Source organism: Brevundimonas sp. (genome assembly GCF_030682035.1).
Classification (GTDB): Bacteria; Pseudomonadota; Alphaproteobacteria; order Caulobacterales; family Caulobacteraceae; genus Brevundimonas.
This window is the reverse complement of record NZ_JAUXQZ010000014.1, coordinates 1-55629: the sequence shown is the minus strand read 5'-3', so window position 1 is coordinate 55629 and position 55629 is coordinate 1. Positions and strand designations below refer to the sequence as shown.

The following is a 55629-nucleotide window of genomic DNA, read 5'->3' as shown; positions in this document are numbered from 1 at the left end:
ACACCGCTCTTATCGGATGTCAGGCTCACAGCAGACGTAGGCAGCGCCATCAATGACACCGGTGATGAAAAAGCGGTGCAGGAGCGGTTCCCGTGGTTTTACGCCGCAAAAATCGACGCGCCCGACTATTATTCAGAGGAAGGTCGCGAAACCGATGTGGCCGCGTCTCTCATTGAACTCCTTCGACCCATTCTGGAGCCCCGTGATCCTGACGACGCTTCTGACAGGACAAGGGATCCTACGCGTCGCCTCCGGCTGATCATCATTGACGGGATCCATCAGCTCTTCAGAGGAACTTCTGGTGGCCAGGAAATGGTCGATCATGCCTTGTCAAAAATCGTCGAGTTCTGCCGGGCACATCAGGCGATTTTCATCTTCACCGTTGGACAAGGGGAAAGGGAAGACCGGCGGCTGGAGTATGTTTGTGACTTAGTAATCAGCTTGGATCGCGTAGGATTTGAGTCATCGGAGCAGCAGCCTACTCGGATCATGAAGCTGCTGAAAGCCAGACGCCAGGCAGTCCGACCTGGTGCTCATCTCTTCCATCTAACTGCGCCGCGAGGGCTGAGGGTGAAGCCTAGCTTGTCGGCGATCTCGGACGAAGCCAAAGCACGCTCCTGGATCAATCCTGACAGCGATCAAATACTCTACCTTTCCACTCCAATGATTGGCAGTCGAAGTAGCATCATCGCGCAGGCGAGACGACGGAGCCTAGACCGCAGATTAGTTCTTGGCTTCAGGCGCTATTCACAGATCCTCGTAAAGGGGCGAGGCAGCAGCGGAAAGTCGGCGCTGGGATTGTCGCTCCTTCATCGCCGCCCGCTTCCGCCATTGGAGGCTCGTCGGCTAGCCCGTGCTCACTTTTTGGCACAGTTGGGGTTTGAGCGACGAGTAGCATGGACCGAAAGTCGGGTTCTGATAGTGTCGTTCCTATATCCTGAGCAGCACTACGCGTCTGACCTCCAACGGCTGCACATTGCTGGTCGAGCGGATGATGCTTCTGGGAGTGATACTGAAGGATTGGAGGGCGGGTTCGAACTTACCCCGGAGCCCAACCTAGTTCTAGCTAATCGCAGTGCTCACGGCCCATACTCTCCTCGGGCACTGTTGCCAGACTCCTTTAAGCAGGACGTCCTGTCGCTATACCCCGGTCACTTAATGCCGGAGGACCTGCTCGGCAAAATAGCCCGCCGTCTGCAAACTGCCGCGCTCCGAGGGTTACCCTACACGGGGGTCCTCATCGACGGCATCCACAACGTGTTCCTTCAGTTCCCGGAGATAGAACGGGCACCGGGCCTATGGCCGCAGTTATATAATCTCCTTCGCAGGAAGGGCGTGTCGGTTGTGATCACTCACACCGATTTCGAGGTCCATGGTGGAGAGGACAAATACAGCCAACGAGGTGAATACGGGGGCGTGGACAATGGATCGTTGGACCGTAAATCAGCGCCGATACTGTCATCTCTCGTCTCAGCCGGCGACTACGTGTTCGATATTGCGCCGATCCCGTCTACGACCGGGGTTGATGAACAACAACGAACCTTTTCGGTCCGATACCGTGCGCTCCTCAAAGAGGCCCTCGAAGAGGAGGTGCGAGGGACTGTTCTGTTGTGGGATCGCGCCCGTTGTCGCTGGTTCCGGGGGTCTGAGCCGTTGGACGAGCTAATCCAACTTGGTTCGTCCTGATCACCACCGCGCGAATACAGGATCTTGGTGATCGGGTGCCTCGTTGAACTATGGCTGACCGAGACGTCTCATCAGGGGCCTGTGACATTGGGTAGGATGCCACTGCATCGGCTCCACCCACTCGCCTGGGCCAAGATCTAGAACCTGCCGAGACTTTGAGCGGCTCTGCCAAAACGCCTGCAAATTAACCTATTCTATCCTAGGTCGATCGGTCGCGCGGGTGTAACATATGGTTCAACCACCGATGAGACAGGGGCCACACCATCAGCAAGCGATATGTCGCATATTACCGATGTTCCACGAAGCGCCAGGGACAGTCCGGCCTCGGTCTTGAAGCCCAGCGAGCGGCGGTGGCTGCCTATGTCGGCGACGGCACCCTGCTCATGGAGTTTCAGGAGATCGAGAGCGGCACGCGGGCAGACCGTCCTGCGCTCGATGAGGCCCTCCGGGAGTGTCGGATGCGGGGTGCGGTCCTGGTGATCGCAAAGCTGGACCGACTGTCGCGTAATGTCGCCTTCATCTCGAAGCTGATGGACAATGGTGTCGACTTCATTGCCGTCGACATGCCCGCTGCGACCCGCTTCACCCTCCACATTATGGCGGCTATGGCCGAGCAGGAGCGGGACATGATCTCCCAGCGGACGAAGGCAGCGCTGGTGGCCGCTCGTGCCAGAGGTGTGGTCCTCGGCGGTCGAAGAGGAGATCACCGGATCGAGGATCACGCCGCAGCAGGTCGTCAACGTTCTGCCGAAGTCCGGACGTCAGCTGCTCAACACCTGAGGGAGGATCACCTAGCCGTCATCCACCGGATCCAATCCGAAGGCGCGACGGGCTTGAGGGCTATAGCCCGCGAGATGAATGCTCGGAGTGTCATGGCACCGAGGGGCGGGACGTGGTCCGCTGGCCAAGTTCGACGGATCACCTCCCAAGCCGGTTCGGTGAGCTGATGGCTCGGATACGCGGGCGCGAGCTGTCCCTCGATAAGATCGTTGCCAATGAGAAGGAGTTCGGGCTGCAGGTCGCGGCGAACGCCGCCCGGGTGAACGCGAAGCTCCAGGCGCGATCGTCAGGAAAGATGTTTCAACCGCCGCGTCGGGACCCCTTGGCCGATCGCAATATTGTCGAGCATATCCAGCGATCTATCAAGGCAGGGGCCAGGGTGCGCTTTGGCAGTCGAGAGGGACCTCTAGTTAGGCGTCTTCCTACACCCATGCACGAGGCCAACTGGAAGGTTCTCAGTGCAGAAGACAGGAAGACGAGGAAGAAGCTCAAGCCTACAGACTCCTGGATCAAGACAATGTGGCTACCCCACCCTGATCACACCGGGAACATGTTGAAGGCTCTGTCATGGGGGTGTTCGATGTCAGGCGTTGGTGCACGGTCTCTGACGCTTCATCTGGGAGATGAGGTTATCGACGCTGCCAAGGCTGATCCCCTCGGGTTCGTCCGGCATATGCAGATGCGTATGGCGAGGGAGCTGAAAAGGGCATTTCGTTCAGTGAAGGGAGCTGTGTTCCCGGAATACTTCTTCACAGTTGAGGACACGGATCTGGGACGACCTCATGTGCATGGCGGTATCCAGCTTCCGAACGAGGACCCTGCCTACCTGGGCATCGTTCGAGAGGCGTTGAAGAAGGCCGGCGGGAACAGTCATCACCGTGAGGCGGGTCGTCAACTTCATATGCCTGAACTGGAAACCCCAGCTCGATGGGTCAACTACCTCTCGAAATGGGTCTTGGGTTCAGCTGTTCGCCATGACGGTGGTCACTTCGCAGCGACGAATGGCATCCGGCGTCAGGGCCGCGCATGGTATGTGAAGGCAAGGTCCGGCGAGGTTGTCCTCGATCCGAAGAGTTCGTGGTCTGACTTCGGTTTCGTTGATCTCCTGGAGGGCCTCAGCAGCGGCTCGAAGCGGAGTTAGTGGGGGCTGATTGCCCGCGCTCACTCAGGGCGCTCCAGCACCCCTTCAAGAGGCTTTGGCGGGCATTGAAATGTGATGCGGTCGATGATGATGGGCATGCAGAAAGTTCATTCCGATGAAGCTGCAACTTCGAAACGATACTCAAGCGAAACGACTCGGAATGTGCTACAATATGCGTTGACGTGAGGCTTCCCGGGCGAGTTCATCTCTCCGGCCTCAACCTGGTTTTTCCAGGCCCCTCGCGTCCGACTGAAGCCCCAAGAAAATCCAATGACCCTGAGCACTGCCGGCACCCCGATGCCTGCGTCTGTGTCCCCCCAGATGGCGTGGGAGGCGTTCGGCACGGTGTTTTCCAAGACCAACTTCCGGCTCCAGATCGCCACGCGGGACCCCATCGGCCTCACCGTCGAACACGACGCCGCCTTCGGCTCGTGCCTCTCCGGTTCCGACGCATGGGAACCGGGCGAAAAGGCAAAAAACTGGGTCGCAAACCGTGTCCTGGAACTCGCCGCCCAAGTCGACAAGACGTCGGTCCGACGCCTCTGCCTCCAGATCCCGCGTCCGGGGGATGAGCCGGCGATCGATGCCTTCCTGATCGGGCTCCAGCGACGCCTGAAGGATGATCTCCGGATCGAGATTTCCCGCCATTTCGACACCTCGCTGTCTCAGTGGGAGGAGGACGCCATGACCTTCGTCTACGGTGACGAAAAGCCCCATGATCGCCTGAGGCTCTTCAACTACTCCGGCCTCGACCAGCTGGTCAGTGTCGACGCCGGCCGGAAGGCCCTGAAATGGATCTTCGGCAGGACCCATTTTCACCTGACGGGCACCGGAGCGGGTCTGGTCCTCCACGCTGACTACAAGTTCGACGTCGTGCGATCCCAGAGGGGCAGCATTTCCGAGTCGACCAGGGCGAGGAGCCTCGTCGCCCGCGCGGTCCAGGTCGTCGTCGACGAAGGTGTTCGGCGAGCAAAGGCAGACAAGGTGTTCGCCCCGGTGACCAGAGCCTCTATCAAGGCAGACTTGGAGCGGGTGTTCGAGAAGGACGGACCTTGGGGCATGATCCACCTGACCCTGGAGACAGATCGAAGGAGCTACCACATCGCCCCGCCGCCATGGACGAATGCTAGAGCGACGGCCCTCCTGGAGCGGCAAGCCCCATACTTGTTCGAGCCCGCTGTCGGATAATGGAAGTCGTAGACCTCGCGTCGGGTGCGTGACCCTGGTCGGCAATCTTTGGCACCATATCTGGCGCTTGCCTTATACCTAGCCGGATGGCGGTCAGACGGCATTACGGCCTATCGCAGGGCGTTTCTGTGCAACCTACAGGGCTTAAAAAAGCTGTCGCGGGCCTCTGGTGCCTGACTGACCGGTATCAGCGTGCCGCAAACTCCGGCGTGGTCGGCCATCGGGTGGGGTATAAGAACTGGTATGAAGACCCCGGTTTCGCGGAATAGACCGGTTCGCGCTGAGTGTGTTTCCGGTCCCTAGGTTCTTGCACTTACCCCGGCCCCGCCTCCTTGGTGCGACTTCACGCGCATTGCTCCGAGACGGAACCGTGGTAGAGGGCGGCATGGTTCGGTCGGCGAACAGACATGGCATCGTGGCGGCGCTCTTTGCGCTGTTCGTCGCTTTGTTCGTCTTGATCCCGACGATCGACGCTTCAGCCTGTGCCGTCGAGTTGGAACCCGCTCATGCGGCAACGTCCATCAAGGACACCAGCGACGGCGACCCTGTTGACCCGGGCGAGCATGCAATCTGCTCCCACGGGCACTGCCACCATGGCGGCGCCACGGCGCCGTCTTCGCCCGTGCCGACAGCGATGACTGTGGCGATCTCGCTGAGCCCGCTACACCCCTATTCGGAACCCTTGGCGTCCCGCGCGCCAAGCGGTCTGGAACGTCCGCCCAGAGCCTGACGAGTCTCGCGCCTTCGTACGCGTCACCCTCGTCTGGAACCTCTGGAACATGACTCATGCCCTCCACAATCTATCGCCTGCCGCGTCTCGCGGTCGGCTGCGCTGCGGTCGCCCTGACCGCCGCGCTCGGTTTGCTGGCGCCTTCGGTCGCCTTTGCTGAACCCGTGACCTTGGCCGAGGCCCTGACGCGGGCCTCGGCTACCTCTCCTCTGCTGACAGCGGCTGAAGCCAACATCGCGGCGGCTCGGGGCCGCGCTCAGCAGGCGGGATTTCGGCCTAACCCCGAACTCGATCTGGAGGTGGAGAACTTCGCCGGCACGGGTGGCTTCAGCGGCCTGAATGACTCCGAGACGACCTTGGCGATCGGCCAGCGGTTTGAGATGGGCGGCAAGCGGACCGCACGCCGCCGGGCGGCCGAGGCCGAGGTGGAGACCGCGCGACTGGAACTCGAAGTGGCCCGCGCCGATCTGGAGCGGGATGTCCGGGACGCCTACGCCGAGGCTTTCGCCGCTGGTCGCCGGGTCGAACTGGCCCGTGATCAGTTTGGACGAGCCGAGAACCTTTCAACCATCGCCACGGAACTGGTCGATGCCGGTCGCGAACCTCCGTTGCGGGCGATCCGGGCTCGAACAGCGGCGTTTGAGGCTGTCGGGCGGGTGCGGGCTGCCGAGGCGGAATATGCCCAGGCGCAGCGCGCCCTGTCCGCTCTTTGGGGTGGGTCGGACGACTTGCCCGAGCCTGTGCCCGGTGATCAGCCCGTTCCGTCGCTGACGGTCGATCCGACGGATACGCTTGATGTCCGACTGGCCGAGGCGGCGGTTGAAACCTCCGTCGCGGTCGTCGATCGCGAACGCACTACGTCCCGGCCGGATGTGACAGTCAGCGTCGGCGCCCGGCAGTTTGCGGGGTCAGACGACACGGCCTTGGTGTTCGGAGCCTCCATGCCGATCGGCCTGTTCGACCGCAACCAAGGCAACATCGCCGCCGCGAATGCGGAACGGACGGGCGCCGAGGCCCGACGCAATGCAGCGCTGGCGGCTTCGGTTCGCCGGGCCCGCGACGCGCGTGCGGCGCTCCAGACGGCGGAAGCCCGACGGACCTTCCTCGAAACCCGCGCCGAACCCGAAGCCATCGAAGCGGTGCGGATCGCCCGCGAAGGCTTCTCGGCCGGACGGTTCACCCTGTTGGACGTGCTCGATGCCGAGGAAGCGCTGAACGCCGTCCAGTCCGAAATGATCACAGCCCAGCTCGACCAGTCGCGCGCCATCGCCGCGCTGACGCGAGCCAACGAAACCGAAGGACAAGTCCAATGAGAAAACTGACCAACCAGAAAAGGCTCATGATCGGCGCGGCGGCCACCATCGTCGTCGTCGGAGGCAGCGTGGCCGTATGGAGCATGACCCGTCCCGATGCGGCTCCCGTGGCCGCCGAGGCGGAGGAGCACCGTGAGGGCGAAGGTCTGGAGATGGACGCCGCTCGCATTCAGGCGGCCAGCATCGTCCTGGCGCAGGTCACCAGCGGATCACTGAGTTCCGAGATCGTGGCGCAGGGCACGGTGGTTGGAACGCCTCAAGGCGAAGCGGTCCTGGCTGCCCGCGCCGACGGCGTGATCAGCCGCGTTTCCCTGCGGCTGGGCGACAGCGTCCGCGCCGGCCAGACCGTCGCCCAGATCGAGAGCCGCGAAGCCTCGACCATCGCGGCCGATCGATCGACGGCCCAGGCCCGCCTGACCGCCGCGCGGCAGGCATTGGCGCGCGAGCAACGCCTGTTCGACTCCCAGATCACCGCCCGTCAGGATCTCGAAGCCGCACAAACGGTGCTGGCCGAGGCCCAGGCCGAGTCGCGACGAACGGCGTCCGCCGCTTCCGCCGCGCGCGTGTCGGGCGATGGCCGAAGCACCGGTGTAGTCAGTCCGATCACCGGTCGGGTGACGGCGGCGAATGCGACACTCGGGTCCTACGTCACGGCGGGGACCGAGCTGTTCCGCGTCGCCAACGCTAGCCAGATCGAAATCGAAGCGTCCGTGTCGGCACAGGACGCCGCGCGCATCGTGCCCGGCGATCGAGCCACTATCACGCTGCCCGAGGGCGAGGTGCAGGCGACGGTTCGGTCGATCACGCCGGGCGTGGACGTGGAGAGCCGCGCGGCCACAGTGCTGCTGAGCATTTCAGGTGTCGGTGGTCTGCGCCCCGGTCAGGCCATTTCGGTTCGCATCTTCACCCGGGACGCGCAAACGGCCGGAGGCGTCTCCGTCCCGGAAGAGGCCATCCAGACCGTCGAGGGTCGCGAGGTTGTGTTTGTCAGGACCGCGATGGGCTTCGAGGCTGTTCCCGTCCTTGTCGGACAACGCAGCGGGGGTCGCGCGGAGATCACCTCCGGCCTTCGCGCCGGCCAGACGATCGCCACCCGCAACGCCTTCCTCCTGAAGGCCGAGCTGGGCAAGGGCGAGGCGGAGCACTGACATGATCGCCAACCTCATGGCCCTGTCGGTGCGGGCGCGATGGATAATCATCGCGCTCGTGCTGCTCGTCTCCACCTACGGCGCGTGGCAGTTGACCCGACTGCCCATCGACGCCGTGCCGGACATCACCAACAACCAGGTGCAGATCAACACTTCAGACGCCTCACTTTCGCCCGTTGAGATCGAGAAGCGGGTCACCTTCCCGGTGGAAACGGCGATGGCGGGCATCCCCGGCCTGCAATCGACCCGCTCGCTCTCTCGAAACGGCTTTTCCCAGGTCACCGTGATCTTCGAGGAAAACGTCGATCTCTACTTCGCGCGCCAGCAGGTCAGCGAGCGGCTGGTTCAAGCCCAGGACAGCCTTCCGGACGGCGTCCAGCCCCAGATCGGGCCCGTCACCACCGGGCTCGGTGAAGTCTTCATGTATGCCATCGACTTCGCCAATCCGGGCGGACGGGGCGCGACCGTGCGCAACGGTCAGCCGGGCTGGCAGAGCGACGGATCCTTCCTGACCCCCGAGGGCGATCGTCTTGCCGACGAGGTCTCACGGGCCGCCTATCTGCGGACGGTGCAGGACTGGATCATCAGCCCTCAACTTCGTTCGGTGAACGGCGTAGCGGGGGTGGACACCATCGGCGGCTATGAGAAGCAGTATGTGGTTGAGCCGGACGCCACGCGACTGGCTCAGTATGGCGTCTCGTATTCTGAACTGGCCGAAGGACTGGAGGCCGCCAACCTGTCGGTCGGCGCCAACTTCGTCGAACGCGGCGGGGAAGCCTATCTGGTCCGCGCCGACGCCCGCATCCGCAGTCTGTCGCAGATAGAAGAAGCCATCGTCGCCACACGGGGCGGGGTGCCCGTAGCGGTGCGCGATCTGGCGACCGTGCGATTGGGGGGTGAACTCCGCACGGGCGGCGCCACGATGAACGGCCGCGAGGTCGTCGTCGGCACGACCTTGATGCTGATCGGCGAGAACAGCCGAACCGTCGCCCGCGCGGTGGGCGAGCAGTTGACCATCACCGAGCGATCCCTGCCCCCGGGGATCAAGGTCACCCCCGTTCTTGACCGCTCCAAGCTGGTGAATGCGACGATCTCGACAGTTCAGCGCAACCTGATCGAGGGCGCGATCCTCGTCGCCATCGCCCTGTTCCTGCTGCTCGGCAACGTCCGGGCCGCGCTGATCGCGGTCCTGATCATCCCGATCTCCTTCTTCATGACCGCCATCGGCATGAACTTCATGGGGGTGTCGGGCAATCTCATGAGCCTCGGGGCGCTGGACTTCGGCCTGATTGTGGACGGCGCCGTCATCATCATCGAGAACTGCTTGAGACGGCTGGCCGAGCGTCAACACCATGAAGGCCGACTTCTGACGCTGCGCGAGCGTCTGGAGGAGACCACCGTCGCGACCCAGGAGATGATCAAGCCGACCGTCTATGGTCAGGCCATCATCCTGCTGGTCTTCGTGCCGCTGCTGACCTTCCAGGGGGTCGAAGGCAAGACCTTTTCGCCGATGGCCATCACCCTGATGCTGGCCCTGATCGCGGCCTTTATCCTGTCGATCACCTTCGTTCCGGCGATGGTGGCGGTCCTGATGCGCAACAAGGTCTCAGAAAAGGAAGTCTTCGCGATCCGCTGGATCAAGGCGCGCTATGAGCCGGTCCTTCACAAGGCCGTAGCCCGTCCCTGGCCCTTCATCGGAGTCGGGGTTGGCATCTTCGCGGGCGCCGGCGTCATCTTCACCATGCTGGGGCAGGAGTTCATTCCTACGCTCGACGAACGCAACCTCGCCATGGCGTCCCAGCGTATCCCCTCAACCGCCCTTGAGCAGTCGGTGCGGATGCAGCGCGGTGTCGAGACGGCGGTTTCAGCGTTGCCCGAGGTGGAGCTGATGTTCTCCAAGACAGGCACGGCCGAGGTCGCCACCGACCCCATGCCGCCCAACATCTCGGACGGCTTCATCATCCTCAGGCCGCAGGACGAATGGCCCGAAGGCGTCGATACGAAGGAAGACGTCATCGAACGGGTCGAGGCGGCGTCCAATGCCCTCGTCGGCCAAGGCTATGAACTCAGCCAGCCCATCGAACTTCGCTTCAACGAGCTGATCGCCGGGGTTCGCGGCGACGTCGCCATCAAGCTGTATGGCGACGATCTCGACAAGCTGACCGCGACCGCCAACCAGATCGCGGCGGCGCTGACAGCGACCCCAGGTTCCGCCGACGTCAAGGTCGAACAGACCAGCGGGGCGCCATCGTTGGACGTGACTTTCGATCGAGCGGCAATCGCTCGCTACGGACTGACCGTCGAGGATGTCGCTGACACGGTCGCCGCCGCCATGGGAGGCCGTGAAGCCGGCCAACTGTTCGAGGGGGATCGCCGCTTCGACGTGGTGGTGCGGGTCCCCGGAGCCAGTCGCAATGATCTCGATGCGCTGGGGGCCTTGCCGGTTATGCTGCCCGAGCATGACGGAGAGGCGCGCGGTTCGGTGCCCTTGCGGCAGGTCGCCCAGTTCCGCTTCGCCGAGGGTCTGAACCAGATCAGCCGCGAGAACGGCAAGCGCCGCGTCGTGGTGCAGGCCAATGTGCGCGGCCGTGACGTGGGCTCGTTCGTTCGCGAGGCCACGCCAAAGGTCGAGGCTATCGCCCTGCCAGCCGGGTCATGGATTGAATGGGGCGGGCAGTTCCAGAACCTGAAAGCGGCCTCCGACCGCCTGGCTCTGGTGGTGCCCATCTGTTTCGCGGCGATCTTCGCCATCCTGTTCCTGGCAGTCGGAACGTTCGGCCGGGCCATCGCGGTCTTCACCGCCGTGCCTTTGGGACTGGCAGGCGGGGTGTTCGCCCTGGCGCTCACCGGCATCGCCTTCTCGGTGTCTGCGGCGGTCGGCTTCATCTGCCTGTCCGGCGTGGCGGTGCTGAACGGGTTGGTGGTCATGTCCAGCATCCGGCAGCGACTGGAGGCGGGGATGGAGCTGACCAAGGCCATCATCGAAGGCACGATGGAACGGGTTCGACCGGTCATAATGACCGGCCTGGTGCCCGCCATCGGCTTCGTGCCCATGGCTTTGGCCCACGGCACGGGCGCGGAGGTGCAGAAGCCCCTCGCCATGGTCGTGATCGGCGGCCTGATCACTGCGACTGCGCTCACGCTCCTGGTGCTGCCCGCGATCAGCAGGCTGATCTTGGAAAGAACCGAGAAGCGTCGGCCCGAAACCAGCGATGACCTGATGCCTGCGCCGATCCCGGCGGAATAGCCTGAGCCCCGCGTCGCTGACAAAGGCGGCGCGGGTCTTCATTTATGGAGACCGTTCATGACCGACACGATCAAACGTCTGCGGATTTACACGGACGAGGCGGCCTATTTCGGCGACCAGAAGGTCTTCGAGGTCGTCACCACCCGTGCCCGCGCCGCCAAGGTCGCCGGCGGGACCGTGTTTCAGGCCATCATTGGCTTTGGACACACCCCCCAGCTCCACCGCCGGCACCTGCTGGACGACGTCCAGTCCATCGTCATCGAAATCCTCGACGAGGAGATCAAGCTGCGCGACTTCGTCGGATCGTTGTCTGATTTGGAACACCTCGGTCCAATCACGCTTGAGACAGTCGAGGTGCTGCGATGGCCATCCTCGTCGTCCCCAGCAAACGGAGACACATAGTGGGCCAAGGGCACGACCATGGCGCGGAAGACATGCCCGACGGCAGGTTGGTCGCCGCCGTCGCCGTCAATGTGCTCCTCACCGTCGCCCAGATCATCGGCGGCGTGGTTTCAGGCTCGTTGTCGCTCATCGCAGACGCCCTGCACAATCTGAATGACGCGGCCTCTTTGGCCTTGGCCCTCTTCGCTCGGAAAATCGGGCGCCGCCCAGCCGACAAGCTGATGACCTTCGGATACGGCCGCGCCGAGGTCGTCGCCGCGCTGATCAATCTGACGACGCTGATCATCGTCGGCCTCTATCTGATCTACGAGGCTGTCTCCCGCTTCATAAATCCCCAACCGATCGACGGCTGGATTGTGATCGGCGTGGCCGGCATCGCCCTTGTGATCGACGTGGCGACTGCGGTCATGGTCCATGCGGGTTCCAAGAACAGCCTGAACATCAGGGCCGCCTTCCTGCACAACGTCTCGGATGCGCTGGCGTCGGTGGGTGTGATAATCGCCGGCGTGCTGATCCTGCTCTATGACCTCTATGTCGCCGACCTGATCATCACCCTGGTGATCTCCGCCTATGTGCTGTGGCAGGGCTTTTCGCTTCTACCGAAAACCATCCGTATCCTGATGGGGGCCACGCCCGACGACCTGGAGTTCGATCGGATTGTAGCCGCCATCGCCACGGTGCCCGGTGTTAGTGGTCTTCATCACGTTCACGTCTGGAGCGTGGACGAACATACGCGGTCTCTGGAGGCGCACATCGTCCTCGCGACGGGTTCGATGAAAGCGTTCGAACTGACCAAGAACCGCATACGGGCCGTGCTCAAGAGCGACTTTTCGATCGCCCACGCCACGCTCGAGCCCTGCACCGCTGACCTCAGCAGTGACCCGGCATCGGTCAAGGCCCACTCCAAACAGGACCGCCATCACGGTCACACCCATGGAGACCACGGATGAGCAAGGGTCACGACCACGGCCCGGGGGCCAGTAGCCGCCGCTTGATCTGGGCGTTGGCGCTGACGACGACCTTTCTGGTCGCCGAGGTCATCGGCGCGGTGGTGTTCAAGAGCCTAGCCCTGCTGTCGGACGCGGCACACATGTTCACGGACGTCGCTGCCCTGGCCATCGCGCTCGCGGCCATCAGGATCGGCGAGCGACCGGCGGACGACCTCCGAACATTCGGCTACCGCCGCTTCGAAATCCTCGCCGCCGCCTTCAACGCGGTTCTGCTGTTCCTGGTCGCCGGCTACGTCCTCTACGAAGGTGCCTTGCGGTTGTTTGACCCGGAGCCGGTCGGGTCCACCGGGATGTTGATCGTGGCCTCATTCGGCCTGATCGTGAACCTGATCTCTATGCGCCTCCTCGCTTCGGGAGCCGACAGCAGTTTGAACATCAAGGGCGCCTACCTTGAGGTCTGGGCGGATATGCTCGGCTCCATCGGTGTGATCGGCGGCGCCGTGGTGATCATGCTGACCGGTTGGACCTGGGTCGATCCGGTGGTGGCGATCGGGATTGGGCTGTGGGTGCTGCCCAGAACCTGGACGTTGCTCAGGAACACGACCCACATCCTGTTGGAGGGAGTGCCGAAGGGTCTGTCCCTTCCGGCAGTCCGAGCGACCATCGCGGCCGTTCCGGGCGTCGCCGAGGTCCACGACTTGCATCTTTGGGGGATCAGCAGCGGCGACGTGAACGGGTCAGTCCATGTTGCGCTAAACGAAGGCGCGGCCGCCGAACCTGTTCGATTGAGTGTTCTGCAACAGATGAAAACGGTTCACGGCATCGAACACGCGACCGTGCAAACCGAAGCTGGGCCGGGTGGGGATCCGGAAGGTGCAGGCCATTCCACCGATAGGCATCGATAAGCCGTGCCATGCCTTCATAGCGAAATCGGCCGCCCGCCGACCTCTGAAACGGTGTCTTTCGGGTGTCAGGCCGCCGCAGCGATGGTCAGCGCCGCCGGGCAGCGAATGACCGAACCCCGTCGCCGGGTGCTCGAACTGCTTTTGACGTCGGGCAGACCGGAGAAGGCGTATGATCTCATTGCCGCTTTCCACACTGACCAACGCATAGCAAAGCCCGCCACCGTCTATCGGGCGCTGGATTTCTTGGACAGGATGGGGCTCGTCCACCGGCTTTCATCATCCAAATGCTATGTGGCCTGCACCCTCGGCATGGCTGCCCACTCGGCTGCTTTCATGATCTGCGATTGTTGCGGATCCTGCCGCGAAATCTCCGCGCCTACAGTCGCTTCGCTGGTAGGGGCCGCAGCTGCGCTCGGTTACTCGGTTGATCGCGCCACAATCGAAGCTGAGGGCAGATGCCCGGCATGCCGCGTGACGACAGGCGAATAGAGAGCCGGATCGGGGGTTTTGTGGTCCGTCGCCTTGGTTGGCGGAGAGGTCGAGATCCACCCGCCGCTAGACTCTGTTGAGGCCGCTCAGGTCAGTGACCGACGCGAGTTGACCGCCGACGAGAGTTCGATTGTTGCGAACTTCGTCAGGACTGACCTCATCGATCCCACCAGCGTCCTGTTCAAGTGGCGACCTTCAACGCCACCGGGGTCGCGTCCGAGAAGCGCTATTGCCGTCTCTACAACGGCAGGATCCGAATGGGCGGCTACGTCGGCTTCAAGCCGTTCCACGCCAAGGTGACGTTCGACGGAACCCGGATCATTGCCGTGACGGACGCCTTCATGCCCTCGGCTGACATGCCTTCGCTGGCAGAGATTATCCCGAGCATGTGTGAAACCTTTGGCTACGACCTCGACGAGGTCGGGCGACAACAAGCCGTGCTTGGCTGACCCTTCACCGCGCTTCGGTGAGAGACGACGAAACCCGGTACTTGCCGTTACGAATGACTGCAGTCTCTGCGTGTGGTGCGGAGATTGGAGCCTCTAATCTCCGCAACGCCGGCCGCCCATAGGGTGCGATATGGGCAAGGCGGCCTGCCGCAAGCGAACGCGGTCCGAGCGGTCGGTCAGAGCCCGCAGCTAGGCCGTCTCCGGCCACCGCTCCTTCAAACGCTCGACGGTGGTCCGCCATTTTGGCGTCGTCGGCTTGCAGACGGTGTTCTGGTTCCCGAACAGACCGATCTCGTTGACGGCCTGTTCGAGCGGGACCGTATGGATCCACCGAACCGGCACGAAATACTCGCTGCGTTCAGGGTCGTCGGCGACCGCCCGGTGGTAGTTACCCTCGGTCAGAACATCGAGCGCGGGGCGTTGGCCTTCCGGCGTCGTGACTTGGAACTCGACGGACGGCTGCGGACGTCCCGTCACCTCCCCCATGCCGACAAAGCCGTGGCCCGGGGACTTCACCCAGATGCGGTCTCCGACGTTCAGAAGGTTGAGCGTGTTGCTATACCAACTCCCGCCGCCGGCGCTGATGAAGCCATAGCGCCGGGCCTCCTCCCACGATCGCCGATCGTTCCCCAGACCGAAGGAGGCGTAGAACTCGCCGTTCCAGGGCTCACTCTCGCGCAGGCCACGCGCCTTGGGGGCGGCTGCGGCGCTGACCTGGGTGTGGACCGGATCCAGCAGCCAGGCACGGCTGAGGAGCTGCTGGTCGCCATGGTCGAACACCTGGAAGCACAGCACATTGATGGCGATGTCGCGCTTGTTCAGATAGGCGACAATCCGCTCGCTGCTGTCGTCCAGAGAGGCTGCGACGATGACGATTTGGTGGCTCTCGTTCAGCGTCTCCTCGTCCAGCGGCTGGCCGAACCGCGCCTGGAAGTCCGCCGCGAGGTCCCGACCGGACGAGAAGCGGCGATAGATGGCGTCGATGTCCTGCGCCTCAAGCTCCTCGACCCAGACAGCATAGTCGATGGCCTGGGCGACGACCTCGCGCGGTGTGCGGTCGCGCTTCAGCTCGATCAACACCAAGGCCCCGTCGGGCGCTACGGCAAGAAGGTCGATGAAGCCCCCGGAGGCGGTCCGCTCCTGACGCCCGATCAGCATCCATTCGTCGGATAGGATCCGGGGAGAGGCGACGATCATATCCTCGAGGGCCCGCTCGCTAGGCAAGCGTCCCTCGATCAGTTGCCGTGGGGTGCTGCCGACCGTCCAGATGGCATTACGGATGGGCATCAGGCGGCCTCCTCGAGCGGCCGGGTATTAAGAGCGTCCTGAAGGAGGGCGTCGAGGAGTCGGGCGCGGCTCGTGTCGGTAGCAGTGAGGGCGGCCTCCAGCCGGTCGCAAAGGGCCATGAGGGCATCGACCTTGGCTACGATGCGCCGCTGCTCGGCGACAGGTGGGAGGGGGATCAGCGCTTCAGCGAGCTTTCCAGCCGATAGCTGTGGTGTGGCGGCACCACTTGAGAGTTGAGCGATCTGTCGATCAAAAACTTCCGACTGCATGCAAGTCACGAGGTAGGGGACGATCTCTGGGTCAAGGCAGCGAATGATAAGCAGCTGGGCATTTATGAAGCCCGTAGTGATATTTTCGGACGCCTTGAACAAACCAAATTTACCGACCGACCCGCGAAGAGTGATGAGAATATCCAGATCTTTAAGCTTCCCGCTACGTAGAGAACTGAACTTCGCAGGACTTATGAATTCCAAATTGGCGAAGCCAAGTCGGTGATCCGAGAGGTTCTTCGTGCTGAAAAAGGGAATGCCGTCGGATTTGAGGTCAGGCCCACTCGGGTAATTTGAACTTCGGTCACCATTTTCGAAAGTGGAAATGGCGTCCAATCGGACTGACTCCCAGCGGTGCGGAATAGCTACGCTCGAAGGCACAATTGAAATTACTTGATCCTTGTTCCGATGACCCTTGTTCCCCTTCATGGCGGCTCTTGCTGATGTAATCCGCTCCAACAACTCCGAGGCTGGTTCGTCGGTCGGGTCCTGGCCCACCAGCTTGCCGCCAGCGGCGAGGTTGAGGATGGTCTGGCGGAGGGGTTTGATCTGGTCGGGACGCGTGGTGAGTGCTGGAAGAGTGGCAACGACAGAGCGGGCTTGGGTGAGGAAGTCCTTTGGCTCCATGTCGGACGCGCTCAGGCGGGCTAGGCTGGCTGCGGTCAGCCGGTCGCGAGTGGCTTCGCGCGCAGTGCGGGCCGCCTCCAGCCGGTCACACAGACCCATGATTTGATCGACCCGAGCCTGAACAGCGGCTGCAATCGACGGGATCGGAACGTCAGAGAGCTTGGCGATCGTCAGCGTGACATTCGCGGTTCCGAGCATCCTTGATACCAAGAGGTCGTCTTTGAACGCAGAGAGGTATTCGAACAGAAACCTTGCTGAGAAACGCTGAGGATCCTTTGGAAAGATCGCCGCCAAGATAGTGCCCAGCGCGAACCGACCTTCTTGGTAATGGAGCCGTTGGAGGCTCGCTTTCCCGTGGCCGGCAGAGGAAACTAGGGGAACGATCGCCGCCGCGCCGTCAAAGTCAAAGTGATCGCATGACTGCCGATGCTCCGCGGTAACGACCAACGGGTAGGGTCCGGGAGCGGCGGCCTGAATGCCGGTGCGGCCTTTTTCAATCCGCGCGACGGTGCCGAGGCGCACGAAGTGTTCCGGTCTTCCGAGCGAGGCAGGCAGATCATCAGTGGCCACCGACCATTGGTCAAACTTGCCCTCCGGCGACCGGTGCAGCGCCTCCGTAACGGCCTGAAAATCGGCGTCATGATCTCCGCCGCCCAACTTTCCACCAACCGCCAGACCGACTGCCAGTCTCCGAAGGCCACGGATCGACCCCGGTCCGTCGCCGATCAACGCTACAACTCGATCAACGTGGTCCGCATTCATCGGGTGAGCGCTCCGAGCAAAATGCTTTTCAACTCCTCCCGCAAATGGTCGGTCTCAGCCTCGGCGGCGACCAGGTCCGCCAAAAGCGTTTCCGGGTCGCCATGTTCGTCAGCAACGCTGTGAGGGTTCTTGACGTCGAGATTGTAGCCACGCGCCTTCACCTCTCCGGCGCTCACCTTCCAAGCCTGCGGCGTCTCCTCGCGGCCCTGGCGGTCGCCGCCGCCCCACCAATCAATACAGCCCTGAAGATGCTCCAGCCGAATAGGCTTGGTCATCGAATAGGCTTTCTGACCCGCAGGCACCTGATGTTCGTAGAACCAGATGTCCCTCGTCGGCTCGCCCTTCTCGAAGAACAGCAGGTTGGTGCCGATCGAGGCGTAGGGGCGGAAGACGCTGTTGGGCAGGCGGACGATGGTGTGCAGGTTGCACTCCTCCATCAGCGCCTCCTTGAGCCGGGTCTTGACCCCCTCGCCGAACAGGGAGCCGTCGGGCAGCACGACCGCCGCCCGACCGCCTGGCTTCAGTAGACGGATGATCAGCGCCAGGAACAGATCGGCGGTTTCGCGGGTCTGAAAATGCTTCGGAAAGTTGCTCTCGATCCCGTCTTCTTCCTTGCCGCCGAAGGGCGGATTGGTCAGGACGATGTCGACCCGATCAGCTTGGCCGTAGCTGATGTAGGGCCGCGCCAAGGTGTTGTCGTGGCGGACGAAGCTGGGATCTTCGACACTGTGCAGGAGCATGTTGGTGGTCGCCAGCATGTGCGGGAGGGGCTTCTTCTCGACCGCTCGCAGTGCCCCTTGCATCTCTTGCTCGTCCTCGGGCCGCTTCACATAACGCTCGCGCATGTGTCGGATTGAGCAGGTCAGGAAGCCGCCGGTTCCGCACGCGGGGTCGAGCAGGACCTCGCCGGGCTTGGGGTCGATGCGGTCGACCATGAAGGCGGTCACGGCGCGAGGCGTGTAATATTCCCCGGAGTTCCCGGCGTTCTGGAGGTCGTTCAGCAGCTGCTCGTAGACGTCGCCGAAATGCTGACGTTCGGCCAGATCGTTGAAATCAACCTCGTTGATCTTGTTGACCACCTGCCGAAGCAGCTGACCGGACTTCATGTAGTTGTAGGCATCCTCGAACACGCCCCGGACCACACGGGCGCGATCCCCGGGCAGGCCGCTGAGCGGCAGGGACTTCAGGCTCGGGAAGAGGCTCTCGTTGACGAAGTCGATCAGCGCCTCGCCCGTCAGACCTTCCGGGTCGGCGGCCCAGGCGGACCAGCGCAGGTGATCGGGTATGGGCGAACGGTAGTCGTCGCGGAGCAGTTCCAGCTCCTGGTCCTGGTCGTCGATGATTTTGAGGAAGAACATCCAGCACAGCTGGCCCACGCGCTGGGCGTCGCCATCGACGCCGACATCCTTGCGCATGATGTCCTGGATGGATTTGACGAGGGTGCGAACTGACATGAACTAGGCGGACTTCCCGTAAAGTTCGGACTGAAGGTCGTGGACGGCGCGTTCATAGCCCGGGCGCCCGCCGAACGCCTTCACCAACTGCAAGGCCGTTCCCATGCGGTCGAAGGGAGCGATTTTCAGCACCTGGACATCGTCCAGGTTCAGAAGTCCCTCGTCCTCGTATTTGGTCAGGAGGGCTTCCAGCACCGCGCGCGCCTCCGGTCCGTAGCGGGTGAACACATCGCGCTTGCGGACGCTGTCAGCACGCTCCTGACGGGTCAGTGGCGGCTGGTCGAAGGCGACGTGGCAGATCAGGTCAAAGGGGTCGAGGTCCTTGCCGGCGAGGTCGCTCAGCACTTCCAAGGGTAGTCCTTCGTCGGCCAGTTCGTCGATGATCGCCTGCTTGCGGTCGACCTCGTTCCAGCGCCGCAGGAAGGCGTCGAGCGACACGTATCGTTTGCGGAGCGTGTTGCGGGTGAAGTCGCGCAGGCTCTCGGTGACCAGCTTGCCGTTGGCGTCGAGATACTCGATCCGTTCCGAAACCACCGAGACGGCGACCCCGTCCACGTAGACCTTCTTCTGCTTCTCACCGAAACCATCGGTCAGGGTGATGTCGGGCGTATCGACGACGGTCTCATCCGGTCCCGGAACCGGGGGGACGGCGTCCTCTCCGTCTTCGCTGATGACCACATCCTCGGGTGGCGTGATCGGATCAAACTCCCCTGGCTCATAAATCTGGACCGGCTCGCCATCGAAATCCGGGTCGGCGAAGTGGTTGGTCGCGCCCCGGAAATCCATCAGGGTGAAATAGTATTTCCGAGTGTCCTCGTGGACCCGAGTGCCCCGGCCGACGATCTGCTTGAACTCGGTCATGGAACCTACCGCACGGTCCAGCACGATCAGCCGGCAGGTCTGGGCATCCACCCCCGTCGAGAGCAGGCGCGAGGTCGTGACGAGGACCGGGTAGCGCGACTCCGGATCGATGAAGTTTCCGAGCTGGGCCTGGCCCTCAGCGTCGCTGCCGGTGATGCGCATGACGTATTTGGCGTTCTGATCGACGAGGTCTGTGTTCTCGTTGATCAGGGCCCGGCGCATGCGATCAGCGTGCTCTTCGTCGACACAGAAGAGCATCGTCTTCTGGAACCGGTCACCGCTTTCCTTGAGGAACTCGGTCACCCGGCGCGCGACCAGTTTGGTGCGCTCATCCAGCACCAGGGTGCGGTCGAAGTCCTTGGTGTTGTAGATGCGGTCGTCGATCTCCTCGCCGTCCCGGTCGGTCGCACCCTGCTCGGGGCGGTAGCCTTCGACGTCCCGGTCGATGTGGACCTTGATGACCTTGTAGGGAGCGAGGAAGCCGTCGCTGATCCCCTGCTTCAGGGAGTAGGTGTAGACCGGCTCGCCGAAATAGGCGCTGTTCGAGGCGTATTCGGTTTCCTTCGGCGTCGCGGTCAGGCCGATCTGGGTCGCCGAGGCGAAGTGGTCGAGGATTTCCCGCCACGCCGAGTCAGCGGCCGCGCTGCCGCGATGGCACTCGTCCACCACGATGAGATCGAAGAAGTCGGGCGAGAACTCCCGGTAGAGCTTTTTCGCATCCTCGGGACCGGTGATCGCCTGATAGAGGCCAAGGTAGATCTCGAAGGCCGTGTCGATACGGCGCTTGCGGTCCATCGCCAGGGGAAGATCGACCTCGGTGCCGTCCGCCCGCTCAATGGTCTTCGACTTGGTCGACAGCTTCGCCATCGCGGGACCGAATGGCCTGAAGTCGTTGACCATCGTCTGATCGACCAGGATGTTGCGGTCGGCGAGAAACAGGATGCGCTTCTTCCGCTTCGCCTTCCACAGCCGCCAGATGATCTGGAACGCCGTGTAGGTCTTGCCGGTGCCGGTCGCCATCACGAGCAGGACGCGGTCCTTGCCCTTGGCGATGGCCTCGATCGCCGCGTTGACGGCATTGACCTGATAATAGCGTGGGGCCTTCCCGCTGCCGTCGTCGAAGTAGTCCTGAAGCACCATCTGCTCGGCTTCGGGCGTCAGGTTCTTCCAGGCCGTGTAGCGTGCCCAGAGGTCCGCCGGCGAGGGGAAGTCGGCGAGCGAAAGGGTCGTTTCCCGTTCGGCACTGACGCCGGTCCGGTCATGGAAGACGAAGCCGTCGCCGTTCGACGAGAAGACGTAGGGGATGTCCAGCGTTTCGGCATAGGCCAGAGCCTGCTGGATGCCATCGCCGACGCTGTGCTTGTTGTCCTTCGCCTCGATCAACGCGATCGGCAGGTTCGGCTTGTAGTAGAGAACGTAGTCCGCGCGCTTGGCCTTGCCCCGGGTGACCAGCTTGCCCCGCACGATGATGCGGCCCTTGGTGAAACCGACCTCCTCCCGGATTTGAGTCAGCAGGTCCCAGCCCGCACCGGTGAGGGCAGGGGTGATAAACTTCGAGCAGATGTCGCGCTCGCTCAGGGACGATCTGGTCATGCCCGCAGCATGTCCCGCTTGCCGCGAGCGCCGGACTTGCCCATTCGAATGATCATCAGCGCGCCCTCCAGTCGGTTCTACCAGAGCAAGAACGTCCGGCTACGGCAAGTCGCCGCCAATGTTCGGGATACGGCTAGGTCCCAATCCGCTCCATGGCATCTGACCGCTGCGGGACGAGGTGCTCATGATGATCGGGACGAACGAAGAAGCGGTATCGCCCAGAGAGTCCGCTGGAGCGGTCTTGCGCTGTTCGCTCGCTATGTGACCGAACCTCCAGACTTGCGCGTGCAGCACCGGTCCAGAGCGATTTTAGACGACATACGGAGCGCGTGGTTGCTCGACGGTGGTCATAGGATGGTCTGGCAAGTGAATATGTGATCAACATCGCCGACAGCGGGAAGAAATAGATAGTTTATAAAAGCTGCTTGAACGATTGGTTCATCAGAAAGAAAAACAATGTCTAAGGCCGGCCGTCCTCGCGTAATCTCAAAATCTGCGAAAACTTCTCCCCTATCTGAGTTCCTCGATGCGAGATGGGGATCCACTGGCCTCACGAATGACGTGGCTGCAAGCAAGTTCGGCTTCATGGCCGCGAACAATATATCGATGTGGCGCACAGGACGGACAGCTGTTCCCCTGTCACACCTGCCCAAGATCGCCGAACTGCTCCGGGTCGATGTGGTGTCCATTTTTTTGCTTTGGCTCAAGCAATACAAGGTGAGAAACGACAGCGCGCCGTCCATCCTCATCGAGGTCCTGGAGAGGAGACTCATGAGCGCCAACGAGGCGGAGGTGATCAAGACCCTCCGCCATGCGACACGCAACGCTGATCCGGCGTTCTCAGCGGCCGTTCACAGCGCAATCGCCCTCGCGGTCACAAATTAATCGCGACACAGGCGCGCGACACAAAGTGCGACACAAGACGCTCGGGCGGGGATCTAGTAAGTTGATTTGTAACAGAAAAATACCGAATGGCGGAGAGGGTGGGACTCAATGCGTCCCCGCTTTAACTTGATCCCGTTCTCTCTCGACCCGGGCTAGGAGTGGGGAGGATCGCTCGAAGCTTGGATTGAAGTTGATCCGGCGGATCGACCTGACACGGCCAAACGAGTTCTACTCGCCAGCCTCTTCCAGTCAGAGTGCTTTGAAACTTCTCTAGCTCCCTGTTTCGTGCCCGAGCCTGGCCAGGCCACAGCGCCATACCCTCGCTACCGCGAATGCATGTGTGACCGAACTGATCGCAGGGACAGACAAAGATTGCGACACGATGGGCCGGAAACACAAGGTGCGGCTCTCCCGGGAGGCCCCGCCCCCCGAGGACAAAGCGGTGGCCCAGAATATGAGCGGCCGATCGAACGGCTTTCCACGCCTCCTGATGAATAGGTAAACACACCCATCTAGGCACGATGTGAACTTTGCCATTGATAACTCGTGTATTTTGACGATCCACTTGCCGGACTATCGAAGGAAAAAGCCGTATAAATATCTGGCCGCGTCATGTTGACCGGCGGGAACCTCCCCAAGGCGAATGACGTCATTACGGAGACTTCCTATGACAAAATCCGCCACTCAAAGGGACCTGGTCGCTTGGCAGGCTACGACCAATCCCGCAACTTTGAAGGACCTGATCGCTTGGCAGGCGCTCAATCTAAAGACCGACGACGAAAGTGTTGGGCAGTTCTTGAAACGCCGCCTCACTTCGCGGGGCACATCGCTCACTGACGGGTCTTCTAACGATCCCATTGCGACTGCCGCTGCCTCCGACCCGCCGGGCGGTGATCCCCATGCGTTGATTTTCGATGAGATGGGCAGCGCGCTGGTATTCGACGAACGGTTTCGGGCCCTCTTCTTTGAAGGCGTTAGGAGGGGGATTGTCGCAACCGACGTCGCCGATGCTCTGGCTGAGGCAAATCGACAACGGGACTCAGCGGGTGCCGGGAAGGCCCTCGTCCAAGCGGCGCTCGACGGGCGTTTGACACTTTTCGATGAGAACCGTTTCGCATTGATCCGAGCTGCCGTCCGCAAAGATGCTGAGAGCCTTTCCTCATGATCGGCGTAGACCCTCAAGACCGGCAACTAGTGATGACGACCAAGGAGGCTGGCCGTTTCCTCAGGCTTTCTCACCGAACATTGGAAGATTGGCGTCTCACCGGACAAGGGCCGCCGTTCAGAAAGTGGGGTCGACTGGTTCGCTATCACGTCGGGGATCTCAAAGCGTTCGCCGGCGGCCCATCCTTCACCAACACGGGAGAGGCTCTAGCTGCATGATCTGTGGATAAAGTGGGGTGGAAGCCGTGCTTCCATCCTGCTTCCAAAAAGGTTGTATCCCTTCGAGCGAAGCTTTGAAGGAGCGCCAATCCCCTGATTACGTTGGAAAAAATGGTGCCGCTTAGGTGACTCGAACACCTGACCCCCGCATTACGAATGCGATGCTCTACCAGCTGAGCTAAAGCGGCCTTGGCGCAGCGGGCGGCGTGGCCCGCGCGAGAGGCGCTCTTTATACGCGGCGCGGGGGATTGCCAAGCGCCGCGAGCAGGGCGGTTTCATCGGGCGTCCGGGCGAAGCGGATTTCGAGGCCGGAGCGGTCGCCGAGGGGCTGCGCCGCCGGGGCCGAAAGGGCGATCGCCGCCTGGCCGGCGAAGGGGCCCAGCGCCCCCAAAGCGCGGCCCGCGCGTGCGGAATGGACCAGAACGGCGTCAAAGGCGTCGGGGGCCGCGGCCCCGGTCTCGACGGCTTCATAAAGGGGCAGACCGCGGGCCTCGACGCGGCCCCGCAGCAGGGCGGGAAGGTCGCCGGCCGGCTCCAGGGCGCCGGGAACCAGCAGCCGGCCGACCTCAGGTCCCCGCGCGGTCAGGAGAGCGGCCAGGCTGTCGAGGTCGCCGCTCGCCGATTGAACCCGTGCGAAGCCCGCCGTCCGCGCCGCCTGCGCCGTGGCGTCGCCGACCGTGAAGACGGGCAAGGTCCGGTCGAGAGTCAGGGCCGCGAAGGCGGCGACGCCATTGGCGCTGGTGAAGGCCAGGGCGGCGACGCCGGTCAAGTCAGGCGCGGCTTGCGGGATCGGTCGAATGGCCAGCAGGGGCGCGATGACGGGCTCGAAACCGAGGGCGATCAGGCGGTCGGCGGTGCGCGCGGCGCCCGGCTCGGCGCGTGTCACCCAGACGCGGCGGATCGTCGTCAGGGCTCGACCCGCTGGTCGCCGGCCATGGCGTGGACCTCGGCGCCGAGCCGAAGGCCGAGGGCGCGGGCCTGGTCCATGGCGTCGGCGGCCGTGACGTCGCCGATCTCGCCCGAGCGACGCCAGCGAGCAGAGCCGTCCGGCGCAAGCATTTCCGTGGTCAGCCGCAGGTGGCCGTCCGCGATCTCCGCATGGGCGCCCATAGCGGTGCGGCACGAGCCCTCCAGCGCCGTCATCGCGCCTCGCTCCGCCGCCACGGCCACGGCCGTCATCGGATCGTTCAGCGCCGCGACCCAAGCCGCGTCTGTGTCTTCCATCCGGGTCTGCAGCGCCAGCGCGCCCTGTCCCGGCGCGGGCACGAAGGCGTCGAGCGACAGGCGTTCGCGGATCACGTCCTCGAAGCCGAGCCGGTTCAGGCCCGATACCGCCAGCAGGATCGCGTCGAACTCGCCTTCGGCCAGTTTGCGCAGCCGGGTATCGACATTGCCGCGCAGCATTTCGATGGTCAGGTCAGGCCGCAGCGCCAGGGCCTGCGCCTGCCGCCGCAGCGAAGCGGTGCCCAGCCGGGCGCCGACAGGCAGGTCGGCGAACGAAGCGAAGGTCTCGCTGACGAAGGCGTCGCGGGGATCCTCGCGCGGCGGGACGGCGGCGATGCACAGGCCGTCGGGCTGGTCGGCCGGGACGTCCTTCATCGAATGCACGGCGACATCGACGCGGCCTTCCGCCAACGCCTCCTCGATCTCCTTGGTGAACAGCGCCTTGCCGCCGATCTCCATCAGGCGGCGATCCTGCACCCGGTCGCCGGTAGTGACGATCTCGACCAGGGGGACGGCCTCGGGAAGGTCCGCGTCCGCGACGCCAAGCGCCCGGCCGATGGCGCGCTGCATCATGCCCGACTGGGTCAGGGCCAGTTTCGAGCGGCGCGTGCCGATGCGGACGAGAGGAGCCATGAGTCGTTGCGCCATGAATCGTTGCGCCCGGAATCGTTGCGTCCGGGGGACGGGGTCGCTACCTCGACCCGATGGAGAGGTCCGCCGACTATAGCAGCGATGTGAGCCGGGCAACCGGCCCCCTCACCGTGCTCGGCCTCGAAACCAGCTGCGACGAGACCGCCGCCTCGGTGGTGCGCCTGTCGCCTGACGGCGAGGCGACGGTGTTGTCCTCGGTGATTCACAGCCAGATCGACGACCACGCGGCCTATGGCGGCGTCGTCCCCGAGATCGCGGCCCGCAGTCATGTCGAGATGATCGACGGCGTCGTGCGCCGCGCGATGGACGAGGCGGGGCTGACCTATGAAGCGCTGGACGGTGTCGCCGCCACGGCCGGGCCGGGACTGGTCGGCGGCGTCATGGTGGGCCTGAGTTTCGGCAAGGCGGTGGCGTTGGCGCGGGGCCTGCCGCTGATCGCTGTCAACCATCTGGAGGGCCATGCGGTCTCGGCCCGGCTCGGCGGCCGGGCGGACTATCCCTTCCTGTTGCTGCTGGTTTCGGGCGGACATTGTCAGCTGCTGGAGGTCCGGGGCGTCGGCGACATGACGCGGCTTGGCACGACCATCGACGACGCCGCGGGCGAGGCCTTCGACAAGATCGCCAAGGCGCTGGGGCTCGGCTATCCCGGCGGTCCGGCGCTGGAGAGGCTGGCCGAGGGCGGCGACGGATCGCGCTTCGACCTGCCGCGCGCCTTGCTGGGCCGCAAGGACTGCGACTTTTCCTTCTCCGGGTTGAAAACCGCCGCCGCTCGCCTCGCCCAGGCCTGCGAGACGGATCAGCAGCGGGCCGATCTGGCGGATGCGGTGCAGACCGCCATCGCGCGCCAGCTCAGCGAACGCTCGGATCGCGCGCTCAAGGCTTGGGCGGAATCTCACGCCCTCAAGCAGCCTCGTCCCGCGGACGAGGCGATAGGGCAAACCAAAGGTCTGTTCGTGGTGGCGGGCGGCGTGGCGGCGAACCGGACGGTCCGGGCGACGCTGCAGGCGACGGCGGAAAAGAACGGATTCGCCTTTCTGGCTCCGCCCATGGCCTATTGTACCGACAATGCGGCGATGATCGCGCTGGCGGGGGCGGAACGGTTGCGGAAGGGGCTGGTTTCCGACATCGACACCGCCGCCCGGCCGCGCTGGCCGCTAGACGAATACAGCGCGCTCAACGACCCGACGCATGCGCCGGGCCGCAAGGGCGCCAAGGCTTAGGACGACGCATGCAGTTCAAGACCGCGGGAGTGATCGGCGCCGGCGCCTGGGGCACGGCCCTGGCCCAGGTCGCCGGCTGGGCCGGCCTCGACGTCCTGTTGCAGGCGCGCGAGCCAGAGGTGGTCGAGAGCATCCGCGCCCGCCGCGTCAATGAGGCCTTCCTGCCGGGGATCACGCTGGATGATCATGTAGAGGTCACTGCCGATCTGGCCGATCTCGGGGCCTGCGACGTCATTCTCGCCGTCCCGCCCGCCCAGCATATGCGCTCGACGCTGGCGGCGTTTGCGGCTCACCATCGGCCCGGCGTACCGGTCATCCTCTGCTCGAAGGGGATCGAGCGCGGCTCGCTGAAGCTGATGACCGATGTGCTGGCGGAAACCCTGCCGGCCGCCCCGGCGGCGGTTCTGTCCGGACCCAGTTTCGCCGCCGAGGTGGCGCGCGGTCTGCCCTCCGCCGTCACCCTGGCCTGCGCTGACGAGGCGCTGGGCGAGGAGCTGATGTGGACCCTGTCGGCGCCGGGATTTCGGCCCTATCTGGCCACCGACCTGATCGGGGCCGAGGTCGGCGGGGCGATCAAGAATGTGCTGGCGATCGCTTGCGGCATGAGCGAGGGCCGCGGCCTGGGACGCAGCGCCCACGCCGCCCTGATCACCCGCGGCTTCGCCGAAATGACCCGGATGGGCGTCGCTCTGGGCGGCAGGGCCGGGACTGTGGCCGGCCTGTGCGGCCTCGGCGATCTGGTGTTGACCTGCTCCAGCCCCCAGTCACGCAATATGAGCCTGGGTCTGGCGCTCGGCCAGGGCCAGACGGTGGAGCAGGCCCTGGCCGGAAAACGGTCGGTGGCCGAGGGCTACGAGAGCGCGCCGGCGGTGCGCGAACTGGCCGCGAAGATGGACGTCGACATGCCGATCTCGCTCGCCGTCGCGGCCCTGCTGAGCGGCGAGACCACGGTCGAGGCGGTGATCGACAATCTGCTGTCGCGCCCACTGAAGGCTGAACGGCACTAGCGCGCGGGATGGACGAGACCCCGCCGATCAGCGAACGCAAACGCGTCTGGACCACGCCGGCGGGCGTGGCCCTGTGCGCCGAGGCGGACATCGCCGACCCCGGCTCGCGCGGCTTCGTGCTGCAGATCGGCGAGGCCTTCTTCCACGGGTTCGTGGTGTGCAAGGCCGGTCAGGTCGCCGGCTATGTCGACCGCTGTCCGCACCAGGGCTTTCCGCTGGCGATCGAACTGGACCGCTATCTGGTGCCGGACGGATCGCTGATCCTGTGCGGCTGGCACGGGGCGGTTTTCGAGCCGCTGTCCGGGGCCTGCGTCGGCGGTCCCTGCGCCGGGGCCAGACTGACACCGTGGCCGGTTGCGGCTTCGGGCGGGATCATCCGCACCGCCTGACGTTGGTCAGTCCGGATTGCGCAGCAGATAGAGGCCAAAGCCGATATAGTCGCGGCCGAACTCCATGATGGCCTGAACCCGGTCGGCGTTCAGCCGGATCGACGCCGCCCCGGGCGCTTCGGGATTGGCGTCCAGCCAGGCGCGGGCGGCGGCGATGGAGTCGCCGGAATAGGTGTCGAACACATCCTGCGGCGAAACCCGGCCTTCGATCACTTCAAACCCGGCTGCCGCCGCCGCGGCGCGCCAGCCGTCGTCGTCGGTATAAAGGTTGGTGGCCTCGGTGATCTGGCGCAGCGGGGCGGGCGGCTCAGCCAGCCAGACGACGTCGCCCCACAGCAGCCAGCCGCCGGGCTTGAGGCTCCGGCGCAGGGCGATGAAGCCGGCCTCCGGTGTCGGCCGGCCCTCGCCGCTGACATCAGTGGTCCCGAGCGCCACGATCAGATCGACCGGTCCCTTCCGCGCCAGCACCTCGGCGGCGCGGGCCACCGTCAGCGACACCCTGTTTTCGACGCCCGCGGCCTCGATCCGGCTTCGGGCCAGATCCGCCATGACCGGATCCAGCTCAATGGCCGCGACGGCCAGGCCGAACCGTTGCGCCAGCTGGATGGCCACCGTCGCATTGCCCGTGCCGATGTCGATCGCGGTCGCGCCTTGGCCAAGGCCCGTGCGCGCCACCGCCGCTTCGAGCGTCGCCAGCTCCACGGCGTTGCATACCTCGCGGACCTCATAGGCGATGCGCTGGAAACTCATGGACATGAGCGCTTGTGTCCCGGAGCGGCGAACCAGGCAAGGGCGTCGCGCGGCTGAAATGCAAGGAACCAAGTGCTTTGCATTACAAAGTAATTGTGGCATAAGGGGGCTGCATACGGAGACCCACCCCATGACCGATAACACCGAAGACCCCGCCGCCGACATCGCCTGGATGCGGCGCCTCGCCGAAGAGGGCGCCCAGGCGCCGATGCAAGGCGCCTCCATCCTGATGAGCGCCGGCCTGATCTACGGCGCGGCCAGCCTGTTCCACTGGACCCAGATCAGCGGAGTCTTTCCCGCCAGCGGTCTGGCGATCGGCATCGGCTGGCTGGCGGCCACCGGCCTGTTTCTGCTCACCCTCTTCGTCATCCTCTCCCGCCTCAAGCGCGAGCGCGGCGTCATGACCGCCGGCAACCGCGCCAGCGGAACCGTCTGGAGCGCCCTGGGCTGGGGCATTTTCGCCCTGTTTCTTTCGATGGCGGCGGTGGGTTGGCGTACAGGGGCGGAGGGCGGCCTGCTCGCCATGTCGCTCGGGATATCGGTGATCATGGTCTTCTACGGCATCGGCTGGGCGGTCACCGCGGCCATGTATCGCAGCCGGATGCTGTGGGGCCTTGCCATCGGCTCCTTCGCGGCAGCGCCGCTTCTGGCCAGCCTGACCGGTCTGGATGCGCAGTATCTGGCCTATGCCGGCGCCCTGTTCCTGCTGATGGCCCTGCCCGGCTTCCTGCTGATGCGGCAGGCGCGGGCCTGATCGCATGACGGGCGAGTTCGACATCAACCGCATCGACGAGGTCATCCACGGCAGGGTGCGTCTGGGGATCATGGCCGTGTTGTCCGGCGTCGAAAGCGCGGACTTCAACACCCTGAAGGCGCGGCTGCAGACCACGGACGGCAATCTGTCGGTCCATCTGCGCAAGCTGGAGGACGCCGGCTTCGTGGCCGTGAGCAAACGGTTCGAGGGTCGCAAACCCCTGACCGAGGCCGCGATGACGCCGGTCGGCCGCAAGGCCTTCGTCGCCTATCTCGACGCCATGCAGGGCCTCGTCGGCAAGGCGTAGCCGCAGGGTGGTGGTTCGTATCGGGAGGGTCGTCTAGACAGGGCGAATGACCGGCCGCATCCACCGTTTCGACGCTCTCGACAATTTCCGCGACTACGGCGACTACGCCACGGCGGCCGGACGACGGGTCGCCCCCGGCCGGCTGTTCCGGTCCGGCCATCAGGCCTGGGCCAGCGAGGCCGATCTGGACCGGCTCGGCGCCCTGGGCATCGCCACGGTGGTTGATCTGCGCCGGCCGTCGGAGCGCCGCCACCAGCCCTCCAAACGGCCTCCGGGTTTCAGCGGCGCGGTGATCGAGAGCGCCCATGACGACGGCGGCGAAGCGCCGCACCTGACCTTCCTGCGGACCGCCGACCTGACCCCGGACTCGGGCCGGCGCTTCATGACCGACACCTACCGGCGATTGGCCTTCGAGCCGTCGCACCTTGAGCTGTTCGCGCGATATTTCCGCGCCCTCGGCGAGACGAACGGTCCGGTGTTGATCCACTGCGCCGCCGGCAAGGACCGCACTGGCCTGCTGGCCGCCCTGACCCATCATCTGCTGGGGGTGCATCACGACGACATGGTCGCGGACTATCTGCTGACCAACACCGCCGTCGATCTGGAAGGTCGTGCGCCGGGCATCGCCCGCCAGCTTGAGGCGCAGACCGGCCGGGCCGCTTCCCATGACGCCGTGGTCGCCTTCCTGGGGGTCGAGGCCGTCTATCTGGACACCGCCCTGACCGAGATCGCAGCCCTTCACGGATCGACCGACGCCTATCTGGAGCAGGCGCTCGGGGTCGATCCGGCCCTGCGCGACCGGATCGGCGCGCGGCTGGCGGCGTGACCGGGCGGGCGCGATCCGTCGAGGTCCGCGAGCGGGCGTGGCGCGATCCGCTGGTGGTCGCCGCAGGCCTTCGCCATCTGGACGGGCCGCTGGCCCTGTTGTCCGACGGCGGCGTCCTGGGCCGCTGGTCTTTCGTCGCCGCTGAACCGGACCTTGTCCATGTCGGGACCACGGGGGCCGGTGGGTCGCTGGACCTGTTGCGGAGCCCCGACTTCGCCGCGGGCGTGATCGGCCTGCTGGCCTATGACGCCGGAGCCCGCGTTGCGACCGGCCCGCGCGATCCGGTCTGGCCCGACCTGATGCTGGCCCGCTATCCGGCCATGCTGGCCTTCGATCATCAGGAACGCCGGGTGCGGGTCTTCGGCCGGGGAGATGATCCGGACGACGCGACAGCCGCGGCCGACCGCGCGGAGAGCTGGCTGGTCTCTGTCGTCGACCCGACCTGTCCGCCGCCCCCCGCCGATGACTTCGTCGCCGAAGCGTCGCCGGAGGCCTATCTCGCCGCGGTCGCCGATGTCGTGGACCGGATCGCGGCAGGCCATCTCTACCAGGCCAATATCGCGAGGGCCTGGTCCGGTGGGCTGAAGCCCGGCGCGGACCCCTTCGATGTCATGCTTCGGCTGGCGGAGCGGGCCGCGGCCTATGGCGCCTTCTGGCGACTGGGCGATCGCGCCGTCGTGTCCAACTCGCCCGAACTGTTCCTGACCTTCGATCCGCACAGCCGCCGCATCGAGACCCGGCCGATCAAGGGCACCCGCCCGCGCGACGCCGATCCGGCCCGCGACGCCGCCCTGGCTGTTGAGCTCAGCGCCAGCGCCAAGGACCGGGCCGAGAACCTGATGATCGTCGATCTGATGCGCAACGACCTGTCGCGCGTTGCGCAGTCCGGCTCGGTTTCCGTGGCTGCGCTGTTCGAGGTTGAGAGCCATCCGACCGTCCATCATCTGGTTTCGACGGTCACGGGTCTGGCCCGCGCCGGGATCGGACCGGCGGAGCTGCTGGAGGCGACCTTCCCGCCCGGCTCCATCACCGGCGCGCCCAAGCATCAGGCCATGAAGGTCATCGCCGGGCACGAGCCGCCGCGCGGGCCCTGGTGCGGCAGCCTGTTCCATATCGAGGACGACGGCCGATTGACGGCCTCGGTGCTGATCCGGACGGCCTCGTTCGAGCGGATGGAGGGCGGGTGGCGTTTTCGCACACTGGCCGGCGCCGGCATCGTGGCGGACAGCGATCCGGACGCCGAACTGGCGGAGACTACAGCCAAGATCAGGGCGCTAAGGGAAGCGCTGACGGGGCCAGAGTTATGCTGGAGCGAAATCTGAGCCTTGATGGACTGCGTCCACCAAGGCCGATTTCGCGCTAGCAGTTCGAACAGAGGATTTTGTCCACCGTCCGCGGCCGCAGATAATAGATGTGCGAGAACCGGGTGATGCCGGGCATGAAATAGTCGATCGGAGAATCGTAGTCATAGGTCGCTTCCGACACGATGATGCTCTCGCCGTCGGAGATCAGATCGGTCGGCAGGGTGATGGTGGAGTTGACCACCCGGGCGGTCATGCCGTCACCGCGGCTCCAGTCGACCCTGGCGACACCCAAGGTGCGGGTTACGCTGCTGACCCGCTGTTTCAACGCGACGGTGGAGAACGGCTTCATGATCAGGCCGCCGATGGCGAAGATATCGTCCAGATTCGCTGTCGCGACTGAATCCTCCTGGGCCACCAGGTCAGCGACCATGGCCGAGACGTGACCCATCCGCTTCTGGGCCATGAAGCCCTGACAGAACTCGGCCATGCCGAAATAGAAGGCGATCAGCACGGGCGCGAGCAGGGCGAACTCGACGGCCGAGACGCCCCGCTCGTCGCGACCGAGCCGCGAGAATACGCCGCGCCGCATCATGCCGGTTCATTCCGGAAGGCGGTGGTCGCGGTCAGCATGGCGGCGCCGTCGTTCATGCGCGACAGGCCCTGGGCCAGGAAGGTCGTCAGCAGCGGCTGGCGGTACCAGACCCGCACCAGGATCAGGTCGCCCGGAAGACCATTGCTGTAGGTCAGGACCCCATTATTGAACGTGCCGCCGGCCATGGGATCGGGCGGGGTGGTGGCGAACTGCGGAATGACCCGCACATCGACGGTGGCGCGGCTGTTGCAATCGGCGGCGAAGATGCTCATCCGGCCGCACAGCGACGTCTTGAACGTGGCCGCTGTCATGGACTGGGCGCTGGCCCGGCCGGTTCGAACCAGTCGTCCGGTCTCGATGGTGGCGTTCTCCAGAATGGAATCGGTCACGAAGACAATGCCGAGCTCCAGGATGGCGAACACCAACAGGATGAAGGGCAGGGCGACCATGCCGAACTCGACGGCGGCCGAGCCGTCGGTCGATCGGATCAGGCCGCGGGCGAAGCGCGCGCGAAACCGTTTTCGTGGCTGATGAGTGGAGCGGAGAGACACCGGTCCGATTCCTCAGGGGGTCGGCGCGGCGCCGCTGGTCCCGCGCAGCGAGGGTGAGCAGGACGAGGCGCAGGCCATCTCGGTGGCCTGGCCGCCGCGCCAGACCCGGACCCGTCCTGAACCGGCGCCGTCGGTGACGACAATCTGGCTCTGGAACACCGTGCGACCGATCGTATCGACCGCCACGATTTCAGTAACCCCATTGCCCTTGCCGGTGATGTAGAGGGTGTTGGCGTCCACCACCGTCACGTCGGCGATGGCGGGATTGCCCACGATGACCGAACCGGCTTGTCCACGCAGCTGGACCCGCTGGGTCTGATCGATCTCGACGTTCATGCTGCCCGACTGGGCCGTTCCGATGGAAGGCGCGAGCAGGAGGGCAGAAGAGACCAGGACAGCGGCAAGGCGGGCGGGGGAGGCGGATCGGGTCATGGCGTCGACTTCCAGTGAACGGGGCGCGCGCGTGAGCGTCTCCAGACACTGCCCTCCAAACCTCAAGAAAGTCTGAAATCATGCAATCACGCCCAAAATCATAGTAAACGCGACGTCAATAAAGAAATCGTGCTGACGTATCGTTGTTTTACTCGCCCTTAATCCGCGAGGCGCAGGCTGATCGTGCAAGAGGGGGTCAAGCGGGCACAAGCCGATGACCCTGTTGGTGTCAACGATCGCTCGCTTAAACACAGAAGGATTTCAGTCATGACCAAATTCGTTTCGAAATTCATGTCCGACGAGTCGGGCGCCACGGCCATTGAATACGGCCTGATCGCTGCGCTCATCGCCGTCGTCATCATCTCGGCCGTGACGGCCCTGGGTTCGACCATCAAGACCAAGTTCAACGCCGTCGTCACCGGCATGGGCGGCACCGCCGGCGCCTGATCGCCGACGACAGTCCTGAAACCGGCGAGGGGCCGGAGCGGAAACGCTCCGGCCCCTTTACCTTGGCCGCGCCGTCGATCGTCGCCTGCCTCCGGAAACCTGCGGGTCTGCAACATGAAAACTTTTTAGAGTAAATATCCAAGTAACCACGCCCGCCCACGTGACTTTAACCGTTATCGGCGAAAACAGTCCTGCGTTTGGGGGTCAAGCGGGCTACCGGCTCCCCCCGTTTCAATAGCTCGCTTCATTCCATCCAAAGGAAAATCCAATGACCAAGTTCGTTTCGAAATTCATGTCCGACGAGTCGGGCGCCACGGCCATCGAGTATGGCCTGATCGCTGCGCTCATCGCCGTCGTCATCATCTCGGCCGTGACGGCCCTGGGTTCGACCATCAAGACCAAGTTCAACGCCGTCGTCACCGGCATGGGCGGCACCGCCGGCGCCTGACCGCGGCGAAAGTCCTGAAACCGGCGAGGGGCCGGAGCGGAAACGCTCCGGCCCCTCTGCTATTCCGGCGGGCCGGATCCCCTTTTTATGGTCAAGGCCGGGGTAAGCAGTTTTGTGCGCCGGGACTTAACCCAGGCGCGGCAGGGTGCGGAAGTTCAGGGGGTCAGACGGGCGACCGGCTCCCCCGCCCGTCGCCAGCAACCCCTCAGGAGGGAAAACCCAATGACCAGGTTCGTATCGAAATTCATGTCCGACGAGTCGGGCGCCACGGCCATTGAGTACGGCCTGATCGCTGCGCTCATCGCCGTCGTCATCATCTCGGCCGTGACGGCCCTCGGCTCCACCATCAAGACCAAGTTCAATGACGTCGTCACCGGCATGGGCGGCACCGCCGGCGCCTGACCGCGACGAAAGTCCTGAAACCCGCGAGAGGCCGGAGCGAAACACTTCGGCCTCTTTCGCTTGTATCGCGCCCTGTATGGCAACCCGACTTTAACCGTCGGTGACCCACAAGGGGGAATGGACACCGTCACTCTGATCCTTCTCGGCGTCATGCCGGCGCTCGCCATCGTCGCGGGCCTCAAGGACCTGACGTCGATGAAGATCCCGAACTGGATCTCCGGCCTTCTGATCCTCGCCTTCTTCCCCGCCGCCCTGACCGTGGGTCTCGATCCCATGACGGTGGCCGCCAACATCGGGGTCGCGGCCCTGGCGCTGGTGATCGGAGCGGGCATGTTCGCCCTGCGCTGGATAGGCGGCGGTGACGCCAAGCTGATGGCGGCGACCTGCCTTTGGCTGGGCGCGACCGGCTCAGGCATGTTCCTGCTGTGGACGGGCGTGATGGGCGGCCTGTTCTGTCTGGTCCTGTTGTTCGCGCGCTTTCATTCACGCCCTTATCTGTTGGGCGCGCCCGGATGGGTGGTGCAGCTGATGGAGCCCCGCGGCGACATTCCCTATGGCGTGGCCATCGCCGCCGGCGCGCTGATGGCCTATCCGGCCTCGCCGCTGCTCGCCACCTTCATCGCAGGATAGCGCGGGTTCGTCCGACACTTAGGCCGTCGTTAACCCGCGCCCGGCATGGTCGTTAACGGCAGGGGGCGCAAGGACCGTTTTAAGGGTCCGGTCCAGCCTGCCGGAGACCGTCGATGAAGCCCGCCCGTATCATCGTGATCTGCGTCGCCGCCGTGGCCGCCATCGGTCTGGCCCTGGTGGTGCGCGCCATGGGATCGCCCTCGAATTCACCGACCGCCGTCGCCGCCGCCGCCGCCGTTCCGGGGCGGCCCATGGCCAAGGTGTTGGTCGCGGCCAAGGATCTGCAGCCTGGACAGCGGCTGACCGAGTCCGATCTGGCCTGGAAAGACTGGCCCGTCGACGAGGTCAATCCGGCCTTTATCACCGATGGTACGACGCCCCTGCCCTCGGCCGATGCCGCCGCAAGCGCGGCCCCCGCCGCAGCCCGCCCCGAGGGCGCCGTGGCCTCGGTCACCCGGGCTGCCACCAACCTGGCCACCGGCGGCGCCAAGGCCGACTATGTCGGCTCGGTGGTGCGTGAACCGATCCTGGCCGGCGAACCGATCGTCGGCCGCAAGATCGTGCGCGCCGGGGACAGCGGCTATATGGCGGCCTATCTGGAGCCCGGCATGCGGGCCATGGCCATCCGGGTCACGGTCGAGACCGCGGCGGGCGGCTTCATCCTGCCCGGCGACCGGGTCGATGTCCTGCTGACCCGGGAGACCAACTTGAGCAATGCCGGCGCCCAGGAAGGCGACCGGTCCAAATACGCTTCATCGACCGTGATGCAGAACATCAAGGTTCTGGCCATCGACCAGTCGACCCGGGCCGGCGACGATGAACAGGCCGTCGTCGGCGCCACCGCCACGCTCGAAGTCGGTCCCAGCGACGCCGAGGCCCTCGCCCTGGCCAAGTCCGAAGGCGAGCTGAGCCTGGTCCTGCGCTCCTATGCCGACACCGGCGGTCCGTCGGGGCGGGTCGCGGCCGTGCGTCAATCCTCCGCTGTCCGTGTCTATCGCGGCGGCGCGCCCGAAGTGGTGGTGGTCCAATGAAACATCTGATCGCGATCGCCCTCGTCAGCCTGACGGTTGCCGCCGTCGCGCCCGCCGGGCCTATCGAGGCCCAGGCCCAGTCCCGCGCCGCCGTGCCGATGGGCGCCGGCGCCCAGCTGATCAACCTGCCGCGCGGTTCGTCGATGGCCATCGATCTGCCGTCCGACGCCCGCGACGTCATTGTGCCGAATCCAATGGTGGCCGAGGCCATGCTGCATTCGCCGCGCCGTATAACGATCATCGGCCTCCAGCCCGGCGAAACCGACGCCGTGGTTCTGGATTCCGCCGGCCGCACCATCCTGTCGCTGCGCGTCCGCGTCGACGCAGGCGTCTCCGCGCTTCAGGACACGCTGAGCCGGATCATGCCGGGCTCCCAGGTTCGCGCCGAGGCCGTCAACGACAGCATCATCCTGACCGGACCCGTCAGCAGTCCCGGCGAAGCCGACCGCGCCGCCCAGGTCGCCCGGGCCTTCGTCTCGGCTCCGGAAAAGGTCATCAACATGATGACCATCGCCGGCTCTGATCAGGTCATGGTCAAGGCCCGCGTCATCGAGGTTCAGCGCACGGCGATCAAACAACTGGGTCTGGACGTCAACGGCATCCTCAGCGGTGTCGGCGACGGCCTGTCCTTCGTCCAGGGCGCCACCTTCGGCGTGTCCGGCAGCCAGCTGGGCGGCGGCATACTCAACTATCTGGACCAGGCCGGCGACGGCAGCCGACTGAACACCAGCCTTCGCGCGTTTGAGCGTGTCGGCCTGGTCCGCACCCTCGCCGAGCCGAACCTGACCTCGGTCAACGGTGAGAACGCCGAGTTCCTGGCCGGCGGTGAGTTTCCCGTTCCGGTCGGTCGCGACAACAACGGAAATATCCAGGTCGAGTTCAAACCTTTTGGCGTGCGGCTCGCCTTCCGCCCCATCGTGCTGTCGCAGGGTCGCATCTCGCTACAGCTGTCGACCGAGGTGTCGGAATTGACCACCAACGGCGCTTTCACCCTGGGCGGAACGGGGCCGAACGCCCTGGTCATACCGGCTCTGAACGTGCGCCGTTCATCGACGACCGTGGAGCTTCCGTCCGGCGGTTCAATGATGATCGCCGGCCTGCTGCGCGAGGATACGCGCCAGAACATCGACCAGCTGCCGGGCATCGGCAGCCTGCCGGTCCTCGGCACCCTGTTCCGCTCGCGCGATTATCTGTCAGGCGAGACCGAACTGGTCATCCTCATCGAGGCCTATATCGTCTCGCCGACCTCGCCCGGACGGATGCAGACGCCGGCCGACGGCCTGATGATCGCCAATGACGCCCAGACCTTGCTGTTCGGCCAGTTGAACCAGCAATACCGCCGGCCTGGCGATCCCGCCGCCGCCGACAGCGGCTGGAGCGGCCCCGTGGGCTATGTAATCGAATGAGGATCCCCGTGAAACGCGCCCTCGCATCCGCCATCTTCGTCCTCGCCGCGGGGCTCGCCGCCTCGGGCTGCGCCTCGATGTCCGGTGAGGCCGACGCTCCGTTGACGCCGCTGTCGCGCTATTCCCTGCAGGTCGAGCCGGGTCTGGACCGCATCGCCCTGGCCGTCCACGATCAGGGCCTGTCATCGAACCAGCACGCCGCGCTGCGCGGTCTGGCCGCGCGCTATGACGCCTCAGGCGCCGGCCATGTCCGTATTGAATCCCCCGCGGGCGATGACCCGGTCGCGGTCCAGCAGGCCTATGCCGTCCGCACCTTCCTGCAATCCGCGGGCATTCCTGGAGACCGCATCCAGATGGCCGCCTATGCCGCGCCCGATCCGCGCGCGCCGGTGCTGGCCGGCTTCGAAACCCTTCGGGCCTCCGTTCCCAACTGCGCCGTCGAGGCTCGCAACATGGGACCCCGGCTCTCCAACCAGAGTTCGGGCGGCTTCGGCTGCGCCATCACCGCGAATATGGCGGCGCAGATCGCCGACCCGCGTGACATTCTCGGCGCCCGCCCGATGACGGCCGCCGACTCTGGCCGGGCGGCGGTGGTGTTCGACAACTATCGCAGGGGTCAGGTCAGTTCGACGCCGCAGGAACCCCTGGTGAACGGCCGCATCTCCGGGGCTGTGGAATAGCGTGACATGACCAACGCCTTTGCGCCCCGGCCGTTTGATGAGTTCGACGACGAGTTCGACCTCGACGCGGGCTATACCGCGCCCGGAGCCGTCATTCCGGCTGAGGCCAATGTCGATCTGGAGACTTTCGAAGAGGTCGTCGTCGATCAACGGCAGGCGTTGCAATTTACTACGCCGACAGCCCCGGTTGCGATCGCCCAACCTGTCCTCGAACACCTGTCGGCCGATGGGTCCACGCAGGGCGTCGGGTTCAACCCTGTCGGCGACCTGGTCGCCGGCGCCGCGGCGGCCTTTTCGCCCGTCTTGAGCGGCGGCCACACCGCCGAGGTATCGGTTCCGCGCATCGCCATCCATGTCTTCGCCGAGCGCCAGGACACCCTGGCCGCCGCCGAGCGGGCGGGCCAGGATCGCCGGCTGTCGCGGGCGACGACCCAGATCCGCATTGGCGGCGTCGCCGCGGCGGTCGAGGCCTATCGGCACGAGCCGACCCCGCCGCTGATCGTGGTCGAATGCATGAAAGACCCGCAGACGCTGCTGTGGGAAGTCGATCAACTGGCTGAAGTGTGCGACGCCGGCACCAAGGTGGTCGTGGTCGGAGCCACCAACGACATCCTTCTGTTCCGTGAGCTGATGCGGCGCGGCGTCAGTGAGTATCTGGTCGCTCCGTTGCAGCCGTTGCAGCTCATCTCGGCCATCGGCGGTCTGTTCGCCGATCCGGCCCAGCCCTTCGTCGGCCGGTCGATCGCCTTCGTCGGCGCGCGCGGCGGCACCGGCTCCAGCTCCGTCGCCCACAACACCGCCTATGCAATGTCCGAGCGGATCGGCGCCAATACCGTCATCGTCGACTATGACCTGCCGTTCGGCACCGCCGGTCTGGACTTCAATCAGGATCCGCTGAGCGGCGTCGCCGACGCCCTCAGCCAACCGGACCGGCTTGATCCCGTGCTGCTGGACCGGATGATGGTCCGCTGCACCGACAAGCTCAGCCTGTTCGCCGCTCCGGCGACGCTCGACGTCGACTGGGATATCTCCCCGGAAGCGTTCGAGGAGGTGACGACCCAGATCCGCTCGACCGCGCCGTTTGTGGTGCTGGACCTGCCGCATCTCTGGTCCGGCTGGATGCGCCGCACCCTGATCGCCGCCGATGAGGTGGTGATCGTGGCGACGCCTGATCTGGCCAGTCTGCGCAACGCCAAGAACATGATCGACCTGATCCGCCAGGGCAGGCCCAATGACGCGCCGCCGCGGCTGGTGCTCAATCAGGTCGGCGTCCCTGGACGTCCGGAGATTCCGGCCAAGGATTTCGGCGCGGCCTTGGGGGTTCATCCCAGCCTGATCATTCCGTTTGACCCCAAAACCTTCGGCGCGGCGGCGAACAACGGCCAGATGATCCTGGACGCCGGCGGCAAGTCCAAGGCCGCCGAGGCCTTCCAGACGCTGGCCCAGATCGTCTCGCGTCGCGAACTGCCGCTGATCGCCGGGCCGAAAGGCAAGTCCGGCAAGGCCGAAGGCAAGTCCATGTTCTCCGGCCTGTTCAAGAAGAAGTCCTGACGCGTGTTCGGCAAGCGCACAGGTCAGCCCGGCCATGTCGCCGCCGCCCCGCGGCCCGCGCCCGAAGCCGCACCCGTCGTGCAGCCGTCGCCCGGCGTTCAGGTTGATGCCTTCGCCTTCGGCGGCGAATCGGACGCCGCGCAGCAGCAGGCGGCCTCGCGCAAGGCGGAATCCTACGCCGCCAAACCGGCGTCCCCCGCAGCCGACCGTCTCGACGCCCTCGCGTCTCGCCCCCGGCCCGAAGCCGAGCCCGCGCCCGCCCGGAACGCACCCGGCCCCAAGGCCACGCCCGGCTTCGAACAGCTGAAGAAGGCCCAGGCCGTCGCGGAGATCGTCCGCGAGCAGTCGGACTACTACCACGCCACCAAGACCACGATCTTCAACGCCCTGATGAACACCATCGACCTGGCCCAGCTGGCCCAGCTCGACACCAAGGCCGCGTCTGAAGAAATCCGCGACATCGTCGCCGAGCTGGTGGCGATCAAGAACGTCTCCATGTCGGTGGCCGAGCAGGAGCATCTGGTCCAGGACATCGTCAATGACGTCCTTGGCTATGGCCCGCTGGAACCGCTGCTGGCGCGCGACGACATCGCCGACATCATGGTCAATGGCGCGGGCCGGGTGTTCATCGAAGTCGACGGCAAGGTCCAGCTGACCAATGTTCGCTTCCGCGACAACAACCAGCTGATGAACATCTGCCAGCGGATCGTATCGCAGGTCGGCCGCCGCGTGGACGAGAGCTCCCCCATCTGCGACGCTCGACTGCCAGACGGCAGCCGCGTCAACGTCATCGCCCCGCCTCTGGCCATCGACGGGCCGACGCTGACGATCCGGAAGTTCAAGAAAGACAAGCTGACGATGAAGAATCTGGTGGAGTATTCCTCCATCAGTCCCGAAGGCGCGCGTGTGCTTGGCGTCATCGGCGCCTCGCGCTGCAACCTGGTCATCTCGGGCGGCACGGGCTCGGGGAAGACGACCCTGCTGAACACGTTGACCGCCTTCATCGACCCGACAGAGCGCGTCATCACCTGCGAGGACGCGGCCGAACTACAGTTGCAGCAGCCGCACGTGGTCCGCCTCGAAACCCGCCCGCCCAACCTCGAGGGCCAGGGCATGATCACCATGCGGGATCTGGTCAAGAACTGCCTGCGGATGCGTCCCGAGCGGATCATCGTCGGCGAGGTCCGCGGCCCCGAGGCCTTCGACCTGCTGCAGGCCATGAACACCGGCCACGACGGCTCCATGGGCACGCTGCACGCCAACAGCCCGCGCGAGGCCATCAGCCGGATGGAGTCGATGATCACCATGGGCGGCTACGGCCTGCCGTCCAAGACCATCCGAGAGATGATCGTCGGCTCGGTTGACGTCATCATCCAGGCGGCGCGCCTGCGCGACGGCTCGCGTCGCATCACCCACATCACCGAGGTGGTCGGGCTGGAAGGCGATGTGATCGTGACCCAGGATCTGTTCGTCTATGAGATCACCGGCGAGGACGAGCACGGCAAGATCATCGGCCGTCACCGGTCGACCGGCATCGCCCGTCCCCGCTTCTGGGACCGCGCCCGCTACTACGGGCTGGAGCGCGAGTTGGCCGAAGCCCTCGACGCGGCGGAGTAGGGCGGATGCTTCCCATCCTCGCGGCGGTTCTGGCCTTCATCACCATCGGGGGACTGGGCTGGGCCTTCGTCGGCGGCGGCGATTCCAGCGAGGCTGCGGTCAAGCGCGCCCAGACCTTCGGCGGACCCAAGCAGAACAACGCGGCGGCCAGGAAGGCGGCCGCGGCCAACACCCCTGAGGCGCGCCGCAAACAGATCATGCAGCAGCTGCAGGAGTCAGAGCGGGCGGAGCGTAAGGCGCGGATCAGTCTCGCCGCGAAGCTGAAGCAGGCGGGTCTCGCCACCAAGGTCTCGACCTTCTGGATCATCAGCGGCGTGCTCGGCGTCATCGCCTTCCTGCTTCCGCTGCTGTTCGGGCTGAACATCCTGATCGGCCTCGGGGCCGGCGTCGTCCTCGGCCTCGGTCTTCCGCGCTGGGTCGTCGGCTTCCTCGGCAAGCGGCGGATGAAGAAATTCTCCGGCCATTTCCCAGACGCCGTCGACGTCATCGTGCGCGGCATCAAGTCGGGTCTGCCCGTCCATGACTGTTTCAAGATCATCGCCCGCGAGAGCCCCCAGCCGCTGGGAGCCGAGTTCCAGAAACTGGTCGAGGGCCTTGGCGTCGGCCTGACCCTGGCCCAGTCGTTGGACAAGATGTACGAGCGTATGCCGACGCCGGAGCTGAAATTCTTCTCCATCGTCATCGCCATCCAGCAGAAGACCGGCGGCAATCTGGCCGAAGCGCTGAACAACCTTTCGGTGGTGCTGCGCGCCCGCAAGATGATGGGCGAGAAGATCAAGGCCCTGTCGTCCGAGGCGACGGCCTCGGCCGGCATCATCGGCTCGCTGCCGCCCGCGGTGATGATCCTCGTCAGCATCACCACGCCCGCCTACATGGCCCGGCTTTTCACCGATCCGCGGGGCCAGTTCATGCTGCTGATCGCCGTGACGATGATGGCCTTCGGCGTCTTCGTGATGAAGAAAATGATCGCGTTCAAGTTCTAGGGAACGGTTGGGTCCAATGGTCGACTTCTTCACCAACGTCCAGAACCTGCTGAGCCTCGGCGTGGGCGTGCTGGTGTTCGCCACCCTGATGACCCTGCTCGGCTCATTCAGCGGCGGCGCCAAGCTGGAGGGCCGTCTGAAGGCCGTGGCGGTGCGGCGCGAGGAGCTGAAGCGGCGGTCGCGTCAGGCCATCGCCGCGCAGAACAGCGGCCCCCAGAACCTCCGCCACACCGACGAAGGCTTCAAGAAGCGCGTCGTCGAACGGTTGAATCTGACCAAGCTGCTGGAAGACCCCAAGGTCGCCGACAAGATGGCCCAGGCCGGCTATCGCGGGCCCAAGCCGCTGACGACCTTCTATTTCTTCCGCTTCTCCATGCCGTTTGTATTCCTCGCGATCACGGCTTTTTACCTGTTCGTTTTCAACGATTTCGGCCTACCGTTCATGACACGGCTGACCGCCACCATGTTCGCGGCGGTGATCGGCTTCTATGCGCCAAACATTTTTCTGGCCAACCGCATATCGAAGCGGAAGACGTCGATCATGCAGGCGTTTCCCGACGCGCTGGACCTGCTGCTGATCTGCGTTGAGGCGGGCATGTCGATCGAGGCGGCGATCCAGAAGGTCAGCCAGGAAATCGGCGGCTCGTCCATCGATTTGGCCGAGGAGCTGACCCTGCTGTCGGCTGAGCTCAGCTATCTGCCGGACCGCCGAATGGCCTATGATGGGCTGGCCAAACGGACCAACCATCCCGGCGTAAAGTCGGTCGCCACGGCCATGACCCAGGCCGAGACCTACGGCACGCCGCTGGGCACGGCGCTGCGGACCATGGCCAAGGAAAACCGGGAGATGCGGCTGTCGGCGGCCGAAAAGAAGGCCGCGGCCCTGCCGGCCAAGCTGACCGTGCCGATGATCCTGTTCTTCCTGCCCGTGCTGTTCATCGTCATCCTGACCCCGGCTATCATCAGCATCCAGGACACGATGGCGGCCGGCGCGGGGGGCTGAATCAGGCTTCGGCGGCACCCTTCCAGGCCTCGGCGACGGCGTCGACGGCGTGGCGCAGATGACGGCGGTTCCTGTCGAAGAACATCTCGCCGCGCAGGCCGGAGAAGATAAAGCCATTGGCCACGATGCAGCTGTTCGGCTCGTCCAGCGGCTCGATCTCGAAATAGCGCATCGAACGGAACCACAGGCCGCGGTTCTCGGCCCAGACCAGTTGTGAATACGGCTGCCAGTCGCCGACGCGGGCCACGGCCCGGCGCTCGGGCAGGCCCTCGATCCTCTCGGTCAGGGCGATGCCGGCGCCGAAGGCGATCGTTCCCTCAAGCCCGGTCTCGACCGGATTCCAGCGGTCCCAGCCCGGAAGGTCAGCGATCAGGCTCCAGATCTGGTCGGGGGTTGCGCGCACGCCGATACGGCGCTCGATACGGGCGATGTCCATGGCCTCGCTCTGCCACGGCTTTGGGCCCGGGAAAAGGCCTGGAGACGCTCCCGGTGGTCAGCGATTGCCTTCCGGACCCGGTTGGGACGCAGGCGGTGTCTCGCGCGAAGGCGTCTCGTCGCGGTCTGGCAGATCGGGCGGCCCTGCGCGAAGCGTCGAGTTCAGGAAACACAGGGCGGTCGCGGCGGCCAGCAGCACGGCATTGGCGATGAAGGGCGCCGGTTCGGCCAGCTCGTACAGGGCGACGCCGATCACCGGCGGGGCGAGGAAGCTGAGACCGGCCAGGGACATCATCAGGCCGGCGATGGCGCCCTGTTCGTGCGGGCCGACCGAGAGCGACGATCCGGCGGTGAAACCCGGCCGCGCGAAGCCGAGGCCCATCGACACGACCGCGTAACCGACCACGACCCCGTAATAGCCCGGGGCGGCGATGCTCATCAGATTTCCGACCAGGGCCAGGGCCGCGCCCCAGCGCATCAGGTCCGGGGGTTGCAGTTTCAGCAGGGGGATCAACCCCCACTGGGCCATCAGGGTGGCGGCGGCGCCGGCCAGCATGGCGATGCCTATGAACGGCTGGGCCTCGCGGACGGCGATGCCCGCGACTGACAACTCATCGATGACGTGAAAACCCAGCACCGAGATGTTGGCCGCCTGTGCCCCGGTGACGAACAGGCCGTAGAGCAGATAACCCCTTACGCGCGGATCTTTCCACAGGCCCTTGCCGACGTCGCCCTGCCGTCCGCTGGCCGAAGGGGTGCGCACCACCTCGCCGCTTGGCAGTTTGCGCCAAACCACGACCAGCACCACCGCCCCGAACAGGGCGAAGGCGTACATGGGACCGGCGAGGCCGATCAGGGGCAAGACGAAGAAGGGCGCCAGCGCCGGGCCGATCACCGTGCCCAGCCCCTGCGCCGAGGCCAGCAGCGACATGGCCTGGGTGCGCTGTTCCGGCATCGTGCGGTCAGCGATATAGGCTTGGGAGGCGATCGGCGCGGCCGAGCCGAAGACGCCATAGATGGTGCGCGCCACCCCCATCAGGACGAAGGCCAACCCGGCGCCGAGCCACTGTTCCAGCCCCGAGGTGGCGGCCAGGCCGAAGCCGCTCATCGAGACGACGAAGCCCGCCAGCCCGATCATCATGACCCGCTTGCGGCCCAGGGTGTCGGACAGCCGCGCCCAGAAGGGCGATGCGACGGTCCACATCAGGGCCGAGATGGCGAAGGCGCCGGCGACCAGGGTGTCTGACAACCGGAACTCGCGGCCGATGGCCGGCAACACCGACTGGAGCGCCATATTTCCCGCCGCCGCGATCAGGCTGACGCAGAACAGGATGGCGAAGGCGGGAGAGCGCAGGTTCACCGCCGCAGCCTAGGCCCGTTGACGCCGGACGTCACCCGACGCGGGCGCTTTGTGCGCTTCAACCCTTGCGCCTGGCCCACCCGTCCGCGCACGGTGGCGGTTCTCGGACACAGGGTACCGCCATGACCATCCGCCGACTGCTCGCCGTTTCCGCCCTCTCACTGGCGCTGTCCGCCGGACTGGCCCACGCGCAGACGGGGGACGATGGGGCAGGGCCGGTCGCCTTGGGCCGGATCGAAGCGGCGGTGACGGCGGAGATGCCCAGGGTGGTGGCCTGGCGCCGCGACCTGCACGCCAATCCCGAACTGGGCTTCGCCGAGACCCGCACCGCCGCCCTGGTGGCCGAACACCTGCGCTCGCTGGGGATGGAGGTCCGCACCGAGGTGGGCAAGACCGGCGTGGTCGGCGTGCTGCGCGGCGGACGGCCCGGAGGGGTCGTGGCGTTGCGGGCCGACATGGACGCCCTGCCGGTGCTGGAAGCCACCGACCTGCCGTTCGCCTCGACCGTAACCGGGACCTATATGGGCGCCACCGTGCCGGTGGCCCACGCCTGCGGCCATGACGCCCATATCGCCATGCTGATGGGCGCCGCCGAGGTGCTGGCGGGTATGCGCGAGGACATCCCGGGAACCATCGTCTTCATCTTCCAGCCCGCCGAGGAGGGCGCGCCTCCGGGAGAGCCGCTGGGCGGGGCCCGGCTGATGATCCAGGAGGGGGCGCTGGCCAATCCGCGGCCCGAGGCCATCTTCGGCCTGCACGTCGTGCCGGGGCGGCCGGGGACTCTGTTCTACCGCCCGCGCGGCTTCATGGCGGCGTCGGACCGGGTCGACATCACCCTGCACGGCCGCCAGACCCACGGGGCCTGGCCGTGGAAGGGCGTCGATGTCATCGCCGTGGCGGCCCAGATCGTCCAGACCATCAACACCCTGACGGCGCGAACCATCGATCCAACCACGACGCCGACGGTGTTCACCATCGCCACCCTCGACGCCGGGGTGCGCTACAATATCATCCCTGAGGATGCGACCCTGTCGGGCACCCTGCGCACCTTCGACATCGCCCAGCGTGACGATCTGGTGGCCCGCACCCGGATCGCCATCGACAATGTCGCCGAGACCTACGGCGCCACGGCCGAATTCTCGGTGCGCCAGAACGCGGCTCTGACGTTCAACGACGAGGCGCTCTCGGCCTGGCTGGCGCCGGTGCTGACCGAGGCGGCGGGGGCGGGGAACGTCAATCCGGCTACCCCGCCGACCACCGTGGCCGAGGACTTCAGCTATCTGTCGCAGGAAGTGCCGGGGGTCTTCTATCACCTCGGCGCGTCGAAGGACGGGGTCGACCCCAACACCTCCCCGCCGAACCATTCGCCGGGCTTCGACGTCAATGAGGCGGTGCTGCCGGTCGGCGTCCGCGCCCATGTGCTCAGCGCACTCCGGTTTCTGGAGCGGGAGTAGACGGCGGACGATCTTTCCTCCCCGTTCGCTCTTGCGAATGGGGAGGGGGACCGCGAAGCGGTGGAAGGGCTCGTGCCTTCGGAACCAATCACCTACCAGCGAGCCGCACGGATGCGGCGCAGTCTGACCCGCCGGAAGCCCGCCTGTGGCCTTGCCTCAAGGGCCACAAGCTCGCAGGCATCCGTTTCAGGCGTCAGCATCCGATCGGGCCGTACATCCTCGACCTCTACTGTCCGTCGGCGAAGACGGGGATCGAGGTGGACGGGGCCGTTCACGATACGCCCCAGCGGATCGCGCATGACCAGCGTCGGACCGCATGGCTCAATGGAGAAGGGGTGACCGTGTTGCGCTATCCGGCATTGGCGATCCGGGACAATATCGACGGCGTACTGGCGGGAATTCTGGCGGCGGTCAGCGGGCGATAGCAGTCCTGCGGCGCCAGCCCCTCCACCGCTTCGCGGTCCCCCTCCCCATGACTTCGTCACGGGGAGGAAAGGCGGCAACCACGTTTCTCAATCCCTCGGCAAGAAACCCGGCGCATCCTTCTCCGGTCGTACAGGAGAGGGCCATGAGGGGTTTGCCTGTTCAGTTGCCGCCGATGACGCTGGAACGCCGGGGCGGAAAGCTGCGTGAGGTGTTCTATTTTCTCGTGGCCTTCGGAGCGATGTTCGGAGCCGCCCTGCTGGGCTTGAACGTGCTGTCCTGATCGTGGGCGTAGCGCTCTTGTCATCCCTGTGTATCGCCGCATCGGGCCGCGCCAATACACAGGATGACAAGGGACCGCTACGCCCGCTCGAAAAATATCCGGATCACCGTGCGATAGACCTCCGCCAAGGCCTCGATTTCTGCCACCGGCGCGCGCTCGTCGATCTGGTGCATGGTCTGGCCGACGAGTCCCAGCTCCAGCACCGGACACATGGCGCGGATGAAGCGGGCGTCCGAGGTGCCGCCGGTGGTCGAGGCTGCGGGGCGACGGCCGACAGCGGTCTCGACCGCGTCCTGCACGGCCGTGACGAAAGGCCCCGGTTCGGTCAGGAAGGCGTTGCCCGAGCACAGATGCTCCAGTGTGATCTGCAGCCCCGAAGCCGCCTGGGCCTCGCCCGCCATGGCGTTCAGCCAGGCGATCAGTTCGTCGCCGGTGTGGCTCGGATTAAAGCGGATGTTCAGCCGCGCCTTGGCCTCGGCCGGGATGATGTTGGTCGCCGGATTGCCGATGTCGATGGTGGTGATCTCGAGGTTCGACGGCGGGAACCCCACACTCAAGCAGTCACCCGCCGCGCGGGTGACGTTAGCGTTCAAAGAGGGATAGCCTTCGTCGAGGATATGGGCGTCCAGCCGGGCCAGCAGTTTCGCCATCACCGGGGCCGGATTGGCGGCGCGGTCGGGATAGGCGACATGGCCCTGTTTGCCGTGGACCGTGATCCAGGTGTTCAGCGAGCCGCGGCGCCCGACCTTGATCATGTCGCCGAGCACCTCGGATGACGACGGCTCGCCCACGACGCAGGCGTCGATGACCTCGCCTTCGGCCATCAGGGTCTCGACCACCCGTTTGGTGCCGTGCAGGGCGGGCCCCTCCTCGTCGCCGGTGATCAGGAAGGACAGGGAGCCGGGAACATCCCCTTCGGCCAGCACCCGTGAAACCGCCGCCACCCAGGCCGCGATGCCGCTCTTCATGTCGACCGCGCCGCGGCCGTAGAGGACGCCGTCCTTCACCTCGGCCTCAAATGGGCCGGACGACCAGGCCTCGGTCGAGCCGGTCGGCACTACATCCGTGTGGCCGGCGAAACAAAGGTTCGGCGAGGCGGTTCCGCGTCGGGCGTAGAGGTTCTCGATATTCTCGAACTTCATCCGGCGGCAGTGGAAGCCGAGGCCGGTCAGGGCGCGTTCCAGCACATCCATCGCCCCCTCGTCGGCGGGGGTGACGGAGGGTCTGCGGATCAGGTCGCGGGTCAGGGCGACAGGATCGATAACCGGAGTTGATGCGACGCTCATATGGCTGTGCTTTACGGGGTTCGAACGACTGCGAGAAGGCGCCATCCCATGCCAAAGATCGACATTGACAACGCCCCCACCGGACACGGCACGGGCTATCCCGAGGAATTCGCCGGCCCGTGCAAGCCGCGCCGGCGCTGGCGGCTGGGCGACACGGTCGGGCTGGACCAGTTCGGCGTCAATCTGCTGCGCCTGCCCGCGGGGGCCTGGTCGAGCCAGAGACACTGGCACGAGGGCGAGGACGAGTTCGTCTGGGTGCTGGAAGGCGAGGTCGTACTGGTTGAGGATGAGGGCGAGACGGTGCTGGTCGCCGGCGATTGCGCGGGCTGGAAGGCGGGCGTGCCCAACGGACATGTGCTGCAGAACCGCTCCGGCGCCGAGGTCGTGATTCTGGAGGTCGGAACCCGCACGCCGGGCGGCGATTCGGGCGACTATCCCGACATCGACATGGTCTTCCGCGGGGAAGGCTATTTCCACCGCGACGGTACGCCGTATCCGAAAGTCGACCGCCGCACGTGACCGAAACCATCGAGACGACCGAACCGGTCCAGCCCCCGCCGCCGCCCGAGGGACCGACCAGTCCCTGGGCCATCCGGGACTTCCGCCTGCTCTGGGTCGGGCGGGTGGCCGCGGTGCTGGGCATCCAGATCCAGTCCTCGGCCCTGCTGTGGCAGGTCTATGAGATCGCGCGCCGCGATCACCCCATCGCCGAGGCCAGCCTGTATCTGGGGCTCGTCGGCCTGTGCCAGTTCCTGCCGCTGCTGGCCCTGACCCTGCCCGCCGGGGCGCTCGCCGACCGGCGCGACCGCAAGAACACCGTCACCCTGTCGGTCATGGTCGAGGCCGGCTGCGCCCTCGGCTTTCTGCTCATGGCGCTCCACGGATCGCCCCCGCTGTGGGGCCTGCTGGCCGTCGCCGCCGTGTTTGGCGCCGCGCGGGCTTTCCTCGCCCCGGCCAGCCAGGCCTTCCTGCCCATGGTGGTCGGACGCCGCGCCCTGCCGCCGGCCATCGCCGCCCAGTCCATCGCCTTCCAGACCGGGGCCATCGCCGGACCCGCTCTTGGCGGCGTCGTCGTCGGCTTCTCCGTGCCGCTGGCATACGCCTCGGCCCTGGCGATGTTCGCGGTCGGCATCGGCAGCCTGCTGCTGATCCGGACCAGCGGCAAACCGGCGCCCTCGCCGACGCGGATCTCACCGGTGGATCAGGTCAAGGAAGGTCTGGCCTATGTCTGGAACACGAAGGTCGTGCTCGGCGCCATCTCGCTGGATCTGATCGTGGTGCTGCTGGCCGGGGTCGCCCTGCTGACCCCCATCTTCGCCCGCGACATCCTGCATGTCGGGGCCGTTGGCTTCGGCCTGCTGCGCGCCTCCTTCGGGGCCGGGGCCCTGCTGATGGCGCTCTACCTGAGCCGCTTCCCCATCGTGCGGCACGGCGGCAAATGGATGTTCGCGGCGGTGGCCGTCTTCGGCCTGTGCACCCTGACCTTCGGCCTGTCGACCAGCGTCTGGCTGTCCGGCGCGGTGCTGTTCCTCGGCGGGGCGGCCGACATGATCAGCGTCAACATCCGTCAGACCCTGATCCAGCTCGCCACGCCCGATCACATGCGCGGTCGGGTCAGCTCTGTCTCGATGCTGTTCATCGGCGCCTCCAACGAACTGGGCGAGGCCTGGTCCGGCGTAGCGGTGCGCTTCCTCGGCCCCATCGGGGCGGCGGTGTACGGCGGCATCGGGGCGCTGGCCGCGACCGGCCTGTGGGCGAGGTGGTTCCCGGCGCTTAGAAAGGCCGACCGGCTGGAGTGAGCCCCCAGCTCACCACGGCTTGAAGTGTTTGCTCAGCTTCAGCCCCTGCCGCTGATAGTGGCTGCCGCCTTCGCCATACAGCCGCGTCGGCCGTTCGGTCAGGGGTTCATAGACCAGCCGGGCCACGATCTGGCCGTGTTCCAGCAGGAAGGGCGTATCGTGGGTGCGCACCTCCAGCACCCCCTTCGACCCCGCCCCGTGCGCCTCGTCGGTGCCGAAGCCGGGATCGAAGAAGCCGGCGTAATGGACCCGGAACTCGCCCACCGACGGATCGATCGGGGTCATCTCGGCGGCCTGGTCGACCGGGATTTCGACGTCGTCCGACGAGGCCAGAATGTAGAACTCGCCCGGATCCAGCAGCAGTTCCCCCCGGCGCAGGGTCAGGGGCTCCCAGAAGTCGCGCGGGTCGTGGCCGTCGATATTGTCGAGATCGACCACACCGGCGTGGCGGCGGCCGCGGAAGCCGACGATCGAACCCTCTCCGCCTTGAAGCTCGACGCCGACGCTGCGGGTCTCCAGCTTGGGCGGTTCGCCGGCCTTGAGCCGCAGCTGGTTCAGCCGCGTGCCCGGCCGCACCAGAATGGGGAAGGTCTGGGGCGAGATCTCCAGATACAGCGCGCCCTCATAGCCCTCGGCCACGTCGTCGAAACTGGCGCCGCGGTCGGTCAGCAGGCGCACGAAGACATCGACCCGCCCCGTCGAGCTCTTCGGATTGGCCCGCGCGATCAGCCCCTTCGGCAGCGACAGCCGCTCCTGCAGCCGGGCGATATAGACGCAGCCGCGCTCCAGCACGACGCCGCCCGACAGGTCGATGGTGTGCATGGCCACGTCGGCGATCCGGTCGGTGACCTTGCGTTGGCCGGGCAGGAAGGAGGCGCGCACGCGCCAGGCTTCGTCGGACAGCCGCAGGTCCAGACTGGCCGGCTGCACCTGATCGGCGTCGAAGGGGGTGTCCGAGGCGATCGCGCCGCCGGCGATCAGGGCCTCGATGGACTGGCAGGGCAGGATGCCCGGAATCGTGTGTTCGAAAGACTGCATCCGTCCCGCTTACACGATTTTTCGCCGCGTCTCCTCTTCCGAGAGGGGTACGGTCACGCTTGACGTGGCCTGGCGTTCCGCGACCATGGGCGGATGCACGATACGCGCGCCTATGAAGCCGAAACCGAGGGGGTCGTGGTCCGCGTGCGGCCCAGCTATCTGGCCGGCCAGTCCGACCCGGACGGCGGGCGCTGGGTCTGGGCCTATCAGGTCGAGATCGTCAACCTGACCGGCGTGTCCGTGCAGCTGATGGCCCGGCGTTGGGTCATCACCGACGCGCGCGGTCATGTCGACGAGGTGCGCGGTCCCGGCGTGATCGGCGAACAACCGGTCATCAAGCCCGGCGAAAGCTATTCCTACGCCTCGGGCTGTCCGCTGGGCACGGCCTCGGGTTCGATGGCGGGCGGCTATTCCATGACCGACGCCACCGGGCGCACTTTCGAGGCGGCCATTCCAGCGTTCAGCCTCGATGTGCCGGGCGATCGGCGGGTGCTGAACTGAGGATCAGTGGCGAGTGGCGCGTGGTTAGTGGCGAGGGAGGATGGTTCCGCTGGCGAGTTCGCTCGCCACTCGTCACTCTCCACCACTCGACACTCAGGGGGTGAGGGGCTGCGTCAACCCGGAAAAGCGCAGCCCCGCCCCTGCACTCAAGGCCGCATCTGCATGCGGCCCGGAGGCGGAAGGCGGCTCTCTAGGAGCCGTTGATGACAGCCGTATGGCTGAAAGGGGTCAGATATAGCGCCGCAGCGAGCGGGCCAGGTCCGTCGCGCCGCGCTTGACCTGGGGCTGGTAGGCGACGCGGGCGTGTTCGACGCAATAGACGCCTTCCGAGGCGCGGCGGCCGCAGAAGCTGAACTCGGTCGACGACGGGTCGCCGATCGGCCATTTGCACATATGGGCGCCCAGGGTCATCACCGTGGCGGTGCCGGGCAGGTCGGGCATGGGGGCGGGGACCGACGGGGCCGAGACGGCGCGTGGCTGGACGGCCTCGATGCGGCGCGGGGCCGACGGCGCCTGGGTCGGCTGGGCCGGACGCGGACGCGAGGGTCGGAAGGTGGCGCGCGCCGGTTGCGACGGGGCGGCCCGGCCCGACAGGCCGAGGCGGTGCACCTTGCCGATGACCGCGTTGCGGGTCACGCCCCCGCCCAGCTGTTTGGCGATCTGGCTGGCCGACTGGCCCTCGAGCCAGAGTTTCTTCAGCGCGCCGACGCGGTCTTCTGTCCAGCCTGCGGTCATAGCCAACCCTCCGGGTCTCGGATTCAATATATGGGGTCCAGACGTCCCTCCCGGGGCCTCGACCTACCACTAATCGTAAACGAGCCCTTACCGGACGCAAGATGTGCGAATCAGTCCGTCCACAGGAACCAGATGTGGTGTGGTTAATGGGGGCTGGGGTGTGGGGTGTGGGGTTCAAGGTCTGGGGTCTCGGGGACCCGGATCAGAAGGATGGGCCCCATCCCCGATCCTCCACGCCCAACACCCCACGCCCCACCCCCTTGCGCCGCCGCGGCCGTCAGCGCATCTGCCCCCCATGACCGACCTGACCTCGACCCGCCCCGCCGGACTGCCGCAGCCGCGCAGCTATGCCGGCGTCAACTGGATCGGGGTGCAGACCCTGTACCTGCGCGAGGTGCGGAGGTTCTGGAAGGTGGGGGCCCAGACGGTGGCCGGGCCGGTGGTCACCACCCTGCTCTATATGCTGGTCTTCGTGGTCGCGCTGCAGGGCACGCGGGCCCCGTTGCACGGCACGGCCTTCCCCGAGTTCGTCGCCCCCGGCCTGATCATGATGGCCATGCTCAACAACGCCTTCGCCAACGCCTCCTCCAGCCTGATCCAGGCCAAGGTGATGAATACGGCGACCGACTTCCTGACCCCGCCGCTCAGCCCGCTGGAGCTGACCATCGGCTTTTCCCTCGGCGCCGCGACGCGCGGCCTGGTCGTCGGGATCGTGACGGCGATCTGCGTCATGCCCTTCGCCCGGCTGGAGGTCGCCAGCCTTGGCCTGATCCTGTGGTTCGGCCTGCTGGCCTGTCTGATCATGGGCATGCTGGGCGTCTTCGCCGGCCTGTGGGCCCAGAAATTCGACCAGCTGGCCGCGGTGCAGAATTTCGTCATCATGCCGATGACCTTCCTCAGCGGCACCTTTTATCTCGTCGAAAACCTGCCCGAGCCGTTCTCGACGATCAGCCATTTCAACCCCTTCTTCTATCTGATCGACGGCTTCCGGGCCGGGTTCATCGGGGTGGAAAACGCCGAGGGGAATCTGCTGGTCGGGACGGTCATGAGCGGGGTCTTGGCCCTCGTCATGGCCTGGGCCTGCTGGGCGGTGTTCAAGTCCGGCTGGCGGCTGAAGACCTGAAGCCATGATCGAGATCCTCGACGTCCGGCAGACGCCCCGCGAAATGAGACCCGTCTACGGCGCCTGGCCCGTGGCGAGGTGGTGGGGTTATGTGGTGCGGGGCTGGTTCGCCGCCCTGTTCGTGATCACCATGGCCGTCGCCTGGTGGTTTTCCGAGCCGGAGGGGTTCTTCCGGATCGCCGTTTGTCTGCTCGTTTCGGTCTATGGGCTTCTCGGCCTTGGACTGATCGCCAACCGCCGCATTGGTCGGGCCACTCTCGCCGCTCCGCTCGGTGATGCAGCGAGCCGATGGCGGTTCGACCAGAACGGCCTGCGGATCATGTACGCCCTTGGCGAGCAGAGCCTGGACTGGCGCGCGGTGGTGCGGGTCGTGGAGGAGAAGGACCGCTTCATCTTCGCCGTGACGCCGGGGCGAAACCACGTGCTCCCGCTGCGATGCTTCGGTCCCGGCCAACTCGACGCCTTCAGGGCGCTGATCGCGGAGGTTCAGACCTCCGGTCGTCTCGGCTCCGGTATTGACGGGGTTCACCCCGGTTCCGCCTGACCGCATTGTAACGTGCGCGCCTCCCTCCGGCGCGCTAGCTATGGCTCTTCGTCTCAAGGGGGTTCCATACTGGTCCGTTCGCTCGCCGCCGCCGCGGTCCTGCTCGCCGTCTGCACGCCGGCCGCGGTCCAGGAGCTCGACCTGCGCGCCCAGGTCGCCGCCTTCGTCGCGGTGGTGGAGCGTCTGGACGCGCAGCTATCGCGCTGACAGCCCCTCTCCGATTGGGAGACTTGAGCGCCACCCCCGCTATCGTCATTCCGGGCGGAGAGGCGCGCAGCGGCTCGGAGACCCGGAACCCAGCGGCGCGCGTGAGCGCGAACCTGTCGCGGGCAGGGGCGGCTGAACCATTTCGCCTGTGGCGCCGCTGGGTTCCGGCCTCCGCCGGAATGACGATAGCTGTTGGAGGGCGGCTTGGACTGCTGACAATCCGCCGATTGTCAGCATATCCCGCCCCGACAACCCGCTGATTCCGTTCCGCTTCCCAAAAATACAGCGTCCCCAGCCCGCCACAGGTAGGCCCGCTTCCATAATCCCCCCGTTCCGTGGCAGGGAAGGGTGCAGGGCCTTGCGATCTTGTCGCGGCGGGAACGGGATGAGCGGGAGGGGGTCGAACCCTCAACGCAGAGCGGATCGCGAGCGCCTCCGCGCCTCAAGCAGCGAGCCGCGGCGCGGCGAGCGTAGGCCCCCACAGCCCGGCCTCAAGTCGCGCGCCCCGTGGAGCGAGCTTAGGCCGTGCGTTAAGGGCGATGGGCTGGGAGCCCGCGCCGTTCCGGGGTGGAGGAACGGGCGGCGGAGCCGCCCGGACGAACGGTTCGCAAGGCTCCGACCCGCCCGCCGGAGGCTATGTCGGCAAGGCGTCCACAGCGCCGCTGGTCCTGAGGGAGTTCACCACTG

57 protein-coding genes and 1 tRNA gene (1 of these 58 only partly in view) are annotated in these 55629 nt (G+C 65.6%); 42 read left to right on the top strand and 16 right to left on the bottom strand.

From position 1 onward, the window contains the following. The 12 genes from Q8K49_RS02170 to Q8K49_RS02115 form a co-directional block, all read left to right on the top strand. Positions 1-1686, top strand: the 3' portion of a protein-coding gene (locus Q8K49_RS02170) for an AAA family ATPase (protein ID WP_305303783.1). It extends 738 nt beyond the left edge of the window; the window shows 1686 of its 2424 coding nt (coding positions 739-2424); its start codon lies beyond the left edge, outside the window; it ends in the stop codon at positions 1684-1686. Between the two features lie 263 nt (positions 1687-1949). Next, positions 1950-2633: a recombinase family protein gene (locus Q8K49_RS02165; protein ID WP_305303959.1), complete on the top strand. Its 684-nt coding sequence runs from the start codon at positions 1950-1952 to the stop codon at positions 2631-2633. Further along, positions 2633-3607: a hypothetical protein gene (locus tag Q8K49_RS02160; protein WP_305303782.1), complete on the top strand. Its 975-nt coding sequence runs from the start codon at positions 2633-2635 to the stop codon at positions 3605-3607. The genes Q8K49_RS02165 and Q8K49_RS02160 overlap by 1 nt, the downstream gene beginning before the upstream one ends. A 270-nt stretch (positions 3608-3877) precedes the next feature. Further along, positions 3878-4795 carry a hypothetical protein gene (locus Q8K49_RS02155; RefSeq protein ID WP_305303781.1) on the top strand — a complete coding sequence of 306 codons (918 nt, stop codon included), beginning with the start codon at positions 3878-3880 and terminating at the stop codon, positions 4793-4795. Between the two features lie 786 nt (positions 4796-5581). Continuing rightward, on the top strand, positions 5582-6838 hold the full coding sequence (locus Q8K49_RS02150; RefSeq protein WP_305303780.1) for a TolC family protein: 1257 nt from the start codon (positions 5582-5584) through the stop codon (positions 6836-6838). Next, the gene (locus tag Q8K49_RS02145) at positions 6835-7986 is read left to right on the top strand and encodes an efflux RND transporter periplasmic adaptor subunit (protein WP_305303779.1); all 1152 of its coding nucleotides are present in this window, start codon (positions 6835-6837) and stop codon (positions 7984-7986) included. The genes Q8K49_RS02150 and Q8K49_RS02145 overlap by 4 nt, the downstream gene beginning before the upstream one ends. A 1-nt stretch (position 7987) precedes the next feature. Beyond that, entirely contained in the window at positions 7988-11233 is a 3246-nt protein-coding gene (locus tag Q8K49_RS02140) for an efflux RND transporter permease subunit (protein WP_305303778.1), read from the top strand. A 57-nt stretch (positions 11234-11290) separates the two neighbouring features. After that, positions 11291-11635 (top strand): DUF190 domain-containing protein, encoded by a 345-nt coding sequence (locus tag Q8K49_RS02135; protein ID WP_305303777.1) that lies wholly within the window; start codon positions 11291-11293, stop codon positions 11633-11635. Next, complete coding sequence (locus Q8K49_RS02130; RefSeq protein WP_305303776.1) at positions 11635-12585, top strand: cation diffusion facilitator family transporter; 951 nt, start codon at positions 11635-11637, stop codon at positions 12583-12585. Before Q8K49_RS02135 ends, Q8K49_RS02130 begins: the two co-directional genes overlap by 1 nt. Further along, entirely contained in the window at positions 12582-13490 is a 909-nt protein-coding gene (locus Q8K49_RS02125; RefSeq protein WP_305303775.1) for a cation diffusion facilitator family transporter, read from the top strand. Before Q8K49_RS02130 ends, Q8K49_RS02125 begins: the two co-directional genes overlap by 4 nt. Before the next feature lie 126 nt (positions 13491-13616). After that, positions 13617-13979: a Fur family transcriptional regulator gene (locus tag Q8K49_RS02120; RefSeq protein WP_305303957.1), complete on the top strand. Its 363-nt coding sequence runs from the start codon at positions 13617-13619 to the stop codon at positions 13977-13979. Positions 13980-14164: 185 nt separating this feature from the next. After that, a complete protein-coding gene (locus Q8K49_RS02115; RefSeq protein ID WP_305303774.1) occupies positions 14165-14428 on the top strand; it encodes a hypothetical protein in 264 nt (87 codons plus the stop codon). A 189-nt stretch (positions 14429-14617) separates the two neighbouring features. On the opposite strand, the gene Q8K49_RS02110 is transcribed toward Q8K49_RS02115, so the two are convergent. The 4 genes from Q8K49_RS02110 to hsdR are packed head-to-tail and all read right to left on the bottom strand — an operon-like array spanning position 14618 to position 21281. Then, entirely contained in the window at positions 14618-15715 is a 1098-nt protein-coding gene (locus Q8K49_RS02110) for an endonuclease NucS domain-containing protein (protein ID WP_305303773.1), read from the bottom strand. After that, a complete protein-coding gene (locus tag Q8K49_RS02105; protein WP_305303772.1) occupies positions 15715-17373 on the bottom strand; it encodes a restriction endonuclease subunit S in 1659 nt (552 codons plus the stop codon). Before Q8K49_RS02105 ends, Q8K49_RS02110 begins: the two co-directional genes overlap by 1 nt. After that, positions 17370-18827 (bottom strand): class I SAM-dependent DNA methyltransferase, encoded by a 1458-nt coding sequence (locus Q8K49_RS02100; protein ID WP_305303771.1) that lies wholly within the window; start codon positions 18825-18827, stop codon positions 17370-17372. The genes Q8K49_RS02105 and Q8K49_RS02100 overlap by 4 nt, the downstream gene beginning before the upstream one ends. 3 nt (positions 18828-18830) lie before the next feature. Further along, complete coding sequence (gene hsdR, locus Q8K49_RS02095) at positions 18831-21281, bottom strand: EcoAI/FtnUII family type I restriction enzme subunit R (protein ID WP_305303770.1); 2451 nt, start codon at positions 21279-21281, stop codon at positions 18831-18833. 561 nt (positions 21282-21842) lie between these two features. On the opposite strand from hsdR, the gene Q8K49_RS02090 reads away from it, so the two are divergent. The 3 genes from Q8K49_RS02090 (at position 21843) to Q8K49_RS14800 (ending at position 23549) form a co-directional block, all read left to right on the top strand. Next, on the top strand, positions 21843-22166 hold the full coding sequence (locus tag Q8K49_RS02090) for a hypothetical protein (RefSeq protein WP_305303769.1): 324 nt from the start codon (positions 21843-21845) through the stop codon (positions 22164-22166). A 667-nt stretch (positions 22167-22833) separates the two neighbouring features. Then, positions 22834-23331 carry a hypothetical protein gene (locus tag Q8K49_RS02080; RefSeq protein ID WP_305303768.1) on the top strand — a complete coding sequence of 166 codons (498 nt, stop codon included), beginning with the start codon at positions 22834-22836 and terminating at the stop codon, positions 23329-23331. Continuing rightward, positions 23328-23549, top strand: a complete 222-nt coding sequence (locus Q8K49_RS14800; protein WP_370867716.1) for a helix-turn-helix domain-containing protein — start codon at positions 23328-23330, stop codon at positions 23547-23549. Before Q8K49_RS02080 ends, Q8K49_RS14800 begins: the two co-directional genes overlap by 4 nt. 112 nt (positions 23550-23661) lie before the next feature. Here Q8K49_RS14800 and Q8K49_RS02075 read toward each other — a convergent pair. From Q8K49_RS02075 to hemC, 3 genes are all read right to left on the bottom strand, one after another. Next, positions 23662-23737, bottom strand: a tRNA-Thr gene (locus tag Q8K49_RS02075). Positions 23738-23778: 41 nt separating this feature from the next. After that, a complete protein-coding gene (locus Q8K49_RS02070; protein ID WP_305303767.1) occupies positions 23779-24435 on the bottom strand; it encodes a uroporphyrinogen-III synthase in 657 nt (218 codons plus the stop codon). Positions 24436-24455: 20 nt separating this feature from the next. Next, entirely contained in the window at positions 24456-25406 is a 951-nt protein-coding gene (gene hemC, locus Q8K49_RS02065) for a hydroxymethylbilane synthase (RefSeq protein ID WP_305303766.1), read from the bottom strand. A 71-nt stretch (positions 25407-25477) separates the two neighbouring features. Here hemC and tsaD point away from each other — a divergent pair, with 71 nt between their 5' ends. Genes tsaD through Q8K49_RS02050 form a run of 3 tightly spaced genes read left to right on the top strand, consistent with a single transcriptional unit; the run spans position 25478 to position 28040 of the window. Further along, the gene (gene tsaD, locus Q8K49_RS02060) at positions 25478-26644 is read left to right on the top strand and encodes a tRNA (adenosine(37)-N6)-threonylcarbamoyltransferase complex transferase subunit TsaD (RefSeq protein ID WP_305303765.1); all 1167 of its coding nucleotides are present in this window, start codon (positions 25478-25480) and stop codon (positions 26642-26644) included. An 8-nt stretch (positions 26645-26652) separates the two neighbouring features. Beyond that, positions 26653-27651: an NAD(P)H-dependent glycerol-3-phosphate dehydrogenase gene (locus tag Q8K49_RS02055; protein WP_305303764.1), complete on the top strand. Its 999-nt coding sequence runs from the start codon at positions 26653-26655 to the stop codon at positions 27649-27651. Between the two features lie 8 nt (positions 27652-27659). Next, entirely contained in the window at positions 27660-28040 is a 381-nt protein-coding gene (locus tag Q8K49_RS02050; RefSeq protein ID WP_305303763.1) for a Rieske 2Fe-2S domain-containing protein, read from the top strand. A 6-nt stretch (positions 28041-28046) separates the two neighbouring features. On the opposite strand, the gene Q8K49_RS02045 is transcribed toward Q8K49_RS02050, so the two are convergent. Next, positions 28047-28790 carry a cyclopropane-fatty-acyl-phospholipid synthase family protein gene (locus Q8K49_RS02045; RefSeq protein WP_305303762.1) on the bottom strand — a complete coding sequence of 248 codons (744 nt, stop codon included), beginning with the start codon at positions 28788-28790 and terminating at the stop codon, positions 28047-28049. Between the two features lie 130 nt (positions 28791-28920). Here Q8K49_RS02045 and Q8K49_RS02040 point away from each other — a divergent pair, with 130 nt between their 5' ends. From Q8K49_RS02040 to Q8K49_RS02025, 4 genes are read left to right on the top strand one after another with little or no spacing between them, the layout of a single operon-like run. After that, complete coding sequence (locus tag Q8K49_RS02040) at positions 28921-29544, top strand: hypothetical protein (RefSeq protein WP_305303761.1); 624 nt, start codon at positions 28921-28923, stop codon at positions 29542-29544. Between the two features lie 4 nt (positions 29545-29548). Further along, positions 29549-29851 (top strand): transcriptional regulator, encoded by a 303-nt coding sequence (locus Q8K49_RS02035; RefSeq protein ID WP_305303760.1) that lies wholly within the window; start codon positions 29549-29551, stop codon positions 29849-29851. A gap of 46 nt (positions 29852-29897) precedes the next feature. Further along, complete coding sequence (locus Q8K49_RS02030; RefSeq protein WP_305303759.1) at positions 29898-30677, top strand: tyrosine-protein phosphatase; 780 nt, start codon at positions 29898-29900, stop codon at positions 30675-30677. Beyond that, positions 30674-31999 (top strand): anthranilate synthase component I family protein, encoded by a 1326-nt coding sequence (locus Q8K49_RS02025; protein ID WP_305303758.1) that lies wholly within the window; start codon positions 30674-30676, stop codon positions 31997-31999. The genes Q8K49_RS02030 and Q8K49_RS02025 overlap by 4 nt, the downstream gene beginning before the upstream one ends. 37 nt (positions 32000-32036) lie before the next feature. Here the strand turns inward: Q8K49_RS02025 and Q8K49_RS02020 are convergent, their stop codons facing one another. The 3 genes from Q8K49_RS02020 to Q8K49_RS02010 are packed head-to-tail and all read right to left on the bottom strand — an operon-like array spanning position 32037 to position 33556. Beyond that, the gene (locus Q8K49_RS02020) at positions 32037-32573 is read right to left on the bottom strand and encodes a TadE/TadG family type IV pilus assembly protein (protein ID WP_305303757.1); all 537 of its coding nucleotides are present in this window, start codon (positions 32571-32573) and stop codon (positions 32037-32039) included. Further along, positions 32570-33124 carry a TadE/TadG family type IV pilus assembly protein gene (locus tag Q8K49_RS02015; RefSeq protein ID WP_305303756.1) on the bottom strand — a complete coding sequence of 185 codons (555 nt, stop codon included), beginning with the start codon at positions 33122-33124 and terminating at the stop codon, positions 32570-32572. Before Q8K49_RS02015 ends, Q8K49_RS02020 begins: the two co-directional genes overlap by 4 nt. 12 nt (positions 33125-33136) lie before the next feature. After that, positions 33137-33556: a pilus assembly protein N-terminal domain-containing protein gene (locus Q8K49_RS02010; RefSeq protein ID WP_305303755.1), complete on the bottom strand. Its 420-nt coding sequence runs from the start codon at positions 33554-33556 to the stop codon at positions 33137-33139. 267 nt (positions 33557-33823) lie between these two features. Between Q8K49_RS02010 and Q8K49_RS02005 the strand changes: the two genes are divergently transcribed. The 11 genes from Q8K49_RS02005 to Q8K49_RS01955 all read left to right on the top strand — a co-directional run bounded on the left by Q8K49_RS02005 (position 33824) and on the right by Q8K49_RS01955 (position 43754). Then, entirely contained in the window at positions 33824-34003 is a 180-nt protein-coding gene (locus Q8K49_RS02005) for a Flp family type IVb pilin (protein WP_156389405.1), read from the top strand. 268 nt (positions 34004-34271) lie between these two features. Then, positions 34272-34451, top strand: coding sequence for a Flp family type IVb pilin (locus Q8K49_RS02000; protein WP_156389405.1), 180 nt, complete (start codon positions 34272-34274; stop codon positions 34449-34451). Between the two features lie 222 nt (positions 34452-34673). Beyond that, entirely contained in the window at positions 34674-34853 is a 180-nt protein-coding gene (locus tag Q8K49_RS01995; RefSeq protein ID WP_284222522.1) for a Flp family type IVb pilin, read from the top strand. Between the two features lie 117 nt (positions 34854-34970). Further along, positions 34971-35483: a prepilin peptidase gene (locus Q8K49_RS01990; protein WP_305303754.1), complete on the top strand. Its 513-nt coding sequence runs from the start codon at positions 34971-34973 to the stop codon at positions 35481-35483. A gap of 113 nt (positions 35484-35596) precedes the next feature. Continuing rightward, positions 35597-36514: a Flp pilus assembly protein CpaB gene (cpaB, locus tag Q8K49_RS01985; protein ID WP_305303753.1), complete on the top strand. Its 918-nt coding sequence runs from the start codon at positions 35597-35599 to the stop codon at positions 36512-36514. Beyond that, a complete protein-coding gene (locus tag Q8K49_RS01980; protein ID WP_305303752.1) occupies positions 36511-37920 on the top strand; it encodes a type II and III secretion system protein family protein in 1410 nt (469 codons plus the stop codon). The genes cpaB and Q8K49_RS01980 overlap by 4 nt, the downstream gene beginning before the upstream one ends. An 8-nt stretch (positions 37921-37928) precedes the next feature. After that, a complete protein-coding gene (locus Q8K49_RS01975; protein WP_305303751.1) occupies positions 37929-38600 on the top strand; it encodes a CpaD family pilus assembly protein in 672 nt (223 codons plus the stop codon). Positions 38601-38606: 6 nt separating this feature from the next. Then, positions 38607-40151 (top strand): CpaE family protein, encoded by a 1545-nt coding sequence (locus Q8K49_RS01970; RefSeq protein ID WP_305303750.1) that lies wholly within the window; start codon positions 38607-38609, stop codon positions 40149-40151. 3 nt (positions 40152-40154) lie between these two features. Beyond that, positions 40155-41768: a CpaF family protein gene (locus Q8K49_RS01965; protein ID WP_305303749.1), complete on the top strand. Its 1614-nt coding sequence runs from the start codon at positions 40155-40157 to the stop codon at positions 41766-41768. Between the two features lie 5 nt (positions 41769-41773). After that, complete coding sequence (locus Q8K49_RS01960) at positions 41774-42751, top strand: type II secretion system F family protein (RefSeq protein WP_305303748.1); 978 nt, start codon at positions 41774-41776, stop codon at positions 42749-42751. 16 nt (positions 42752-42767) lie between these two features. After that, positions 42768-43754: a type II secretion system F family protein gene (locus Q8K49_RS01955; RefSeq protein ID WP_305303747.1), complete on the top strand. Its 987-nt coding sequence runs from the start codon at positions 42768-42770 to the stop codon at positions 43752-43754. 1 nt (position 43755) lies between these two features. Here the strand turns inward: Q8K49_RS01955 and Q8K49_RS01950 are convergent, their stop codons facing one another. Beyond that, positions 43756-44190: an SRPBCC domain-containing protein gene (locus Q8K49_RS01950; RefSeq protein WP_305303746.1), complete on the bottom strand. Its 435-nt coding sequence runs from the start codon at positions 44188-44190 to the stop codon at positions 43756-43758. Between the two features lie 57 nt (positions 44191-44247). Then, complete coding sequence (locus Q8K49_RS01945; RefSeq protein ID WP_305303745.1) at positions 44248-45549, bottom strand: MFS transporter; 1302 nt, start codon at positions 45547-45549, stop codon at positions 44248-44250. Positions 45550-45671: 122 nt separating this feature from the next. Between Q8K49_RS01945 and Q8K49_RS01940 the strand changes: the two genes are divergently transcribed. The 3 genes from Q8K49_RS01940 to Q8K49_RS01930 all read left to right on the top strand — a co-directional run bounded on the left by Q8K49_RS01940 (position 45672) and on the right by Q8K49_RS01930 (position 47709). Next, a complete protein-coding gene (locus Q8K49_RS01940; protein ID WP_305303744.1) occupies positions 45672-47003 on the top strand; it encodes an amidohydrolase in 1332 nt (443 codons plus the stop codon). 143 nt (positions 47004-47146) lie between these two features. Then, positions 47147-47428 carry an endonuclease domain-containing protein gene (locus Q8K49_RS01935; protein ID WP_370867719.1) on the top strand — a complete coding sequence of 94 codons (282 nt, stop codon included), beginning with the start codon at positions 47147-47149 and terminating at the stop codon, positions 47426-47428. 143 nt (positions 47429-47571) lie between these two features. Further along, a complete protein-coding gene (locus Q8K49_RS01930; protein WP_305303743.1) occupies positions 47572-47709 on the top strand; it encodes a hypothetical protein in 138 nt (45 codons plus the stop codon). A gap of 77 nt (positions 47710-47786) precedes the next feature. On the opposite strand, the gene dapE is transcribed toward Q8K49_RS01930, so the two are convergent. Continuing rightward, the gene (gene dapE / locus Q8K49_RS01925; protein WP_305303742.1) at positions 47787-48995 is read right to left on the bottom strand and encodes a succinyl-diaminopimelate desuccinylase; all 1209 of its coding nucleotides are present in this window, start codon (positions 48993-48995) and stop codon (positions 47787-47789) included. Between the two features lie 48 nt (positions 48996-49043). Here dapE and Q8K49_RS01920 point away from each other — a divergent pair, with 48 nt between their 5' ends. Both Q8K49_RS01920 and Q8K49_RS01915 read left to right on the top strand, forming a co-directional pair. Then, the gene (locus Q8K49_RS01920) at positions 49044-49514 is read left to right on the top strand and encodes a cupin domain-containing protein (protein ID WP_305303741.1); all 471 of its coding nucleotides are present in this window, start codon (positions 49044-49046) and stop codon (positions 49512-49514) included. Continuing rightward, positions 49511-50794 (top strand): MFS transporter, encoded by a 1284-nt coding sequence (locus tag Q8K49_RS01915; protein WP_305303740.1) that lies wholly within the window; start codon positions 49511-49513, stop codon positions 50792-50794. Before Q8K49_RS01920 ends, Q8K49_RS01915 begins: the two co-directional genes overlap by 4 nt. 9 nt (positions 50795-50803) lie before the next feature. On the opposite strand, the gene Q8K49_RS01910 is transcribed toward Q8K49_RS01915, so the two are convergent. Further along, a complete protein-coding gene (locus Q8K49_RS01910; protein WP_305303739.1) occupies positions 50804-51832 on the bottom strand; it encodes a 2'-deoxycytidine 5'-triphosphate deaminase in 1029 nt (342 codons plus the stop codon). Positions 51833-51925: 93 nt separating this feature from the next. Here Q8K49_RS01910 and apaG point away from each other — a divergent pair, with 93 nt between their 5' ends. Beyond that, the gene (gene apaG / locus Q8K49_RS01905) at positions 51926-52333 is read left to right on the top strand and encodes a Co2+/Mg2+ efflux protein ApaG (RefSeq protein WP_305303738.1); all 408 of its coding nucleotides are present in this window, start codon (positions 51926-51928) and stop codon (positions 52331-52333) included. A 228-nt stretch (positions 52334-52561) separates the two neighbouring features. Here apaG and Q8K49_RS01900 read toward each other — a convergent pair whose 3' ends face one another. Next, positions 52562-53068, bottom strand: a complete 507-nt coding sequence (locus tag Q8K49_RS01900; RefSeq protein WP_305303737.1) for a GcrA family cell cycle regulator — start codon at positions 53066-53068, stop codon at positions 52562-52564. Between the two features lie 295 nt (positions 53069-53363). On the opposite strand from Q8K49_RS01900, the gene Q8K49_RS01895 reads away from it, so the two are divergent. From Q8K49_RS01895 to Q8K49_RS01885, 3 genes are read left to right on the top strand one after another with little or no spacing between them, the layout of a single operon-like run. Next, positions 53364-54191 carry an ABC transporter permease gene (locus Q8K49_RS01895; protein ID WP_305303736.1) on the top strand — a complete coding sequence of 276 codons (828 nt, stop codon included), beginning with the start codon at positions 53364-53366 and terminating at the stop codon, positions 54189-54191. Between the two features lie 4 nt (positions 54192-54195). Then, a complete protein-coding gene (locus Q8K49_RS01890) occupies positions 54196-54735 on the top strand; it encodes a YcxB family protein (protein WP_305303735.1) in 540 nt (179 codons plus the stop codon). A gap of 12 nt (positions 54736-54747) precedes the next feature. Next, entirely contained in the window at positions 54748-54942 is a 195-nt protein-coding gene (locus tag Q8K49_RS01885) for a hypothetical protein (RefSeq protein WP_305303734.1), read from the top strand. Positions 54943-55629: the final 687 nt, after the last annotated feature.

Excerpts from the sequence above, each read along its gene's own strand:
- Q8K49_RS02160 (WP_305303782.1), top strand. The coding sequence starts at position 2,633 with ATGGCTCGGATACGCGGGCGCGAGCTGTCCCTCGATAAGATCGTTGCC.
- Q8K49_RS02155 (WP_305303781.1), top strand. The coding sequence starts at position 3,878 with ATGACCCTGAGCACTGCCGGCACCCCGATGCCTGCGTCTGTGTCCCCC.
- Q8K49_RS02150 (WP_305303780.1), top strand. The coding sequence starts at position 5,582 with ATGCCCTCCACAATCTATCGCCTGCCGCGTCTCGCGGTCGGCTGCGCT.
- Q8K49_RS02145 (WP_305303779.1), top strand. The coding sequence starts at position 6,835 with ATGAGAAAACTGACCAACCAGAAAAGGCTCATGATCGGCGCGGCGGCC.
- Q8K49_RS02140 (WP_305303778.1), top strand. The coding sequence starts at position 7,988 with ATGATCGCCAACCTCATGGCCCTGTCGGTGCGGGCGCGATGGATAATC.
- Q8K49_RS02135 (WP_305303777.1), top strand. The coding sequence starts at position 11,291 with ATGACCGACACGATCAAACGTCTGCGGATTTACACGGACGAGGCGGCC.
- Q8K49_RS02125 (WP_305303775.1), top strand. The coding sequence starts at position 12,582 with ATGAGCAAGGGTCACGACCACGGCCCGGGGGCCAGTAGCCGCCGCTTG.
- Q8K49_RS02110 (WP_305303773.1), bottom strand. The coding sequence starts at position 15,715 with ATGCCCATCCGTAATGCCATCTGGACGGTCGGCAGCACCCCACGGCAA.
- Q8K49_RS02105 (WP_305303772.1), bottom strand. The coding sequence starts at position 17,373 with ATGAATGCGGACCACGTTGATCGAGTTGTAGCGTTGATCGGCGACGGA.
- Q8K49_RS02100 (WP_305303771.1), bottom strand. The coding sequence starts at position 18,827 with ATGTCAGTTCGCACCCTCGTCAAATCCATCCAGGACATCATGCGCAAG.
- hsdR (WP_305303770.1), bottom strand. The coding sequence starts at position 21,281 with ATGACCAGATCGTCCCTGAGCGAGCGCGACATCTGCTCGAAGTTTATC.
- Q8K49_RS02080 (WP_305303768.1), top strand. The coding sequence starts at position 22,834 with ATGACAAAATCCGCCACTCAAAGGGACCTGGTCGCTTGGCAGGCTACG.
- Q8K49_RS14800 (WP_370867716.1), top strand. The coding sequence starts at position 23,328 with ATGATCGGCGTAGACCCTCAAGACCGGCAACTAGTGATGACGACCAAG.
- hemC (WP_305303766.1), bottom strand. The coding sequence starts at position 25,406 with ATGGCTCCTCTCGTCCGCATCGGCACGCGCCGCTCGAAACTGGCCCTG.
- tsaD (WP_305303765.1), top strand. The coding sequence starts at position 25,478 with ATGGAGAGGTCCGCCGACTATAGCAGCGATGTGAGCCGGGCAACCGGC.
- Q8K49_RS02055 (WP_305303764.1), top strand. The coding sequence starts at position 26,653 with ATGCAGTTCAAGACCGCGGGAGTGATCGGCGCCGGCGCCTGGGGCACG.
- Q8K49_RS02050 (WP_305303763.1), top strand. The coding sequence starts at position 27,660 with ATGGACGAGACCCCGCCGATCAGCGAACGCAAACGCGTCTGGACCACG.
- Q8K49_RS02045 (WP_305303762.1), bottom strand. The coding sequence starts at position 28,790 with ATGAGTTTCCAGCGCATCGCCTATGAGGTCCGCGAGGTATGCAACGCC.
- Q8K49_RS02040 (WP_305303761.1), top strand. The coding sequence starts at position 28,921 with ATGACCGATAACACCGAAGACCCCGCCGCCGACATCGCCTGGATGCGG.
- Q8K49_RS02035 (WP_305303760.1), top strand. The coding sequence starts at position 29,549 with ATGACGGGCGAGTTCGACATCAACCGCATCGACGAGGTCATCCACGGC.
- Q8K49_RS02030 (WP_305303759.1), top strand. The coding sequence starts at position 29,898 with ATGACCGGCCGCATCCACCGTTTCGACGCTCTCGACAATTTCCGCGAC.
- Q8K49_RS02020 (WP_305303757.1), bottom strand. The coding sequence starts at position 32,573 with ATGATGCGGCGCGGCGTATTCTCGCGGCTCGGTCGCGACGAGCGGGGC.
- Q8K49_RS02010 (WP_305303755.1), bottom strand. The coding sequence starts at position 33,556 with ATGACCCGATCCGCCTCCCCCGCCCGCCTTGCCGCTGTCCTGGTCTCT.
- Q8K49_RS02005 (WP_156389405.1), top strand. The coding sequence starts at position 33,824 with ATGACCAAATTCGTTTCGAAATTCATGTCCGACGAGTCGGGCGCCACG.
- Q8K49_RS02000 (WP_156389405.1), top strand. The coding sequence starts at position 34,272 with ATGACCAAGTTCGTTTCGAAATTCATGTCCGACGAGTCGGGCGCCACG.
- Q8K49_RS01995 (WP_284222522.1), top strand. The coding sequence starts at position 34,674 with ATGACCAGGTTCGTATCGAAATTCATGTCCGACGAGTCGGGCGCCACG.
- Q8K49_RS01990 (WP_305303754.1), top strand. The coding sequence starts at position 34,971 with ATGGACACCGTCACTCTGATCCTTCTCGGCGTCATGCCGGCGCTCGCC.
- cpaB (WP_305303753.1), top strand. The coding sequence starts at position 35,597 with ATGAAGCCCGCCCGTATCATCGTGATCTGCGTCGCCGCCGTGGCCGCC.
- Q8K49_RS01980 (WP_305303752.1), top strand. The coding sequence starts at position 36,511 with ATGAAACATCTGATCGCGATCGCCCTCGTCAGCCTGACGGTTGCCGCC.
- Q8K49_RS01970 (WP_305303750.1), top strand. The coding sequence starts at position 38,607 with ATGACCAACGCCTTTGCGCCCCGGCCGTTTGATGAGTTCGACGACGAG.
- Q8K49_RS01960 (WP_305303748.1), top strand. The coding sequence starts at position 41,774 with ATGCTTCCCATCCTCGCGGCGGTTCTGGCCTTCATCACCATCGGGGGA.
- Q8K49_RS01955 (WP_305303747.1), top strand. The coding sequence starts at position 42,768 with ATGGTCGACTTCTTCACCAACGTCCAGAACCTGCTGAGCCTCGGCGTG.
- Q8K49_RS01950 (WP_305303746.1), bottom strand. The coding sequence starts at position 44,190 with ATGGACATCGCCCGTATCGAGCGCCGTATCGGCGTGCGCGCAACCCCC.
- Q8K49_RS01940 (WP_305303744.1), top strand. The coding sequence starts at position 45,672 with ATGACCATCCGCCGACTGCTCGCCGTTTCCGCCCTCTCACTGGCGCTG.
- Q8K49_RS01930 (WP_305303743.1), top strand. The coding sequence starts at position 47,572 with ATGAGGGGTTTGCCTGTTCAGTTGCCGCCGATGACGCTGGAACGCCGG.
- dapE (WP_305303742.1), bottom strand. The coding sequence starts at position 48,995 with ATGAGCGTCGCATCAACTCCGGTTATCGATCCTGTCGCCCTGACCCGC.
- Q8K49_RS01920 (WP_305303741.1), top strand. The coding sequence starts at position 49,044 with ATGCCAAAGATCGACATTGACAACGCCCCCACCGGACACGGCACGGGC.
- Q8K49_RS01910 (WP_305303739.1), bottom strand. The coding sequence starts at position 51,832 with ATGCAGTCTTTCGAACACACGATTCCGGGCATCCTGCCCTGCCAGTCC.
- apaG (WP_305303738.1), top strand. The coding sequence starts at position 51,926 with ATGCACGATACGCGCGCCTATGAAGCCGAAACCGAGGGGGTCGTGGTC.
- Q8K49_RS01900 (WP_305303737.1), bottom strand. The coding sequence starts at position 53,068 with ATGACCGCAGGCTGGACAGAAGACCGCGTCGGCGCGCTGAAGAAACTC.
- Q8K49_RS01895 (WP_305303736.1), top strand. The coding sequence starts at position 53,364 with ATGACCGACCTGACCTCGACCCGCCCCGCCGGACTGCCGCAGCCGCGC.
- Q8K49_RS01890 (WP_305303735.1), top strand. The coding sequence starts at position 54,196 with ATGATCGAGATCCTCGACGTCCGGCAGACGCCCCGCGAAATGAGACCC.